This is a genomic window from Limnobacter parvus (assembly GCF_024623725.1).
GTDB classification, from domain to species: Bacteria; Pseudomonadota; Gammaproteobacteria; order Burkholderiales; family Burkholderiaceae_B; genus Limnobacter; species Limnobacter parvus.
Window position 1 is genome coordinate 229618 of the sequence record NZ_JANKHG010000027.1, and the last position, 41983, is coordinate 271600.

General features: G+C 52.2%; 39 protein-coding genes and 1 pseudogene (1 of these 40 cut by a window edge). 28 read left to right on the plus strand and 12 right to left on the minus strand.

Annotation, left to right across the window (positions count from 1 at the left end; all coding sequences use genetic code 11):
• A protein-coding gene (locus NSP04_RS14730) for an alkane 1-monooxygenase (RefSeq protein ID WP_257513112.1) crosses the window boundary here: on the minus strand, positions 1 to 1147 show its 5' portion. 14 nt of this gene lie to the left of the window's left edge; 1147 of the gene's 1161 nt are visible here — the first part of the coding sequence; it begins with the start codon at positions 1145 to 1147; the stop codon falls past the left edge of the window.
• Positions 1148 to 1277: 130 nt separating this feature from the next.
• Between NSP04_RS14730 and NSP04_RS14735 the strand changes: the two genes are divergently transcribed.
• The 8 genes from NSP04_RS14735 to NSP04_RS14770 all read left to right on the plus strand — a co-directional run bounded on the left by NSP04_RS14735 (position 1278) and on the right by NSP04_RS14770 (position 11584).
• Positions 1278 to 2318 carry an AraC family transcriptional regulator gene (locus NSP04_RS14735; RefSeq protein WP_257513113.1) on the plus strand — a complete coding sequence of 347 codons (1041 nt, stop codon included), beginning with the start codon at positions 1278 to 1280 and terminating at the stop codon, positions 2316 to 2318.
• Between the two features lie 124 nt (positions 2319 to 2442).
• Entirely contained in the window at positions 2443 to 4470 is a 2028-nt protein-coding gene (locus NSP04_RS14740) for an NADPH-dependent 2,4-dienoyl-CoA reductase (RefSeq protein WP_257513114.1), read from the plus strand.
• Entirely contained in the window at positions 4467 to 5495 is a 1029-nt protein-coding gene (locus NSP04_RS14745) for an AraC family transcriptional regulator (RefSeq protein WP_257513115.1), read from the plus strand. Before NSP04_RS14740 ends, NSP04_RS14745 begins: the two co-directional genes overlap by 4 nt.
• Positions 5496 to 5582: 87 nt before the next feature.
• Positions 5583 to 6554 carry an alpha/beta hydrolase fold domain-containing protein gene (locus NSP04_RS14750; RefSeq protein ID WP_257513116.1) on the plus strand — a complete coding sequence of 324 codons (972 nt, stop codon included), beginning with the start codon at positions 5583 to 5585 and terminating at the stop codon, positions 6552 to 6554.
• Positions 6555 to 6563: 9 nt separating this feature from the next.
• Positions 6564 to 7706 carry an acyl-CoA dehydrogenase family protein gene (locus tag NSP04_RS14755; RefSeq protein ID WP_257513117.1) on the plus strand — a complete coding sequence of 381 codons (1143 nt, stop codon included), beginning with the start codon at positions 6564 to 6566 and terminating at the stop codon, positions 7704 to 7706.
• A gap of 16 nt (positions 7707 to 7722) precedes the next feature.
• Positions 7723 to 8604, plus strand: coding sequence for a MaoC family dehydratase (locus tag NSP04_RS14760; protein WP_257513118.1), 882 nt, complete (start codon positions 7723 to 7725; stop codon positions 8602 to 8604).
• A complete protein-coding gene (locus tag NSP04_RS14765) occupies positions 8601 to 9896 on the plus strand; it encodes a thiolase family protein (RefSeq protein ID WP_257513119.1) in 1296 nt (431 codons plus the stop codon). The genes NSP04_RS14760 and NSP04_RS14765 overlap by 4 nt, the downstream gene beginning before the upstream one ends.
• The gene (locus NSP04_RS14770; RefSeq protein ID WP_257513120.1) at positions 9893 to 11584 is read left to right on the plus strand and encodes an AMP-binding protein; all 1692 of its coding nucleotides are present in this window, start codon (positions 9893 to 9895) and stop codon (positions 11582 to 11584) included. Before NSP04_RS14765 ends, NSP04_RS14770 begins: the two co-directional genes overlap by 4 nt.
• 48 nt (positions 11585 to 11632) lie before the next feature.
• On the opposite strand, the gene NSP04_RS14775 is transcribed toward NSP04_RS14770, so the two are convergent.
• Complete coding sequence (locus NSP04_RS14775; RefSeq protein WP_257513121.1) at positions 11633 to 12487, minus strand: pirin family protein; 855 nt, start codon at positions 12485 to 12487, stop codon at positions 11633 to 11635.
• A 292-nt stretch (positions 12488 to 12779) separates the two neighbouring features.
• Here NSP04_RS14775 and NSP04_RS14780 point away from each other — a divergent pair, with 292 nt between their 5' ends.
• Both NSP04_RS14780 and NSP04_RS15060 read left to right on the plus strand, forming a co-directional pair.
• A complete protein-coding gene (locus NSP04_RS14780) occupies positions 12780 to 13694 on the plus strand; it encodes a metal-dependent hydrolase (RefSeq protein WP_257513122.1) in 915 nt (304 codons plus the stop codon).
• 274 nt (positions 13695 to 13968) lie between these two features.
• Positions 13969 to 14238 (plus strand): hypothetical protein, encoded by a 270-nt coding sequence (locus NSP04_RS15060; RefSeq protein WP_371825028.1) that lies wholly within the window; start codon positions 13969 to 13971, stop codon positions 14236 to 14238.
• An 815-nt stretch (positions 14239 to 15053) separates the two neighbouring features.
• Here the strand turns inward: NSP04_RS15060 and NSP04_RS14785 are convergent.
• Entirely contained in the window at positions 15054 to 15473 is a 420-nt protein-coding gene (locus NSP04_RS14785) for a PRC-barrel domain-containing protein (protein WP_257513123.1), read from the minus strand.
• 443 nt (positions 15474 to 15916) lie between these two features.
• Here NSP04_RS14785 and NSP04_RS14790 point away from each other — a divergent pair, with 443 nt between their 5' ends.
• The 8 genes and pseudogenes from NSP04_RS14790 (at position 15917) to NSP04_RS14825 (ending at position 20208) form a co-directional block, all read left to right on the plus strand.
• Entirely contained in the window at positions 15917 to 16627 is a 711-nt protein-coding gene (locus NSP04_RS14790) for a hypothetical protein (RefSeq protein WP_257513124.1), read from the plus strand.
• Positions 16628 to 16671: 44 nt separating this feature from the next.
• The gene (locus NSP04_RS14795; protein ID WP_257513125.1) at positions 16672 to 17490 is read left to right on the plus strand and encodes a hypothetical protein; all 819 of its coding nucleotides are present in this window, start codon (positions 16672 to 16674) and stop codon (positions 17488 to 17490) included.
• 102 nt (positions 17491 to 17592) lie between these two features.
• Positions 17593 to 17775 (plus strand): annotated as a pseudogene (locus NSP04_RS14800) (PIN domain-containing protein); the annotation flags it as partial.
• A gap of 235 nt (positions 17776 to 18010) precedes the next feature.
• Positions 18011 to 18250 carry a type II toxin-antitoxin system Phd/YefM family antitoxin gene (locus NSP04_RS14805; RefSeq protein ID WP_257513126.1) on the plus strand — a complete coding sequence of 80 codons (240 nt, stop codon included), beginning with the start codon at positions 18011 to 18013 and terminating at the stop codon, positions 18248 to 18250.
• On the plus strand, positions 18250 to 18360 hold the full coding sequence (locus NSP04_RS14810) for a type II toxin-antitoxin system RelE/ParE family toxin (RefSeq protein ID WP_257513127.1): 111 nt from the start codon (positions 18250 to 18252) through the stop codon (positions 18358 to 18360). Before NSP04_RS14805 ends, NSP04_RS14810 begins: the two co-directional genes overlap by 1 nt.
• Positions 18361 to 18388: 28 nt before the next feature.
• The gene (locus NSP04_RS14815; protein WP_257513128.1) at positions 18389 to 18628 is read left to right on the plus strand and encodes a VF530 family protein; all 240 of its coding nucleotides are present in this window, start codon (positions 18389 to 18391) and stop codon (positions 18626 to 18628) included.
• Between the two features lie 201 nt (positions 18629 to 18829).
• The gene (locus NSP04_RS14820; RefSeq protein ID WP_257513129.1) at positions 18830 to 19324 is read left to right on the plus strand and encodes a hypothetical protein; all 495 of its coding nucleotides are present in this window, start codon (positions 18830 to 18832) and stop codon (positions 19322 to 19324) included.
• Positions 19325 to 19458: 134 nt separating this feature from the next.
• Entirely contained in the window at positions 19459 to 20208 is a 750-nt protein-coding gene (locus tag NSP04_RS14825) for a Crp/Fnr family transcriptional regulator (RefSeq protein ID WP_257513130.1), read from the plus strand.
• Positions 20209 to 20326: 118 nt separating this feature from the next.
• Here the strand turns inward: NSP04_RS14825 and NSP04_RS14830 are convergent, their stop codons facing one another.
• On the minus strand, positions 20327 to 22516 hold the full coding sequence (locus NSP04_RS14830) for a malate synthase G (RefSeq protein ID WP_257513131.1): 2190 nt from the start codon (positions 22514 to 22516) through the stop codon (positions 20327 to 20329).
• A gap of 219 nt (positions 22517 to 22735) precedes the next feature.
• Between NSP04_RS14830 and NSP04_RS14835 the strand changes: the two genes are divergently transcribed.
• Genes NSP04_RS14835 through NSP04_RS14845 form a run of 3 tightly spaced genes read left to right on the plus strand, consistent with a single transcriptional unit; the run spans position 22736 to position 25586 of the window.
• Positions 22736 to 24382, plus strand: a complete 1647-nt coding sequence (locus NSP04_RS14835) for a GMC family oxidoreductase (protein ID WP_257513132.1) — start codon at positions 22736 to 22738, stop codon at positions 24380 to 24382.
• Positions 24383 to 24418: 36 nt separating this feature from the next.
• Positions 24419 to 24631: an RNA-binding S4 domain-containing protein gene (locus tag NSP04_RS14840; protein WP_257513133.1), complete on the plus strand. Its 213-nt coding sequence runs from the start codon at positions 24419 to 24421 to the stop codon at positions 24629 to 24631.
• Between the two features lie 40 nt (positions 24632 to 24671).
• Positions 24672 to 25586: a demethoxyubiquinone hydroxylase family protein gene (locus NSP04_RS14845; RefSeq protein WP_257513134.1), complete on the plus strand. Its 915-nt coding sequence runs from the start codon at positions 24672 to 24674 to the stop codon at positions 25584 to 25586.
• Between the two features lie 13 nt (positions 25587 to 25599).
• On the opposite strand, the gene NSP04_RS14850 is transcribed toward NSP04_RS14845, so the two are convergent.
• On the minus strand, positions 25600 to 26763 hold the full coding sequence (locus tag NSP04_RS14850) for a fatty acid desaturase (RefSeq protein WP_257513135.1): 1164 nt from the start codon (positions 26761 to 26763) through the stop codon (positions 25600 to 25602).
• 147 nt (positions 26764 to 26910) lie between these two features.
• A complete protein-coding gene (locus tag NSP04_RS14855; protein ID WP_257513136.1) occupies positions 26911 to 27813 on the minus strand; it encodes a recombination-associated protein RdgC in 903 nt (300 codons plus the stop codon).
• A 164-nt stretch (positions 27814 to 27977) separates the two neighbouring features.
• Here NSP04_RS14855 and NSP04_RS14860 point away from each other — a divergent pair, with 164 nt between their 5' ends.
• From NSP04_RS14860 to NSP04_RS14870, 3 genes are read left to right on the plus strand one after another with little or no spacing between them, the layout of a single operon-like run.
• Positions 27978 to 29051 (plus strand): hemolysin family protein, encoded by a 1074-nt coding sequence (locus NSP04_RS14860; protein ID WP_257513137.1) that lies wholly within the window; start codon positions 27978 to 27980, stop codon positions 29049 to 29051.
• Positions 29052 to 29861 (plus strand): cobalamin-binding protein, encoded by an 810-nt coding sequence (locus NSP04_RS14865; protein ID WP_257513138.1) that lies wholly within the window; start codon positions 29052 to 29054, stop codon positions 29859 to 29861.
• Positions 29862 to 30794 (plus strand): hypothetical protein, encoded by a 933-nt coding sequence (locus NSP04_RS14870; RefSeq protein WP_257513139.1) that lies wholly within the window; start codon positions 29862 to 29864, stop codon positions 30792 to 30794. It abuts the gene before it with no gap.
• Between the two features lie 20 nt (positions 30795 to 30814).
• Here NSP04_RS14870 and ahr read toward each other — a convergent pair whose 3' ends face one another.
• Positions 30815 to 31816, minus strand: a complete 1002-nt coding sequence (gene ahr / locus NSP04_RS14875; protein ID WP_257513140.1) for an NADPH-dependent aldehyde reductase Ahr — start codon at positions 31814 to 31816, stop codon at positions 30815 to 30817.
• A 131-nt stretch (positions 31817 to 31947) separates the two neighbouring features.
• Between ahr and NSP04_RS14880 the strand changes: the two genes are divergently transcribed.
• On the plus strand, positions 31948 to 34056 hold the full coding sequence (locus NSP04_RS14880) for a molybdopterin oxidoreductase family protein (protein WP_257513141.1): 2109 nt from the start codon (positions 31948 to 31950) through the stop codon (positions 34054 to 34056).
• On the opposite strand, the gene NSP04_RS14885 is transcribed toward NSP04_RS14880, so the two are convergent.
• Together NSP04_RS14885 and senA are read right to left on the minus strand one after the other, a co-directional pair.
• Positions 34040 to 34798 (minus strand): putative 4-mercaptohistidine N1-methyltransferase, encoded by a 759-nt coding sequence (locus tag NSP04_RS14885; protein ID WP_257513142.1) that lies wholly within the window; start codon positions 34796 to 34798, stop codon positions 34040 to 34042. The genes NSP04_RS14880 and NSP04_RS14885 overlap by 17 nt on opposite strands.
• Positions 34799 to 34805: 7 nt before the next feature.
• Positions 34806 to 36101, minus strand: a complete 1296-nt coding sequence (gene senA / locus NSP04_RS14890; RefSeq protein WP_257513143.1) for a selenoneine synthase SenA — start codon at positions 36099 to 36101, stop codon at positions 34806 to 34808.
• A gap of 112 nt (positions 36102 to 36213) precedes the next feature.
• On the opposite strand from senA, the gene NSP04_RS14895 reads away from it, so the two are divergent.
• Together NSP04_RS14895 and NSP04_RS14900 are read left to right on the plus strand one after the other, a co-directional pair.
• Positions 36214 to 36702 carry an RcnB family protein gene (locus NSP04_RS14895; RefSeq protein WP_257513144.1) on the plus strand — a complete coding sequence of 163 codons (489 nt, stop codon included), beginning with the start codon at positions 36214 to 36216 and terminating at the stop codon, positions 36700 to 36702.
• A gap of 187 nt (positions 36703 to 36889) precedes the next feature.
• A complete protein-coding gene (locus NSP04_RS14900; protein ID WP_257513145.1) occupies positions 36890 to 37912 on the plus strand; it encodes a hypothetical protein in 1023 nt (340 codons plus the stop codon).
• Positions 37913 to 37993: 81 nt separating this feature from the next.
• Here NSP04_RS14900 and NSP04_RS14905 read toward each other — a convergent pair whose 3' ends face one another.
• Positions 37994 to 38497: a DUF4282 domain-containing protein gene (locus NSP04_RS14905; protein ID WP_257513146.1), complete on the minus strand. Its 504-nt coding sequence runs from the start codon at positions 38495 to 38497 to the stop codon at positions 37994 to 37996.
• Positions 38498 to 38786: 289 nt separating this feature from the next.
• Here NSP04_RS14905 and NSP04_RS14910 point away from each other — a divergent pair, with 289 nt between their 5' ends.
• Complete coding sequence (locus NSP04_RS14910; RefSeq protein WP_257513147.1) at positions 38787 to 41069, plus strand: amidohydrolase family protein; 2283 nt, start codon at positions 38787 to 38789, stop codon at positions 41067 to 41069.
• A gap of 4 nt (positions 41070 to 41073) precedes the next feature.
• Here the strand turns inward: NSP04_RS14910 and NSP04_RS14915 are convergent, their stop codons facing one another.
• A complete protein-coding gene (locus tag NSP04_RS14915; RefSeq protein ID WP_257513148.1) occupies positions 41074 to 41652 on the minus strand; it encodes an NAD(P)H-dependent oxidoreductase in 579 nt (192 codons plus the stop codon).
• Between the two features lie 31 nt (positions 41653 to 41683).
• A complete protein-coding gene (locus NSP04_RS14920; RefSeq protein ID WP_257513149.1) occupies positions 41684 to 41938 on the minus strand; it encodes a hypothetical protein in 255 nt (84 codons plus the stop codon).
• Between the last annotated feature and the right edge of the window lie 45 nt (positions 41939 to 41983).

Sequence of the window (41983 nt, forward strand, 5' to 3'; positions counted from 1 at the left end):
AGTAACGTTGAATGACGCGTGCGCGCTTGCGTGGATGGATGTTGATCTTCTGTGCATTCTTTCCAGCCACTTCCAGCAACCGTGGGTTCATTACAGCAAACCAAAGTGGTGGAACGTAAGCGACCAGAAACATTCCGAAGTATCCGGATGGCAGGCTGGGTAATTCCGGAAAATCGCGCAGCGATTGGTAACTGCGCGCCGGGTTTGCATGGTGATCCGAATGACGCTGCAACTGAAACACCACGAGGTTGGAAACCAAGTGATTGCTGTTCCAGGAATGGTGTGGCGCGCAACGCTCGTACTCGCCGTTGGGCAATTTTTGGCGCATCAGACCATAGTGCTCAATGTAGTTTGCACTGGTCAACTGGAATGCACCCCAGAAGGCCACCACGGCCAACACCGGCACCATGGGCCAGCCGAACATCACAATCAATGCGGTGTACAAAACCAAAGTCATTGCACCGCCCTGCAGCATTTCATTGCCCACATTCCAGCGGCTTTTTCCAGCCCGCTCAAGGCGCTCACCTTCCAGCCTCCAGGCGCGTTTGAAGGCACCGGGAATTTCACGCAACATGAACTCGTAAATGTGTTCGCCCATGCGGGAAGTGGCCGGGTCTTCCGGTGTGGCCACATCGCGGTGGTGCCCACGGTTGTGTTCAATCGAGAAATGACCGTAGCCACCCAACGACAAGGTGATCAGCGCAAGGGCTTTGTCAAGTTTGCGTTTCTTGTGGCCCATTTCATGGCCAAGGTTCAAGCCAAAACCCAGCATGGCACCGGTAGTAATCGCCACAGCCAGCCAATGAATCAAATGAAGTTCGTGCGTGGCCAAGAAGACCACATTGAACAGAAACCCGAAAGTGATGATTGGCACCAACAAGTAGGTGATTACACGGTAGTAGGTGGTGTTTTCCAGTTCGGGCACGGCCTGTTCGGGCGGGTTCTGTTTGTCTTCACCAAACACGAAATCAAGCACCGGCAAGCCGAGGTAAAAGAAAGCCAGGAAGATCCACAGCCATTGGGTGTGACCCGTGTAGAGATACATGATCGGGCCCAGCGGGGCTGCGAAAGGCGCAATTACGGACAACAGCCAAAGAAATTTCTTGGGGTCTTTGTATTGGGTTGCGGGCATTGTATTTGAAGTCATTTATTCGCACCGTGTTGTTCAGGATGGTTTCATCTTAGGCTTGCGATGCGATGGACAACACCGCACAGGGTGGCATAAGATCGTCAAAAAGTGACAAAACATAAAAAACAGAAATCATCGAGACAAAAACTTGCCCAAGTCCTTTCACGAATCAGTCGCAGCGTTAAAGCCTGCCCTGCACCCGGTGTACGCGCGTTTGCTGTGTGCAGAACTGCAGCGCCGTGGGTTTGCACCCGCAGCAATTCTGAAAGGTTTGCCCCTGGATTGGCAGCATTTGCATGAACACAACCAGTTCATGAGTTTTGATCAAATGCGCCAATTGATCGAGCGTGGGCTGGCGCTCAGCGATTGCCCCTGGCTTGGCCTTGAGGTGGGCTTGCGCACGCCTGCATCTGCGCATGGCACCTTGGGTGCAGCCATGATTGCCAGCAAAAATTTGCCCAGTGCCATGTTGTTGTTGCAACGGTATGCAGGTTTGCGGCAGAACCTGGCCAATCTAAAGTTTGAACATGAACCCGACTTTGCAGCCGTGCTTGAGGAGTGGGTTGATTTGGGCCCTGTGCGCGAATACCTGCATTGCCAATTGTTGGGTGGTTTGGTGCAGTTGCTCACCGCGATGACCGGGCAGGAATTGCCACCTTTGCTGCGCATCGAATGGCCTTTCGATGCCCCCCTATGGGCAGATGAATATCAGCGCATGGCGCACGGAAACGTATTTGCCTGTGCCCAGTTGCGGGTGGTGTTACACCCTTCCTTGGTGAACAGCCCAAGCCTGGCCGCCGACGATGAGGCTTTGCAGCATTTGCTTCGCGACTGCGATTTGCAGTTGCAGCGTTTGCAAGCCGGCGGCACACTGGCGCAGCGTGTGCGCGTGCAGTTGCAACAAACTGAGGGGCACATGCCCACCTTGCAAACCATGGCCGCACAAGAAAACCTGACCGAGCGCACCTTCATGCGCCACTTGCAGGCCGAAGGCACCAGCTTTCAGCAGTTGCTGGATGAGGTTCGACACGAGCGAGCATGTTGGCTGCTTGCGCACACCAACAACACGGTTGAAGACATTGCCTACAATTTGGGTTTTGAAGACGCATCGAATTTTAGCCGCACTTTCAAGCGTTGGTGTGGCCAAACGCCAAGCGACTTTCGGCAAACACACAGCAACAAACACTGATGAATGTTCACTAAAACATTTCGTACCATCTCATTTTTAGTTAAATCAATGTAATCTTTTGAAGGCCGCCAAATTGAATTGGCGGAAGGCGACCAGTAAACATCGACAAGCACGAGGAACCACAATGCCAGCAGCACTTCACAGCAAACTTCTTGAGCCATTGGATCTGGGTTTCACCACCTTAAAGAACCGTGTCATTATGGGTTCCATGCACACCGGGCTTGAAGAAGAAGATCCAGCGAAGCTGGCTGCATTTTTTGCGCGCCGCGCGCAAGGCGATGTGGGCTTGATGATTACCGGTGGTTTTGCCACTTCTGAAACCGCTGTGCTTTGGCCCGGCGCAGGCCGAATGACCAGCGAGCAAGACGCTATTCGGCACCGCACGGTGACCGACGCTGTGCATGCCGCTGGCGGCAAAATTGCCATTCAATTGCTGCATGCAGGCCGTCAGGCCTACAACGTGAACATGGTTTCTGCCTCTGCCAAGCAATCGCCAATTTTTCCTTTCACACCACGTGAATTAACCCCTGCTGAAATTGAACAGGAAATTGATGGCTTCGCCAACGCGGCGGGCTACGCAAAAATGGCAGGTTATGACGGCGTGGAAGTGATGGGTTCCGAGGGTTATTTGCTGAACCAGTTTTTGACCGAGCGTGGCAATGAGCGCACCGATGAATGGGGCGGCACCTTCGAGAAACGCATGCGCTTCCCGCTGGAAGTGGTGCGCCGCATTCGCGCCAAAGTGGGCGCGGAATTCATCGTGGTGTACCGCATGTCCATGCTTGATTTGGTGCCCGATGGTCAAAGCCTGGAAGAAACATTGTTGCTGGCTCGCGAACTGGAGAAGGCAGGCGTCACCATTCTGAACACAGGCATTGGCTGGCACGAAGCAAAAATTCCAACCATTGCCACGCAAGTGCCGCGCGGCGCATTCACTTGGGCCACACGCAAAATCAAGGAAGTGGTGTCGATTCCTGTTGCAGCATCGAACCGCTTGAACATGCCTGATGACGCCGAACGTGTGATTGAAAACGGCGATGCAGACATGATCGCCATGGCACGCCCGTTTTTGGCTGATCCGGATTGGGTGCTGAAAACCAAAGAAGGGCGCGTGAATGAAATCAATACCTGCATTGGTTGCAACCAGGCTTGCCTGGACCACACCTTTGGCGGCAAGCGTTGCAGTTGTTTGGTGAACCCGCAGGCTTGCCATGAAACAGAACTGGTTTTTGTCAAAACAACCGCGAATAAAAAAGTGGCGGTGGTGGGTGCAGGCCCTGCCGGTATGTCCTTCTCGCTGACAGCTGCGCAGCGTGGGCACGCTGTGACCTTGTTTGATGAAGCGAAGGAAATCGGCGGGCAGTTCAACATTGCCAAGCAAGTGCCCGGTAAGGAAGAATTCCACGAAACCATTCGGTACTTCAGCACCATGCTGAACAAGGAAGGCGTGAATTTGCAATTGGGTAAACGCGTGAACGCTGATGATCTGAAAGATTTTGATGAAGTGGTGCTGGCCACTGGCATTATTCCCAACGTACCCAGCCTGCCTGGTGTTGATCACCCCAAGGTGATGGGTTATCTCGATGTGCTCAAGCATGGCAAGCCTGTGGGCCAGCGTGTGGCAATTGTGGGCGGTGGCGGTATTGGTGTGGATACGGCTGAGTTCTTAACGCATCACGGTAGTGAAAAATCCCCCTCCACCAGCATTGAAGACTTCTGCGAATTCTGGGGCATTGATCGCGCGCAGAATGCGCGTGGTGGCATTGCAGGCGTGAAAGCCAACCCTGAAAAAGCAAGTCGCCAAATCACCATTCTTCAACGCAAGCCCAAGAAAATTGCAGGCCCCGGTAAAACTACGGGTTGGATCCACCGCGCCGCGCTGGAAGCCAAGGGTGTGCGTTTGTTGTCGGGTGTGGAATACATGGGTGTTGAAGACGCAGGCTTGCGCATTCGCACGCCCGATGGCGCCGAGCACTTGCTGGAAGTCGACAATGTAATCGTGTGTGCAGGCCAGCACTCCAACCGGGAACTGGAAGAATCAGTTCGCGCTTTGGGCAAGCCTGTGCACATTATCGGTGGTGCGTTCAAAGCTGCCGAGCTGGATGCCAAGGAAGCAATCAACCAAGGTGCCCGACTGGCCGCAACAGTGTGATTGCTCAGCAAGCCAACAACAAGGTTGTTTTTCCAACAGCCTACACACGCACCCTGGCGCGTGAGCAGGGGCTGGACCACAAAGGCCAGCTTCTGTTGTTGAAGGGTACGCGTCTTGCCCCTGCCGATCTGTTCGAGTTGAACAAGTACATTGACGCTGAAGCGCAAGCCATTATTGTGCGCAATGCCTTGCAGCTCAGCGGCAACCCGGCCCTGGGTTTGCGCTGGGGTGCGAACCTGCATCTGGCCGCGCATGGGCCATTGGGCACCTTGATTGCTTCATCGCCCACCTTGGGCCATGCCTGGAAAGCGACTGAAAAATTTCACGACATTCGCGGCGGCTTTGCCCGCATGGAAGGTCACATTGCCAGCGATCACTTTGCCGTGATCATCAACATGGGCATTGCGCTGGATGAAGTAGGGCGCTTTTTCTGCGAAGCAGTGTTGGCCACCATGGTCAACCACCTGGGCATGATCATTGGCAATTCCAAACCCGCTTTGCGAATTGAGTTGGCGTATTCTGCCCCGCCTTATGCCGATCAGTATCCGCAGTTTCTGCATGCGCCATGCCTGTTTGGCAAAGCCAAAACAAAAATCGTGATTCCCCATGGTTTGGCTTTGATGGCTAACCCAATGGCCGACCCTGAAACCCATGCCATGGCCTTGGCGCGTTGTGAGCAATTGCTGCTGGAACAACGCCGCCCCAGCAACTGGGCAGCCAGGGTCACCGAGCTGCTGCGCAGCAACCCCGGGCAAATATGGACCTGCGAGCAGGTGGCCAGCCACTTTCATTTGTCATCGCGCACCTTGATGCGTTACCTGCGCGATGAACACACCAGTTACCAAACACTGCGTGATTCCGAACTGGCCCGGCAGGCCAAACTCAGCTTGCTTGTCAGTAACAACACCGTGGAATCGGTGGCACTCAGCTTGGGTTACCAGGAAGTGTCCAATTTCAGGCGTGCCTTCAAACGCTGGTTTGGCATGTCGCCTCAGGCCTTTGTTGAACAAAGCAGGGTAAATTAAGACACGCTGTCGCTATTTACCCCCATTGTGTCCGGCTTTGCCCTAGGCTGAACTGCCTGTGTGCAACAAGATGGTTGCATGAGCTCAATGTCCAAATCCGTCACCCTGTTTCTTCGCCTGTGCCAAGGGCGTTTGCTGGCTGCCCGAAATCCTGAAAAGGTGTGGCGGGTTGGCGAGCGCGTCACGAACCTGCTGCAAAAGCTTTCCCGAATGCCTGCGGGTTGTAGCGTGCAGCACCGCACCGTGAACGGCGTGCCGGTAGAAATAATCGAGAACCACAGTGCGCATGCCAACAGCCGTCAAACTTTGTTGTTCTTGCATGGTGGTGGCTTTGCGTTTGGCAGCGCAGCGAATTACCGTGCCTTCGTTGCGCGCTTGTGTAAAAAATCGGGCATTGCCCGCGCCTGGGTGCCCGATTACACCCTCATGGGCAAAGCCCCTTTCCCCGCTGGCTTGAACGATGTGGTTGCTGTGTGGAAAGCCTTGCTGCATGAACACGGTCAGGATGAATTGCTGCTGGCCGGCGATTCAGCGGGCGGTAATTTAAGCCTGGCCTTGTGCCATGCCATGAACTCAAGTGAGCTTCGATTGCCCACACGTGTGTACCTCAGCTCGCCCTGGCTCGATCCTTCCCTGGGTGAAAGTGATTTGCGCCCCGAGGTGGTGGATGCATTCCTGGGTCACAACGAAGCGCAGGCCCGTGACTGGCTCAAGCGCATGTTCGCCACCCCCTATGCCAGTGTGCACAATCCAGAAAACCCGCTTATCTCGCCTTTGTTGGGCGACCTGTCGCGCTTGCCGCCCGTGTATGTGCAGTGTTCCGCCAATGAAGTGTTCATGGTGGACAGCTTAAGGCTGGTGAAGCAGGCGCAGCAACTGGGCACCGTGTGTCATGTTGATGTGTGGTCGGGTGTGTTTCACGATTTCATTTTGTTTTCTCCATCCATGCCAGAAGGGCGTGCCGCATTTGCTGCGGCAGCGGCATGGCTTGGGCATGGCGAAGTTCGCCGCCCACCTTACTTTCAAACCCGCATTCGCCAGTTGTCATCACCTCTTTAAGGTTCTCGCATGTTCACCACTTACTTCAATCAAACCCACGAGGAAGCACGTCGCAATATTCGTCGCTTCGTCGAGCGACATATTCAACCCAACATCAATGAATGGGAGGAGGCCGGTACTTTCCCGCGCGAAATTTACAATTTGGCTGGCGAGGCGGGCATTCTTGCCATCGGTTATCCGGAAGAACTAGGTGGCAATTCCGAAGGCGATTATTTCATGAGCCTGGTGGCCACTGAAGAATTGTTGCGTGCTGGCTCCGGTGGTTTTTTCTCGAGCCTCATGTCGCACGGTATTGCCTTGCCGCCCATTGCCAAATGGGCCAGTGCTGAAATGAAAGCGCGCATTGTTCCCGAGGTGTTGAGTGGCGACAAAATTATCGCATTGGCAGTGACCGAACCGGGTGGTGGTTCAGACGTGGCCAACCTGAAAACCCGTGCGGTGGATTGTGGCGACCACTACAAAGTGTCGGGTTCCAAAACCTACATTACCTCGGGCATACGTGCTGACTATTACACAGTGGCTGTGCGCACAGGCGGCGATGGTTATGGTGGTATCAGCATGCTGTTGATGGAAAAGGGCATGCCCGGTTTCACCACAGGCCAGCCTTTGAAAAAAATGGGATGGTGGTGCAGCGACACAGCTGAACTATTCTTCGACAATGTGGTGGTGCCGAAATCAAATTTGATTGGCATTGAAAACGGTGGCTTCATGATGATCATGACCAATTTCGAGGCCGAGCGCTTGGGCCTGGCATGCTACTCAAATACTTTGTCGGAACTGGCTTTGAACGAAGCGCTGGCCTACGCCAAAAACCGCAGCACCTTTGGCAAGCCCTTGAGCAAACACCAGGTGATTCGCCACAAGCTGGCTGACATGGCCACACAGCTGGAAGCCAGCCGCGAATTCACTTACCGGGTTGCAGCCCGCATGCAGGCAGGCAAACCCGCTTTGAAAGAAGTGTCGATGGCCAAAAACTTTGCCACCAAAACATCGGACTTTATTACCTATGAGGCCGTACAAATTTTTGGTGGCATGGGCTATATGCGTGAAAGTTTGGTGGAACGTTTGTACCGCGACAATCGTATTGCATCGATTGGCGGTGGCACTTATGAAATCATGAACGAAATTATCGGCAAGCAGTTGGGCTTGTAAAAAAGGAATAAACACCATGTTGGCAGATTACCCCCTGAAGTATTTGGCTTTGCACTGGCCCAACATTCGGTCCATGGGCTGGGCAGCCATTCGCAATGCAACCCCCATCACCCGGCCTGGCACTTTGCCGCAACTTCCTGTGCACCACAGCATGCACGTGCCTGCACTCAACAATGAATTGCTGGATCAATACGTGGCCTGGACAGGTGCGCCAGCCAATCGCTACAGCACAGAAATGCCAGCGCACTTTTGTAGCCATTGGGCCATGCCCATGTTGGCCAAGCTGGGCAGCCTTGCACCCTACAATTTGTTGTCGCTGTTGAATCAGGGTTTGCGCATGCAAATTCACTCGCCTCTGAAGCGCAGTGAGGCCATTTCGTTGCGCGGCAGCTTGATGGATGTTACTGACGATGGCGACAAAGTGCGTATTCACACGCGCGTGCAGGCCAGCAACCCCAAGGGTGAATTGGCCATGGTCATCGACAGTTATTCCACTGTGCCCCGCAGTAAACCGGCGGGCAAAAGCAAACCCGCCAAGCGCGATGAATTTGAATTCAACACCGCAGGCCACTGGAATGCCGAGGAAGACGACGGCCTTGCATTCGCCATGCTGACCGGCGACTTCAACCCCATACACACCATCAAGGCTGTGGGCAAACGCACGCGCTTTAGAAGTTGTATTTTGCATGGCTTCGGGCAACTGGCCCGCACTTGGGAAGTGCTGCACAACGCAGGGCATTCAGTGGCCGATCTGGATGTGCGCTGGATCAAACCACTGCCTTTGCCCAACGCAGGCATACAGGTGCAAACCAGTACTCAAAAGGATTCTGAAGGTTACACACAGCTGCGTTTGGCTGCCGCAGATGGCACCCTGCACATGGTGGGGCGCTTCAAATGAAGTCGATTCGAAAAGCAGTGATTGTCGATGGTGTGCGCACCCCCTTTCTCGATTCGGGTGGTGCGTATTCCCAGCTCATGACCTATGAACTGGGTGGAAAAGCCATTGCAGGTTTGGTGAGCAAAACAGGCATTGATGCAAACCGCGTGAACATGGTGACCATGGGCACGGTGCTTCATGAAATTGAAACCTCGAATGTGGCCCGTGAAAGCATGTTGAGCGCTGGCTTGCCAGCCACAATTCCTGCATACACCACCTCGATGGCCGGCTTGTCGGCCAGCGTGGGTTTCGCCAATTTGTGCGACATGATTGCTCTGGGTCGAATTGATGTGGGCATAGCGGCGGGTGTGGAAAGTTTCTCCGACATTCCAATTCGCTACTCGCAAAAAATTCGGCGTGCAGCCATGAAGGTGCGGCAAGATTCTTCCGCAAAAAACATATTGAAGAATTTGGCCAGCCTTCGCCCAGCTGATTTGAAACCCGAGATGCCCACCGGCACCGACTTCACCACCCGCAAAACCATGGGTGTGTGCGCCGAACAAATGGTGCAAAAGTTCAAGGTAAGCCGCGAAGATTGCGATGCATTCACGGCGCGCAGCCACCAGTTGGCCATTGAGGCACTGAACCAAGGTTATTTTGAGGGCACCATTATTCCGGTTCAGGTGCCCGGCTTTGAACATCCCATTACATCGGATAACACGCCTCGCAAAGACAGTAATATTCAAAAGCTGTCCACCATGCGAACCATTTTCCGAAAAGACGGCGTAATCACCGCAGCCGGTTCTTCCCGCTTCACGGACGGCTCTGCCGCCTTGTTGGTCACCAGCCTGGAAGCTGCAAACAACATGGGTCTACAGCCCCTGGCCGAGGTGGTGGATTATGAATTGGCCGCGGTGAAAAGCCTGGAAGAAGAAATGTTGCTGGGGCCGGCAGTGTCCATTCCCAAGTTGCTCGCAAGAAACAAGCTCAGCATGGCCGACATTGATGTGTGGGAACTTCACGAAGCCTTCGCCGCTCAAATTCTCGTGAACATCGCTTGCATGCAGCGCAGCGAGTTTGCAGACGAGTATTACAAGGGCCAGGTGCCGGGCGAACTGCCAATCGACAAGTTGAACACTTGGGGCGGCTCACTTTCCTTGGGCAATCCATTTGCAGCCACGGGCATTCGCTTGCTCACCACCGCAGCCCGCAGGTTGCAAGTGGAAAACAAGCGATACGCGGTAGTATCTAGTTGTGCCGGTGGAGGTTTGGGAGCGGCAATACTTATAAAAAACATGGAGACAAACACATGAGCGCAGCGCATTACGAGAAATTCGAAACCCTGCTGGATTGCCTGGACCATTGGGCGGCCAACCAACCCAACAAGGTTTACTTCACTCAGCCTTTCTCGGCCGAGAAAACCGTGGATTACACCTGGGCCCAGGTGGCTGACCAAGTAAATCGCATGGCTGCGTATTTGCAATCACTGAATCTGCCCGAGAAAACCCACATCGGCATTCTGGGTAAAAACAGCGCCCACTGGATCATAGCCGACTTGGCCATTTGGCGGGCAGGGCATGTGTCCATTCCCCTGTACCCCACGCTGAATGCTGAAACTGCTGAATATGTGCTGGAAAACAGCGACTCGAAAATGATCTTCATCGGCAAGATGGATGAATTGTGGCGCGTGGTCGAAAAGGGCATTCCCACCGACATGCCCACCATCACCTTGCCCTTGGCGCCGCAACTGGCCCATGCCAAAAAATGGGACGACATTGTGGCTGCCACCGCACCCACTCAGAACCCCGTGAAGCGCAGCAAAGATGAAATGGCCACCATGCTTTACACCTCGGGCAGTACCGGCAAACCCAAGGGTGTGATGATTTCTTTCAATGCCATGATCAGCGCGCTGCGCGGTACATCGAAAGTCATGAGCTTCAGCAACACCGACCGAATGATTTCCTACCTGCCATTGGCCCATGCGGCTGAACGTGCCATTCTGGAAACTGGCTCGCTGTTCTATGGCTTTCATGTGTACTTCTCGTTCGGGCTCGACAGCTTTATTCAAGATTTGCAACGCGCACGCCCAACCCTGTTTTTCTCGGTGCCGCGTTTGTGGACCAAGTTTTACAACGGCATTTGCGGAAAAATTCCGTTGGGTGTGCAGCATGTTATTTTCCGCATTCCAATTCTTTCCGGTTTATTCAAAAAGTTCTTGCTGAAGAAACTGGGCTTGTCGGAAGTGCGAATGGCCCTCAGCGGTTCCGCTCCGTTAGCGCCCGCCTTGATGTCGTGGTATCGCAACCTGGGCCTTGATTTGCTGGAAGGTTATGCCATGAGCGAAAACTTCGCCTATTCGCATTGCAGCTTGCCCGGCAAAGTGCGCGTGGGTTACGTGGGCAACACCTACCCAGGCGTGGAATGCAAAATTTCTGATGTGGGCGAAGTGCTGGTGAAAAGCCCATGCAACATGATGGGCTATTACAAAAACCCGGAACTCACCGCGCAGTCTTATACCGAAGACGGATTTCTGAAAACAGGCGACATGGGCGTGATCGACGAACAAGGTCGATTGAAAATTACAGGCCGCGTGAAAGAGTTGTTTAAAACCAGCAAGGGCAAATACATTGCACCTGTGCCGATTGAGAACCGCTTGAATGGCCATGAGTTGATTGAAGCGGTGTGTGTAACTGGGCCTTCATTTTCACAGCCATTTGCTTTGGTCATGTTGCCGCTTGAAGAACACAAACAAGTGGAGCAAAACCCCAATGGAGCGGCACGGGTTGAAAGTGAAATGACCGAACTACTGAACCATGTGAATGGTCAGCTTGAGGCCCATGAAAAGCTGAGCTGCATTGTGGTGGTGAAAGACTTGTGGAGCATGGAAAACGGCTTCCTGACCCCCACCATGAAGATCAAGCGCAATGTGATTGAGGCCAATTACTTGCCAAAGGCAGAAGGCTGGGTTGCCCTGAAAAAACCTGTGGTGATTGAGCAGTAAGAATCAATGAAGTGTCCAAAAAAAAGCCCGGATCTCTCCGGGCTTTTTTTACGCCAGCGTGCCTTCCCTGAAATCTTGCAAGGCCTGTCGAATTTCCTGTTCGGTGTTCATCACAAACGGGCCGTACTGCGCAATTGGTTCATTCAACGGTTTGCCTGCAATCAGCAAAGCCTTGGCATCGGCACTTGCTTCAATCACTACGCCATCGCCAACATTGTTCAAAATCGCCATGCGCTTGTCGCCCACCATTTGGCCGCCCACCTTCACTTCGCCACGGTAAACAAACACCACGGCATTGTGAGTTGCAGGCAAAGTTTGTTCGAATTGCGTGCTGGCAGGCAAATGCAAATCAAGGTACAGCGGTTCGGTGCCTTCACGGCTTACCGCACCTTCTACGCCGTGGCTGCTGCCCGCAATCACGGTGACCGCCACACCTTCTGGCGTGGTGAACTGGGGCAGGTCGGTGTTCTTGAAATCGCGATACCAGGGCGTGCACATTTTGTCTTTTGCGGGCAGGTTCAACCACAGCTGAAAGCCTTCCATCACGCCTTCTTCCTGTTGCGGAATTTCGGAATGAAATACACCGCGCCCTGCAGTCATCCATTGCACGCCGCCGTTTTCTAGCAAGCCTTTGTTTCCCTTGCTGTCTTCGTGAAGCATGCGCCCGGCAATCATGTAGGTAATGGTTTCAAACCCGCGGTGCGGGTGGTTTGGGAAGCCCGCAATGTAGTCGTCAGGGTTGTCGCTGCCAAAATTGTCCAGCATCAAAAACGGATCAAGCCTGCGCTGCAGGTTTTGGGTAATCACGCGGGTCAGCTTCACTCCAGCGCCATCTGATGTGGCTTGGCCAGTAATTACATGTTCTACCGAGCGGGGGTCTTTTACACTTGCGGTTGCGTTCATGGGTACCTCGAAATGAACTGGTCAATACCCTTATTTTACCGCAGTAGAGCAAGGCAATATTGCTCGTAGAAACAAACACTTCCGAAAATACCTATACAAATTATATTGCGCTGCAAAAGAATTAGTGCAATTGAATCAAGGGTTTGCCCTGTTTCAAAAAACAAACGATCGTTTGAAATTTAGAGTGTTTTTCTAACGTTTACAGTTGTTAATGCCGTAAATGATTGTTACAGTCGTCAGTGTCAATGTTTGTGTTGAATTACAAAAACAGCCGTAACCAAAGGAGTACACCATGAAAGTCATTCCAGTGCGCCGCGACGTAAAAATCAATCTTGATGAGTCTCGCATCAACAACTGGCACGAAGCCGGTGAGCACGTCACCCACTTCTTCAACGCCTTGTCTGTGCTGTTTCCCGCCGGCGAGCGTTTGTTCATGGACTCTGTGCGTGCTTACAAAGACCAGGTAAACGACCCTGACTTGAAAAAGGCCATCACCGCATTCATCGGCCAGGAAGCGCTGCACAGCCGCGAGCACGAGGAATACAACGAGATGATGGACCGCAGTGGTGTACCCGCCCTGAAGCTGGACAAAATGCTGTGGAGCTTGCTGGGTGGTTTGCAAAAAGGGCTGGGCAAAAAGTTGTCGCTGGCTGGCACCATTGCGCTGGAACATTACACCGCCATCATGGCCGACGCCGTGTTAAAAGATCCAAAAGTAACTGGTGAAAAGTCAGACGAAGGCTTCAAGCAAATGTGGCAGTGGCACGCCTATGAAGAAACCGAACACAAAGCCGTGGCTTACGATGTATGGAATACCGTGGTTCCCGACAACGTGTACAACCGCTTCATTCGCCGCTTCGGCATGGTGTTGGCCACCGTTATTTTCTGGCCCGTCATTATGTACTTCCATGCACGCCTGGTATTTGCCGACCCCAACACCAAGGGCAAGCACCTGAAAGGTTACAAGGCCGTTGCCAAATTGTTGCTGGGCAAGGAAGGCATTTTCCGCAACGCGATGAGCGATTTTTTCGACTACTTCCGCGCCGACTTCCACCCCTGGGACCACGACAACAGCCACTTCATGAACGACATCGACGCGTTTGTGGAGAAGGTGAACCAAGCCATGCGCAACCCCAACCCCGAAGTGAAAAAAGCCGTGCGTGCACGCATGAGCAAAGCAGTGGTGAAGGCACCAGTGGCTGCGTAAAAGCAATAATTTGGAGTTCTTGAAGCCGGACCATTCGTAGCGGGGTGGTCCGGCTTTTCGCATTTTTATGCGCGTAAAAATGTTGGGGTTTGCTGATACTGGATGACATTGGCGAGTGCCCACGCGAAACCTTTTCAACTTGACATCACCAAATTCGCACCGCATAAAGCCATCGAGCAAGTGGTCATGACGCCCCTCAAATACGGGGTGGCGCATAGTATTCTGTGGCGAACAACTAGGGTAGACAAGGCTTTCAGGCCTTGCTTATGTCGAAATAAAAAAAACATGGAAGCACGTTAGCGTTATTCGCAACGAGGTTGTTGGCCATCAGACACTCAAGCGAACAAAAATTGAATCTCACAAGATTGCCGGGATGAGCTTTGAGGATATACGGGGCCTGTTCAAATCGTGTCAGTATCTGCTGTTTCGGATTGGTAGTGAGTTCCAAGACACACATGTTGTTTTCAATCTCAAGGGTGCAGATTCGTTCGACAATTTGATCACGGATTTGCGCTCTGCCAGTTCATTCAAGCAGGCGCTTTAGGCGCGGCTTAACTAAGGCGTTAGAGCACCCCCAAATGAGTTTTGGATACTTTTACGAAATAAAGGTTAGTGCGCGTGAGCACCTTGTCGGCTGCACTACCAAAAGCGAGTGGTACAAAGCTTTGGGTGGGCTCAATCTCGAGGACTGTCCATCGTGCAGGGGCGAGCAATCGTTCCCCGGCTGGGAGTTGGCACTTGGAGGTCTCTCTGGACCTCTGGCGCGAATGTTTGAAGGCGATCTTCGCGCCCAGCGAAATGAGTTTGATGATCCAGATGCAGTGTTTCTTGGATCGGATCTTGTGAAATTAATCGCGGCGGACATTGACAGCAGGGGGCGCACGTTCTTCGAGTGTTTGCTTCGGCAGAGAGGAAACGAGGCCGACATCTGGCTATTCGAACCCATGCGGCTCTTTTTTGCGGGAGCCTCCAGCAGGCACAATGCGATAGTCGTCTTGTGGGGTGGGTGAGGATGTCCAGGATTGTGCTCGCGCTGCGCGTATCCTGTGCCTGACCACCGCTGACCTCAAACGTGAATTTGTAAAGATATGAATGTCGTCATCCAAGAAGAAGCAACTGGTTGCGGCATTGCCGCAGCTGCTGCGCTCGCTGGTCTCCGCTATGCCGAGGCCAAAAAGAGAGCCAGCGCTCTGGGTATTCATGCCTTTGACACCTCGCTTTGGTCGGACACGGAGTATGTCCGGAAGCTCTTGCGTGATTGTGGGGTGTCGGTTTATCCAAAAGAGACACCATTTGAATCATGGTTCACCACGCCTGCGAAGCTGAAAGACCTGCGCAGGCGTAGTGTGATGCCAAGGCTCAGTCGGCCTTGTATTGCGTTCCATAGAACTTATGCACGCCAGTGGCCCATGTCTGGTCTGACATCAAGGGCCAATTGTCCTTGTCGAACCCCGGTGCGTCCTTTAGGGCATCCTTCCGGGCATTGAGCGTGAAGCGCTTGTTCTCCGTGTCTAGTTTCAGTGCTGCCCAGGGCACGGCGAATAGCTTGTCACCCATGCCCATCAGGCCACCATATGACAAGACCGCGTACGCGACCTTGCCCGAAGCCATGTCGATCATGAATTCCTTAATGTCGCCCAGATCCTCGCCGTCATGGTTGTAAACATCGTTGCCCAAAAGTGTGTCAGCGCCCATCAAAGATGGGCCTGGACCGTCGGTAGTGTGGGCAGTGTCGGCATACATGCCGTAGTTGTCGCGTGTGACGTAGTTGGTTTCCATGCTTGTTCCTTGCTTGTTAGGTTGTGAAGGAACATCAATCCACAGCAGAGTCCAAAGGCACGGCTGGAGTCGAGTTCCGGCTTGATCGCTGGGGCCAATAAGTCCACCAGCAGAAGGGAAAAGATAGAAACAAAGTGACTAGGGGTCTGTGCGTTAGCGAACTCAGGCTATGACACCGGCGCTGCTGTGCTGATTCAGGCCGGGTGTGATTCTATATTCCCCGAACAGACAACCGTAAGCACCCAGCAAATAGCCAGTTCTTACGACCCACTGAAAAGCGTTTATTGAATCGGCCGAATGGAACGCACATGATGTATTTCGTTACAAACAATTGTCTGTAAATTGTCTTTTGTAATCCCGCAGCGCATCCGCTGGTGCAGTGTGGAGATCAGCCAAAAAGACGGGTGTTTTTTGTTGAAAAATTCATATCATTAGGAAAAAGTATGTCGTTAAATTTTAGAAGTATGTTTGTGTTGGTTGCCGCAGCTTTATTTTTGGGCGGATGTGCTACGCCCATCCAGCAACGCATCGATTTGGCTGACAACTACTTTTTATCCAGCAAAGCCAAGGAAGGCAGGGTAGGTGTAGTGATGGTCGAATTGCCCAAACCAGACACTGCATTCCCTGGTGCCAATTGCCTTCTTTGCCTCGGTGTAGCAAATGGAATGCATTCTTCTTTAAGTAAAGAGGTGAAAACCTTTAGTACAGCCGAACTCAAACCTTTGCCGCATGATTTGGTTGTTCTGCTAAAGAAGCGTGGCCTCGATGCTGTCCTCATTGATGAACCACTGAAAATCGATGCCTTGCCCGATTTGAATGCCAGCGAAGCAGTGAATAAGTCGCGCAAGAACTTTACATCCCTAAAGGCCAAGTACAACATTGACCGGTTAGTGGTGATCCATTTCACGGCACTGGGTGTATGGCGCTCGTATTCGGCCTACGTTCCTACCGATCCTCCTAAGGCAGTCGTTGTTGGCAGCGCTTCATTGGTCGATTTGACGACGCATTCGCTGGAATGGTATCAGCCTGTGACTATTTCTCGCACCGCCGACGGGGATTGGGACGAGCCCCCAAAATTTCCAGGACTTACCAATGCTTATTATCAGGTCCTGGAAAGTGGCATGGACGTCATTAAGAAACCATTCGTTCGATGATGTCGTGGCGCGTAGCCGTCTTTGCGACGGCATTGACATTGACCATGCCGAGTACAGCGGCATTTGCGACTGCGCCACTTGAAGCACCCTTGTGGTGGCGCATGCCAATAGAGCCGGGAGTTAAGTGGCGTGGCATGTTGCCTACTGAGGGTGGGGCAGTCGGTATGGGTCCCCAAGTCGGCCTCTACCCAGTTCCAGGCGCAGCCGGCTTATTGGCTGCAATCGTGGCGCATGCGGCCATTGCCAATAACATGCAATCTAGCGAATATCAAAAAGCCCAACAGGCGGCTGATCGTGTTCTCGATCCGTATGCGACTGAGTTGGCTGCTTGGTCTGCGGCGAACCTTTGGGATGTGGCCGTTGCCGCAGTACCGTCATCACTACAAATAAGGGTTTGGGATGGACACACCGCACCAGTTGCAGGTTCGGTCGTTCAAACTTCACCCACGTTCACCTTGGCCCCTGACGAATCCGTTGTGATACTTGATGTTGCAATTCAATTTGTTGCGCCTGGTGCAGCCAGTTTGGAAACCTTGGTTCGCGTGGTCTCGTCTCCATTGGGCGAAATAGACCCCCGCTCCCATTGGTCTGCTGACGAAGCAAATCAGTTGAAATCAACTGCGGCAGCGATGCTTGCGCATGCCATCGATATTGCGCATCGCCATACCATTCACCCAGCTAATGACCTGGCCCCTATGCGCACGCATCGCTATTTGTTTGGCGCAGATGAGCGCACGGAGCGGGCGCAACAGTTGGCAGGTAACTGTGCTCGGCTGGAGTTACGTAACTTGCGAGGCTTGCTGATGTCTGTGCCGATAAAAGTACAATCTGAAAACGAGTGTTCGATCAAGACTCAGTTTTAAGGCGAAATATGGTGAACTGTAGGCTGCTAACAATCTGCCGAAAAGTGAAGCCGTAACCAGTGCACATTAGCAGAGCGCTAGAGGTCTCATTTTGTCGGAGCAAATCAAGCGAAGGTCACCTTTGAGGTGGCGTCTGTTCTTCAGCAAATGGGAGAGCGGGCCGAGTACATCAAGATTTCTGGCAATGGCTCGAACGCGCTTGACTTTCACATCGCGTGCTACATTGGCATCTTGGCAAGCAACGACCCAGACGCATACTTCCACATCGTTTCAAAGCGTCGGTGATCTGAAGCATAGAGGGGCATCGAAGCCTCGCGCTGTCAAAACCCTCACTAGCTTCAGAGGAAGAACTTCAATCTTTGATGGATGAGCTACAAAAGCAAGGGCTGATTAGTATTGCGGGCACGAAAGTTTCCTATGAATTACCCGCCTGAATTCTTTTCGAAAATAGCGTTCGTTTTGACGTGCGTATTGAATTGCATACAATAGCAGCCAAGTTAACCGTACAAAGAGGCGCATCATGCTCGGAATTACTGCTACCGAGGCTCGGAGCAATCTTTATCGGTTGATTGATGAAACTGCGGAATCCCATCAGCCGATTCTTATCATGGGCAAGCGAAATAAAGCTGTACTAGTGGCTGAAGAAGACTGGGCTGCTATTCACGAAACACTTTATCTGCTCTCTGTACCCTGCATGAGCGAGTCTATTCATGAGGGAATGGCGACCGCAGTTGATCAGTGTGATGAGGAGCTGGACTGATGACATGGAATTACTCTCGCCGAATAAATATTCAGCACCGCTTGGTGTACCAAGTGCTTGAGGATGAAAAGGTGGTAAAAGTTCTTCGACTCTGGAGCCACTATGAGTAATGCGTAACCCCAAGGATCCCCCTCAAACATGAATACCGAGCAATCCAAGAACCCCCTGCATGGCGTCACGCTTGAGACCGTCGTCGTGAAGCTTGTTGAACACTATGGCTGGGATGAACTTGCCAAGCGGATTAATATCAATTGTTTCAAGAGCGATCCGTCTGTGAAATCCAGCCTGAAGTTTCTTCGAAAAACGCCTTGGGCCAGAGAGCAAGTAGAGCACTTGTACCTCTCTACATTTGCATCGCAAAGTGAAGTGAAAAATTAAGTCAACAGTCCATCGGTGTAATCACACCAAGCGACCACCCATCCTCAATTTGTAACCTTCCATTCCTTGTCATTAAGGTGCCTCTTTAAATTCGTTTAAAAGGCACTGCATGGCCGTTATCCCCAACTTATCCAGTCCGCACACGCAAGGCTTAGGCAAGGCTGTCGATATTTCATATATCTACGGCATGCGAACTGAGCAATGAATTGGACTCAAAAAGCAATGGTAATCACCTCTCTCGCCATGCTTGCAAACTTAAGCTGGGCACAAGAGTTCGACGATCAGGTACTCAAGAACAATCTCGCTTACGGGCAACTAATCGACTTGAATCAATACAACCCCGGGCACCAGAAGGGCCTGATGTTGAGGCTTTTCGCAACTCCAGCTCGTGATGAAACTTGTGACCTGGAAACAGGTACTATTTGCAAAAATCAGCACCTAATTACCGTTGCAACACTTGATGAAATGCCAGAAGTTCAAGTTCACGCGCTGCAGGCGAAAGGTGAGTTTGTGAAAGCGGATTGGGTTATTTCCAAAAGCAAAGAGGCGACCCCGGATCAAGCCGAGTTGGTTCTCACGTTTCGCCAATACAATCGATTCGCGACGCGAGCAAACCCACAATTACCCAAGAAAATTGATCGGGTCAGCTTAAAAATTATCCAACAAGGAATCGAAGAGGCTCTGCTGACAAAATAGCTTTCCACCCACGTACTGAAGGCCCCAGGCAAACCGTCTTGAAACAGACCTTAAGTGCGGTTTCGCACATACAGGCAGTGCATGAAAAGTTAGTGTGGAAGGTTATCCCCACATTGAGCGCACAGTAGCCACTTATGACAAAAGCCGCACAAACTCAGGCACCAAGCCCCAAGCAAAACTGCATACTGGCTTCTCTGCCAGAGGCGGACTATCAACGATTGTTGCCAAACCTGAAACTGGTGCCCCTGCCGCTGGGGTGGACCATGTCAGAGTCGGGTGATCATGTGAAATTTCTGCACTTTCCAACCGACGGCATCGTTTCCCTGATCTATGCCCTGGAAGACGGTTCTTCCAGTGAAATAGCTCTGGTTGGCAATGAAGGCATGGTGGGCATCTCTATCTTTATGGGTGGTGAAAGCATGCCCAGTGATACGAAGGTGCAAAGCGCGGGCCACGCCTATCGGCTGGATCGCCAGCACATGAAGCGTGAATTTGCGTTGGGTGGCAAGTTGCAACACGTGTCGCTGCTCTACACCCAGGCACTGATCTGCCAAACATCGCAAACAGCGGTGTGCAACCGTCACCATTCGTTGGACAAGCAATTTTGCCGCTGGTTGTTGATGAGCATTGACCGGCTACACAGCAACGATCTTGTGGTGACTCACGAGTTGCTTGCCAGCCTGTTGGGTACTCGCCGCGAGAGCATTACTACAACGGCACTCGCCTTGAAAAAAGAGGGCATTATCGAGTACACGCGCGGCCACGTTACGGTGCTGAACCGCAAGAAGTTGGAAGCACGCGCATGCGAATGCTATGAGACCGTTAGGCTTGAGTATGATCGCCTGCTGCCGAAGCTGGCAGCTTGTCAGGCTTCGTCCGTGTAAGTTGACTTAGCTGCTGACTTAGCTTGGCGCTGTCGTAGTTGCTTGCGATAAGCCCACAAATAAAAAAGCCAGGTACTTTTCAGCACCTGGCTTTTTTACTTCCAACAGCTAAAACAACTTAAGCCGCTTTTACCTTCAAGCGCCATGCATGCAGCAGTGGCTCAGTGTAACCAGCTGGTTGTTCCATGCCTTTGAACACCAGGTCGCATGCAGCCTTGAATGCGGCAGATGTTTCAAAGTTGCCAGCCATAGGCTTGTACACAGGGTCGCCAGCGTTTTGCTGGTCAACCACTGCAGCCATGCGCTTCATGGTTTCCATCACTTGGGCTTCACTCACGATGCCGTGGTGAATCCAGTTGGCAATGTGCTGGCTGGAAATGCGCAGCGTAGCGCGGTCTTCCATCAGGCCCACGTTGTTGATGTCGGGCACCTTCGAGCAACCCACACCCTGGTCAACCCAGCGAACCACATAACCCAAAATACCTTGGGCGTTGTTGTCCAGCTCTTGCTGCTTTTCAGCCTCGCTCCAGTTGGTGTTGGTTGCCACTGGCACTTGCAACAAGTTGGCCAGAATTCCAGCGCGTTCGGCTTCAGCGTCAATCTTTTCCAGATCAGCTTGAACCGCTGCCACGCTAACCTGGTGGTAGTGCATGGCGTGCAGTGTTGCGGCTGTTGGGCTGGGTACCCAAGCGGTGTTTGCACCGGCCTTGGGGTGGCCAATTTTCTGTTCCAGCATGGCTTTCATCAGGTCGGGCATGGCCCACATGCCTTTGCCAATTTGCGCACGGCCTTTCAGGCCACAGCTTAGCCCAACCAGCACGTTGTTGCGCTCGTAGGCTTGAATCCAGGCGCTGCTCTTCATCTCGGCTTTGCGAATCATTGCGCCAGCGTGCATGGCGGTGTGCATTTCATCGCCAGTGCGGTCCAAGAAGCCGGTGTTGATGAATGCCACGCGGCTTGCAGCAGCAGCAATACAGGCCTTCAGGTTAACGGATGTGCGGCGCTCTTCGTCCATAATGCCCAGCTTCACGGTGCTGTCGGGCAGGCCCAGCAGCTTTTCTACATGGGTGAACAATTCAGCAGCAAAGCCCACCTCAACAGGGCCATGCATTTTCGGCTTTACAATGTACACAGAACCTTTGCGGCTGTTGCGAATGCCGTTCACGCCATTGCCTTTCAGGTCGTGTAGCGCAATGGTTGTGGTTACGATTGCATCCAGAATGCCTTCAGGAATTTCTTTGTCGCCGCCCCACACAATGGCGGGGTTGGTCATCAAGTGGCCCACGTTGCGCAGGAACAACATGCTGCGGCCATGCATGGTTACTGTTTCGCCATTAACGCCGGTGTAAACGCGGTCTGGGTTCAGGCCACGGGTGAAAGTTTTTCCACCTTTGCTCACGCTTTCTGTCAGTGTGCCTTTCAGAATTCCCAGCCAGTTTTTGTAGGCCACAATTTTGTCTTCAGCGTCTACGGCTGCAACAGAATCTTCCAGGTCAAGAATGGTTGAAAGCGCGGCTTCCAAAACCACATCGGCCACACCGGCTGCGTCAGTCGAACCAATGGGTGTTGCGCGGTTAATAATGATGTCGGCGTGAATGCCGTTGTTCACCAGCAGCACAGAAGTGGGGGCAGTTGCATCGCCTTGAAAGCCAACCAACTGGGCAGTATTTTTCAAGCCAGCCGTGTTGCCGTTTTTCAATGCCACTTGCAGTTTGCCGCCAACCACTGTGTAGCCGGTCGCGTCTTTGTGTGAAGCACCTTCCAGTGGGAAAGACTGGTCCAAAAAGTTGCGTGCGTACTCAATTACTTTGGCGCCGCGCACTGGGTTGTAACCACCTGCGCGTTCTGCGCCGCCGTCTTCTGAAATTACATCGGTGCCGTACAGTGCGTCGTACAGGCTGCCCCAACGCGCATTGGCGGCGTTCAAGGCATAGCGTGCGTTCAGGATTGGCACCACCAACTGAGGGCCAGCTTGTGTGGCCAATTCGCCGTCTACATTGGCGGTGGTGGCCTGCACCTTGGCGGGCTGCTCAACCAAATAGCCAATCTTCTTCAAGAATTCCTGGTAGGCCGCCATGTCGGCGATGGGGCCTGGGTTGGCTTTGTGCCACGCGTCCATTTCTAGTTGAATGCGGTCGCGTTCAGCCAGCAACGCGGCATTCTTGGGGGCCAATGTGTTGACGATTTCGTCGAAGCCTTTCCAGAAACCCGCTTGATCAATGCCGGTACCGGGCAGTACATCGTTGTTGATAAAGTTGTAAAGGGGCGTAGCTACTTTCAAGCCATGCACGGTGGTACGTTCTGTCATTTTTGAAACCTCAGGCTTTGTAATTGGTGCGAAACATTCGATTGTAAAGGAATTGGATGGCATTCTGGCATGTTTGGAATGGTCATAAGCACCGCGTAATGAGCAAGACATCTTTAACTTTTTTGCAAAACTCTGGAAAACCCCAATTCGATTGCAGCAGCAGGGCGCCCAATCCAATTTCGATGCTGGGTACTATCTGTGTATCAATTCGGGAAAAACATGCGGACTTTCGATTACATCGTGGTGGGGGCGGGCACCGCCGGGGCCCTGATGGCCAACAGGCTGAGTGCCAACCCCAACAATTCAGTGTTGCTGCTAGAGGCAGGCGGCAAAGACAACTACCACTGGATCCACATTCCTGTGGGGTACTTGTACTGCATCGACAACCCGCGCACCGACTGGCGCTTCCGCACTGAACCCGACGCAGGCCTTAACGGGCGTTCACTGCTGTACCCGCGCGGTAAAACCTTGGGTGGATGTTCAAGCATCAACGGCATGATCTACATGCGTGGGCAGGCACGCGATTACGAAAGTTGGGCTGCGCAAACCGGTGACGATTCCTGGAACTGGAACAATTGCCTTCGCGACTTTTTGGCCCATGAAAGCAACTGGCGTTATGACAACCCCCACGCCGAGTTGGCTGACAACGAGTTGGCTCAGTTCCACAGTGGTAGGGGTGAATGGCGCGTGGAAAAACAGCGCCTGCGCTGGGAAATTCTTGAAGCGTTTTCGCACGCGGCACAACAGGCCGGCATACCCGCAAATGAAGACTTCAACCGAGGCAACAACTTCGGTGTGGGCTACTTTGAAGTGAACCAGCGTAGCGGCTGGCGCTGGAATACGGCCAAGGCCTTTCTGCGCCCTGTGCTGAATCGCCCCAACTTAACGGTGTGGACACAGGCACAAGTAAAAAACCTGCTGATTGAACGCAACGCCAGCGGCGAGCTGGTGTGCAACGGTGCATTGGTGGTGCAGGGCGGTGTTGAAATTTTTGTAAAAGCCGTTCGCGAAACCGTGCTGTGTGCAGGCGCAATTGGCACGCCACAAATTCTTGAGTTGTCAGGCATAGGGCAGGGCAGCCTGCTTCAGCAACACGGCATTGATGTAAAACTGGACAAGCCCGGCGTGGGCGCCAATTTGCAAGACCACCTTCAAATTCGCGCTGTGTTCAAAGTGCAGGGCGTTAAAACCTTGAACACCTTGGCCAACAGCCTGTGGGGCAAGGCACAAATTGGCTTGGAATATGTGTTCAAGCGCAGCGGCCCCATGAGCATGGCCCCATCGCAACTGGGTGCGTTCACCAAAAGCAGTGCCGACCGCCCATACCCGAATATTCAATACCATGTGCAGCCACTCAGCTTGCCCGCGTTTGGCCAGCCTTTGCATAACTTCAATGCTTTCACCGCCAGCGTGTGCAACTTGAACCCCAGCAGCAGGGGTTCGGTGCACATTAAAAGTGGCAGGTTTGAAGAAGCCCCCGCAATTGCCCCCAACTACCTAAGCACCACTGAAGATCAAAAAGTGGCGGCCGATTCTTTGCGTGTTACCCGCAACATTGCCCAGCAACCCGCACTGGCAAAGTACCAGCCCGAAGAGTTCAAGCCGGGTATTGAATTTCAAACCGACGAGGAACTGGTACGACTGGCTGGCGACATTGCCACCACCATTTTCCACCCGGTGGGCACAGCGAAAATGGGTGCAGCCAACGACCCGGCCGCCGTTGTAGATTCACGATTGCGCGTGATTGGTGTGAAGCACCTGCGAATTGCTGATGCCAGCGTAATGCCCACCATCACGAGCGGCAACACCAACAGCCCCACGCTGATGATCGCCGAGAAAGCGGCAAGGTGGATACTCGAAGGCTGATACACTTCGGGCATTGATTGCAGGGAACATTCCGTCATGAACGAAGTCATTATTAACAAAGAACCCGTCGAGCTTTACAAAATCCTGAAGTTTCAGGGTTGGTTGTCCAGCGGCGGCGAAGCAAAAAACGCGATTGCCGATGGCCATGTACTGGTCAACGGGCAAATTGAAACCCAGAAGCGCAAGAAAATTGTGGGCGGCGATGTCATCGAGTTTGACGGCGTGAAGTACACGGTTAAACTAGGTTAAGAGTTTTTCCCAAAGCAGTTTCAATCAAGGCAGTACGGTCATGGCAGTAAAAGACCAACAGGTTTCAAATCAGTCCCAATGCGTTGAAGTGTATTTCGACGGTTCATGCCCCATGTGCCGTCGGGAAATTGCGGTGTATCAGAACATTAAGCCCGACCAGCCCATTTATTGGGTCGACGTGTCCAACCCCGCCACACCGCTTCCCGCGGGCCAAAGCAAAGAACAACTCATGGCACGTTTTCACACGCGCACCGCACAAGGCGAAATGCTGAGCGGTGCTGCGGCATTTGTTCACGTGTGGGCGCAGCTGCCTGGTTGGCGCGTGCTGGCCGGGCTGGCGAAACTACCTGGTGTGCTGTGGGTGATGGAAAAGGCGTACAACGGCTTTTTGCCGCTGCGCCCAATCATTCAACGCTTTGTTTTGAAGTTTGACACAAGCCACCTGCCGCCCACCTTGGTGGCCGACATTCGCACCGACCACGCAGGTGAAACAGGGGCGGTGTGGATCTACAAAGGTGTGTTGGCTGTGTCGCGTGATCCGGAAGTTCGTGCTTTCGCCACCGAACACTTGCTTACTGAGCAGCGCCACTTAGATGCCATGAATGATTTACTGCCTGTGTTTCGCAGAAGCTGGCTGCTGGTGCCCTGGCGAATTGCTGGTTTTTTAACCGGCTTGTTGCCAGCTTTGCTGGGCAAGCAGGCTGTTTTTCGTACCATTGCGGCGGTTGAAACCTTCGTGAACCTGCACTACCAGGAACAAATTGAAAAGCTGAATGACTTGGGTACGCACCCGGAATTGAAAGCGCAATTGATCGAATTCCAGCTGGATGAATGCAACCACCGCGACGAAGCCGCTGCAAAAACAACAAAGCCCGGCGGTTTTGTCGCCAGGCTTTGGGTGGGTGCCATTGCAACCGGGTCAAAAGTTGCTGTTACTTTGGCCCGGTGGGTTTAACTCAAAAAGTACATTAAGCCATTGCCCCGGTTTTCTGCACCTGGCTAACCAGGGCCTGCAGGCGTTTGCGTTGCAGGCGCATTTCAACTTCCATCGCCTTGAACTTGGCTTTGTAAGCCGCAAGGGTGTCGCCGTTCTTCAATGCGTTTTTGGTGTCCTGGTACCAGGCTTCCTTCAGCTTGGCCCATTCCTGCAAGGCCTTGCTGTAATGCTCATATTCCTGCGCCAGGCGGGCTTTCATTGCGTCCATTTGGGCTTGCATGGCCGTGGGGTGGGCATTCAGCTTTTCTTCTGCACGCTTGAACTGCATGGCAATGCGCGCTTTTTCAATGGCAAATGTGTCGCAACGTTTCAAATTCTTGGTCAAGCCCACATATGACAAACCAGCAATCAGCCACTTGGTGGGGTCGATGTGAAACCACTTAATGCCGTTGCGATAGTCGTACTGGAACAGGTGGTGGTAGTTGTGGTACCCCTCACCGTAGGTGAAAATCGCCAAAATATCGTTGTCACGGGCCGTGTTTTCATCGGTGTAGGGGCGTCGGCCCCAAATGTGCGCCAGTGAATTGATGAAAAACGTGGTTTGGTGGCACCACACCAGGCGAAGCAGGCCGCCCAGCAACATGACACCCCACAAGTCGCCCACCAAGAAACCAATCAGGGCCGGAAACAGGAAGTTAATGCCCAAAGCCAATACGGTGTAGTGCTTGTGCTGAAACATCACCATGGGGTCTTTCAGCAGGTCGGGGGCATTGCTCAGGTCTTCTTTGCCAGATTCATATTTGCGCAGCATCCAGCCCATGTGCGAAAACCAGAAGCCGCGTTTTGCGGAATACGGGTCGTGTTCAACGTCGTCTACATGGCGGTGGTGGGTGCGGTGGCCTGAAGCCCAAATCAACACGCTGTTTTGTACAGCCATGGTGCCGAAAAACATCAGCACGAATCGCACCGACCAATGTGCTTCGTAGGTGCGGTGGGCCCACAGGCGGTGGTAACCGGCCGTAATCGCAATGCCATTCAGAATTGCCAACACCACAAAAGAAACCCATGCGGCGGTGCTGTAGTCGTTGTACCACGCATAGGTGGGTACAAGAATAAGTGCAGCTATGGTGGTTCCAAACAGGGTGATGGTGCCCGGCCAGTGAATCGGGCTATTGGGGTCAACTCGAGTGGTCATTGAAATTTGGTTTTTACCAGAAGGTTCAAAGGATGATGAATCATACTGAACCTTGACCCCTGATTGAACCCCAATTTAAATATTTAATAATTGTTCTCAATTGTTGAGGCTATGCCGCAACGAAAAATGGCAGATTACTACCGTTTTTCAGGATGCGGAACCGGTCAGTTCGCCGCCCAACACATCAATCAAGCTGGGCAACATTTTTCGTAACTCGCCTGTCATTAGGGCAAAGTCGGAATCAAAGGCGTCGTCGTCGGCACTCAGGGCTGCTTGTTCCTTAATCACATCCAGGGGGGCAACCCGCTTTACCTGAAGATTCTCATGCAACACAAAAGAAACCTTGTCGGCCCAGGTCATGGCCAGCCGGGTTACATCTTTGCCGCCCTTAATGTGCCGGGCAATTTCATCCGATTCCAGTGAATGCTTCACATAGCGCACTGTGGCCGCCTGCTCGCCACGGCTTTTTAATTCGCAATCCTGATCAACAGTGAACGGGGGCGGGTTGTCGTTTTCCGCCAGCCAGCTGGTCATGGCCACGGTGGGTGAGGTTTTGGTCTTCACCAAGGCCATGGCCACGCCCTCTACGCTTTTCATCAGCATGCCGATCAATTCATCCGCTTTCGCGGGGCTGGCAGCATCAATTACCAGCCATTTGCCGTCGGTGTCTATCCACGCGTTGATTCGGCTGCGGATGGCGAAGGCACGTGGCAACAATTTATCGGTCACACCTTCTTTGATTTCCTTCATCTGCTTGCGGCCGGGCTTGTAGCCCTCGCGTTCCTCAATTTCCAGGGCGCGTGCCTTGGTGAACTGATTAATTACTGTAGAAGGCAGCAGTTTCTTTTCCAGCCCCAGCGAAATCAGCAGTTGCTGGCCGCTTTTGTGCACAAAGGGCTCGCCCTCGGCTTTGGGGGAAACCCAACCGCGTGTTTGCAGGTCCATGCCGCCGCAGGCTTGAAGGGCTTGTTTGGCCAGTTTGTCTTCCAGCGACTCGGGTGTTTCTTCCCATTTGGTGAGGCGAAAGATGAACAGGTTTTTAAACCACATGGCTTGGTCCGTCGAGTAAGGAAAGGGCTCGCAGTGTAACGCAAAAAGTTGCCTGGAGACGGGCTGTTTTAATTTTGGTGGCTCGGCAGCGTGGCTGTAAATTGGCCTGTGCTAATCTACAAATGCATTTAAAAAGCACACTGTTTTAACTTCCGGACTTTTACATGGACCCCTCCACGTTGGGCCTAGACGCCCTCCTGCTGATTATTTTTGTTGTCGGTGCCCTCGGTTTTTCTTTTCTTTGTTCCCTGTGTGAAGCAGCTTTGCTGAGCATGACACCTTCCTACATTGCCAGCCTTAAAGAATCAAACCCAATCAAGGCCGAAAAGCTGAAGAATCTTCGAGAAGTCAATCTGGACAGGTCACTCGCCGCCATTCTCACTGTGAACACGATTGCACACACTTTGGGCGCCATTGGGGCGGGTTCGAAAGCGACAGCTGTTTTTGGCGAGGTGTGGTTTGGCGTGTTTTCTGCTGTCATGACGCTGCTGATTTTATTCCTGTCCGAAATTGTGCCCAAAACTCTGGGGGCAACGCATTGGAAGAAACTTGCTGGTTTCACAATTGCTTACGTCAATATCATGGTCAAAACCATGTACCCCCTGATATTTATCTCAGAAAAACTGACCCGTCTAATGGCCGGCGACAAGAAACACAATGATGTAAACCGCGATGAGTTTGCCGCAATGGCCAACATGGGCGAAGAGCAGGGTGTGCTAAGCGATCGTGAATCGGAAATTATCCGGAATTTGCTAGAACTCCGCAGCATTGATGTCAGCGACGTCATGACGCCCCGCATTGTGATGTTCACCTTGAACAAAGACCTGACCGTGGATGAAGCGCTAAAGGCCAAAACCCACACGCCTTTTTCAAGAATTCCTATCTATGAAGACGAACCTGATCACTTGGTCGGTTTTGTACTGCGGGAAGCTTTGTTGAATGCACAAGCGGATAAACAGGGCGACACCCCGATTCATGAATTCAAGCGGGAATTGATGGCCGTTTCTGAAAATGCACCGCTTTCCAAGGTGCTTGATATTTTTCTTGATCAACACCAGCACATTGCCATGGTGATCAACGAATATGGGGAATCCAAAGGTTTGATCAGTCTGGAAGACTTGGTGGAAACATTGTTGGGCGAGGAAATTGTCGATGAAGGTGACAAGGTAACGGACATGCGCGAGTTGGCGCGCAAGCGTTGGCAGCGGCGCGCGCGGCGTATGGGCATTGAGGTTTAATTGAGTCAGAATTTCGGCCCCCAGCGCATTGTTTGCCTTACCGAGGAAACCACTGAGTGGCTCTATCTGTTGGGCGAAGACCATCGCATTGTAGGAATTTCTGGCTACACCGTTCGGCCTAAAAAAGCGCGCCTTGAGAAACCCAAGGTCAGTGCTTTTTTGACGGCAAAAATTGATCAAATTCTGGCACTTGAACCCGACTGTGTGTTCGGTTTTTCGGATTTGCAGGCCGACATCGCCAGTGCCCTGATACGTCACGGTGTGCAGGTTACCGTGTTCAATCAACGATCCATCGCGGAAATTTTCAGCATGATGTACCAAGTGTCCGCCATGGTGGGCGCGCCAGAAAAAGGCCTTTCGCTGATTGCTCAAATGCGTGCGCACTTGGAAGAAATACGAGGAATTACTGCAGCTTGGCCGGTTCGCCCGCGTGTGTATTTTGAGGAATGGGATGAGCCGCCAATCAGTGCTATTCAATGGGTGTCTGAATTGGTGGGAGTGGCTGGTGGGGACGATTGCTTTCCCGAACTTGCACTGGAAAGCCTGGGTAAAAACCGGATTATCGCGGATCGCGATGAGATTGTTCGACGCAACCCCGACATCATTGTTGGTTCATGGTGTGGCAAGAAATTTCGCCCGGAAGCTGTGGCTTCTCGCCAAGGATGGTCGAAGGTGAATGCAGTGAAAAACGCACAAATTTTTGAAGTCAAATCGCCTTTGATTTTGCAGCCAGGCCCCGCTGCATTGACTGATGGCTTAAACGCCCTGCATGAAATTGTGCGAGGCTGGCAACACTTACACGGCACATAAATGCACGCATTGAAAATCATTCCTTGTAGCGCAATATTCACCCGACTTATCTGCTTGGCTTTTTCCTGCTTGCCGCTCAGCGCCTTGGCTTTGACGCCGGTGCAGGCTTGCCCAAACCTGCCCATTGAACTTGCCCATGAATATCGGGTAGATGGTTTTCTCTTGCAATTTGATACCGAAGGCAAGCATGCCTTACTCAATCAAGACGATTCTAACAACAATCAAATTCCCGATTTGCTTGAGGACGTTGCCACGCAATTACAGACCATGAAGCGCTTGATGGCACATTTCGGTTTTGTCGATCCGCTTTCTCAGCCGCGTTATCAATCCCAGCAAGCCCGTGCGGTTCAGGTTCGTTTTCTCAGCATGTCGGGCAATGGTCTGGCATTTGATGAAGTTCGCCAAAACAGCCACGGCGAATGTGTTTTGCTCATCAATTTGTCCAGCAAATTGGGTCCCAGAAATTTGACACCGGCCCACGAATGGTTTCATCTGGTTCAGTATGGCTATACGCCATTCAAGCGCTCATGGTTTTTGGAGGGCATGGCAAGGTGGTCAGAAAGCGCTTTGCGAAAAGAGGCTTCAATGCCCAACTTTGGGTCGTCTTTGGCAGGGACGGAGTTGTTCGCCCAAAGCTACAATGCTCAGGCGTATTGGTTCAAATTGGCAAGCCAGTCGAGTGAGCCAAGTCAGCACGACTTTCCAGAATCAATTTCAGGTAGCCGGTATTTGAATGGCGACCCGGTTCTTCAGGACAAGGTGTTGCATGGCCCGCACCGAATGCGGCGCGCGCTGGAGGCTTTGGCCATTCTGGGTGCCAATGAAAGCAAGCGACGCGACTTGGACCCCCATCATTGGCCTGAAGCTATTCAACGCCTGCCAGAGCACGACCTGAAGATGAAAATTGCTGTTGAAAGCACGGCGTTGAAGTAATGCGCACCGTGCTTCTTTCCTTAACGGGAAAGCACAACCCGGAATCTGGGGCTGCCACTGCGCACCTTTTCTAGTGCGTCATTGATGTTCTCGAAACTGTATTTCTCAACAATGGGCTCGATTTTGTGAAGTGCTGCGAATTCAAGCATGTCGGCAATTACGCGTGGGCTGCCCACTGGTGAAGAGGAAATAGAACGCTGCTGGCCCATTAAGCCAAACACACCAATGTCTAGTGGTTCAAGCACCGCACCCAGAAAATGCAGTCGCCCTTTGGGTGCCAGCGTGCCGATGTAAGCATTCCAGTCCAGCTTCACATTCACGGTTGACAATATCAAATCAAATGATCCTGCGGCTTTCTTCAGCGCCTCCGGGTCTTTGCTGTTCAGCACATGGTGTGCGCCCATGCCCAGCAATTCATCGGTTTTCGACGCATTGCTGCTGAATGCCGTTACCTCGCAACCCCAGGCTTTCAAAAACATCACAGCCATGTGGCCCAAGCCGCCCACACCAATCACCGCCACTTTGCTTTGCGGTGAAACATTGTATTGAACCAGCGGGTTGTACACCGTAATACCGCCGCACAGTAGGGGGCCTGCAGTGGCCGGGTTCACACCGGCCGGAATTTTCACGGCACTAATGGCCTGCGCGCGCACTTTGTCGGCAAAGCCACCATGGCGGCCAACAATGGTGCCCTTGGCTGTGCTGCACAAGTTGTGGTCGCCACCCATGCACATTTTGCAGCTCTCGCAATAACCCGAATGCCAGCCCAACCCCACCACATCGCCAATGGCCAGGTGGCTGACATGGCTACCCAGCTTGCAGACACGGCCAATTACTTCGTGCCCGGCCACCATGGGGTACTTGGCGCGGCCCCACTCGTTGTCCAGCATGCTGACATCGCTGTGGCAAATGCCGCAGTGGTCCACATCAATTTCAACATCGAATGCGCCCAGTTCACCGGCTTCGTATTGGTAGGGTTTCAGTTCGCCTTTCGCCTCGAAGGCTGCGTATGCATTGATCATGTTCTCTCCTGTTTGTGACTTGATGGTATTACACCTTCACCATTAGTATGGGTGTTAATGTTGGCTTTAAGCTGACAAAGCCCAGCCATTCAAGAACAGGGTTCCAGCCGAGGACCTGTCAGGAGACAAAATTGCAAACCCATCGCCGCGCATGTCATTTGTGTGAAGCCATTTGTGGCTTGAAAATTGAAGTTGAAAACAATCAAATCGTTTCAATCAAAGGCGATGAGCAAGACCCGTTCAGCCGTGGCCACATTTGCCCCAAGGCAGTTGCACTAAAAGACATTCAAGAAGACCCAGACCGCTTGACCAAGCCCGTTAAAAAAGTAAACGGGCAGTGGGTTGAAACCACTTGGGAAGACGCCATTGAGCTGGCTTGTGAAGGCTTGTTTCAGGTGCAGCAAAAGCATGGTGCCAATGCGGTGGGCGTTTACCAGGGCAATCCGAATGTACACAATTGGGGCTTGATGACCCACAGCGCCAACTTTCTGGGTTTGTTAAAAACCCGCAACCGGTTTTCGGCCACATCGGTCGATCAACTGCCCATGCAGTTGCTGGGTTACTGGATGTTCGGGCATCAGTTGCTGATTACCATTCCCGACATTGATCACACCCAATATTTTCTGATGCTGGGTGCCAACCCAATTGCTTCCAACGGCAGCTTGATGACCGTGCCCGATGTGGCCAAGCGCATCAAGGCACTGCAAGCCCGTGGCGGCAAGTTGGTGTTGATTGATCCCCGTAAAACCGAAACCGCGCAAATTGCCGACGCACACCACTTTATAAAACCAGCCAGCGATGCGGCTTTTGTGTTTGCCCTGATCAACACAATAGTGGAAGAGGGCCTGACTCGTCTTGATCGTTTGTCCCCATTCACTGAAGGGCTGTACACAGCCCTGGGTGCAATATCAAAAGTGACACCGGAAGTGGCACAGGCAGAGTGCGGAATTGATGCGGGCACCATTCGCCAAATCGCCCGCGATTTCGCCAATGCCGGAAATGCTGTTGCCTATGGTCGCATGGGGGCCTGTACTCAGCGCCATGGCACTTTGGCGCAATGGGGCATCCAGTTGTTGAATTTGATCACCGGCAACACCGACCGCGTGGGCGGCAGCTTGGTGGCCAACCCGGCACTCGATCTAATTGCAGCCCCCAACAGCAAGCCCGGCAGTTATGGCCGCTGGCACAGCCGGGTCAGCAACAAGCCTGAAGCGCTGGGTGAATTTCCCAGCGCGATAATGGCCGAAGAAATGCTGACCGAAGGGGAAGGGCAAATTAAGGCACTGGTTTCAATTGCGGGCAACCCCGTGCTGTCGACCCCCAATGGGCAGCAGCTCGACAAAGCCATTGCGGGCCTGGAATTCATGGTGTCAGTGGATTTGTACATCAATGAAACCAACCGCCACGCCCACGTTATTTTGCCCACCACTGGGCCGCTTGAACATGATCATTACGATTTGATTTTCAATATTTTCGGTGTGCGCAACCAGGCCAAGTACAGCGAAGCCACTTTGCCCAAGCCTGCTGAAACTTTTGATGACTGGGAGTTGATGGACAAGCTGGCTGCCTGCTATTCCGCCAAGCAGGGCAAGCCTGCGCGGCCTTCCATGCCCCCGCAAATGATTCTGGACATGGGGCTGCAAATGGGTCCGTATGGCATGGCCAGTGAACACAAGTTGAGTTTGGAAAAATTAAAGCAGCACCCGGAAGGAATTGACCTTGGCCCTTTGCGCCCCAGCTTTCCAGACCGTTTGCAAACCCCCAACAAAACCATTCAGGCTGCACCAGCCGAAGTGTTGCAGGCTTGCGCAACGTATATAGAAAATTTATTAAACCCACAGCAAACCGCTGGCGAGGAAATGATTTTGATTGGTCGCCGCCACATTCGCAGCAACAATTCCTGGATGCACAATTCCGAACGGTTGGTGAAAGGTAAAAACCGTTGCACCGCCATGGTGAACCCAGCGGATGCAAAAAGGCTAAACCTTGAGGAAGGGCAGCAGGTGCTAGTGGCCAGCAGGGTGGGGGAAATTACATTGCCTGTGGAGATTTCAAGCGATGTAATGCCCGGTGTAGTCAGCATTCCGCATGGCTGGGGGCACGACAAATCGGGCACCCGCCAGCGTATTGCTGCGGTGCATGCGGGCGTAAGCTGCAACGATTTAACCGATGAGCAGTGGTTGGATGTTCCCAGCGGCAATGCAGCGGTGAACGGTGTTCCTGTTACCCTTCGAGCGTAGCCGAACGTTCCCACACAGACATTTCAGCAATGCTGTGTTGAAATTTCCGTGATGTTTCGCGGATTACAAAAGGCACATCCATGGGTGTTTTTACCATCTTGAAATGCGGGGCAAGCACAGTTTGCATGCCCTGCAATACGGTGCGCGATTCGCCGTTTTCCATGTGCCCACCAATCCAATTCGCTTTGGGGGTGTACTCTTCAAGTAAGGTATAGGGTGAGCTGATGACCAACAAGCCACCGGGCACCACGCGGTGTTGTAGGTCGCTGAGGAAGGCGGCGGGGTTATTCACACGGTCAATCAAATTGCCCGCAAAGATTAAATCGTAACCCACGTGCGCACTGCCCAAATTGCAGGCGTCACCCACTTCAAACTGCACCTTGCTTTTCACGCCTTCAAATTCCAGGCTGCTCAGTGACACCTCAACTGTTCTGCCCAATTCACCTTCATCGTGTAAAAAGTAGGGCAAGGTTTCACCGGCTTTCAAGCGGTTGGCCGCATCAATGAATCGAGATGACAAATCAATACCCACCACTGCATCAAAACCCTTGGCCAAATCGAAGGTGCTGCGCCCCACTGCACAGCCCAAATCAAGCGCTTTGCGGCGACGGCGTTTACCCATGAAGTCAATGCAAAGTTCCGCGCAATGGGCTGGGTAGTTGGGCACACCAAAGTAGCTGCCTCCGAAGTGGAAGGCCATGTATTGGTTCAGCAGTTCGTCGGTTTCGTAGGGGTTGTTCATCGTTGGTTTATCTCGCACAGGTTCTGAAACCCACAAATACATCGTTTCGGTCGGGCAGGTAAGCTTGGCGGTAGGTGCCGCGAATCAGTATTGATGAAGTGGCGCATGAACCGCCACGCACCACCTTGTGGTCACCAAACTGCAGGGTCGACATGAAGGGGTAAACATCCATCGTAAAGCCGCTGTAGGGGAAAAACAGGCTTTCTGTCCATTCCCACACCGTGCCTATCATTTGTCGGCAACCAAACGGACTGTCGCCTTCAGGCAGTGCATTCACGGGTAGCCTGGCCAAGTGGGTGCAATCCATGTCCACGCGTGTAGGGTCCATGGTGTTTCCCCAAGGGAATTTGTTGAAAGGGCGGCCTTCAATGTTATTCAAGGCCGCCACTTCCCATTCAAATTCTTTGGGCAGCCTGCGCCCAGTGAAATTGCAATAGGCTTGCGCTTCCCAGTAGCTTACGTGCTTCACAGGCAAACTGGGTTCAATCCGCAGCCACTTGTCGTAATGCCGTTCCAGCCATTGGCCATTTTCTTTTTTCCAGTACAACGGGTGGCGCGCGTTGGTTTGCTTCCGCCACTTCAGGCCAGCCATGCTCCAGCAGGAATCCAGTTCATAGGCGCCTGCTTCCACAAATGCCAGGTACTCGGCATTGCTGACCAAGGTTGGCGAAATGTTGAATGCTTTGACATCTTTTATAAATCCAGGCTTTTCATTGTCGAAACAAAAATCGTCTGTTGCGTAGCTCGGCGATTCTTCAGGCATGCCGATTCGGTAGCGCCCAGCAGGAATTTCAACATCGCCTTGGGCTGCGTTGGGCAAGCCTGCGGAGGCACATGGCGCGTGCGCACCCGGCGGTGGCGCATACCCAAGGGTTTGCCTGCACCACACCATCGACTCAATGTGCATGTTCAAGTGGAAAATGGCGTACTTGTACATGTACAGGTCGGCATCGCTCAGTGGTTTTTCCTGAATACGCTGCTTGACCCGATCAAATGTGTGGTGAAAGTAATGAAGAGTTTCTACCTTGTCTGGAAACAATTCAGTTTGCCAGCGGTCTTCATGGGCCAGCTCAAAAGAGTCCCAGATGTCGTCAAGGGCAGGGTTGTAAGAGGGGGCAGAATCAAGGTACTGCAAAATGAACCGTTCAAAGAAGAACGTGGCATGGCCCACTTCCCAGACTGGCGGGTTGATGCCTTCAGAGTAGGGCACGCTTAGCTGTTCAGGGTCCAGGCTATTCAGTAAGGATAGTACGCGGTCTCGGCTGTTTTCAAGGGCGTGGAGCAGGGTTTGCTGGTTGTTCATGGCGGGTTCGATACAAGTACTACTTAAACATATTATAGGCTTCTAGGGTATTTCAAGCTGTGGGCGTATGCTGAAGTGGAGATAGCAAATACTTATAACAAGGATTACAACCATGACACTTCGATCGATTTCACGCCCCCTTGCGGTGGCCATTACCGCCCTGCTGATTGTCAGCACCAGCGCCTATGCTGACAAGCCTGAAAAGGGCAACGGTAATAGCGGTAACAATGGCAAAAACAAGAGCGAGCAGCAAGAAAAGCGCAAAGACAAGTCGGACAAAAACGAGCAGGTTAATTTTTCGTTCCGCAGCGACGACTCGCGCTTAATTCGCGACTATTACGGCACACAGGCCGCCAAGGGCAAGTGCCCCCCAGGCTTGGCCAAGAAAAATAATGGTTGCCAACCCCCGGGCCAAGCCAAAAAATGGCAACGTGGCAGCCCATTGCCCAGCGATGTTCGATATTACGACATACCGAATGACTTACGCCTTCGTTTGCCTTCACCCCCCAATAACTATGGTTACGTGCAAACAGGCACGGATGTACTGCTGATTGATTTGGGTACCCGCTTGGTTGTGGATGCGATCATCGACATTCTTTAAGCAGGTATTGCTTACCTGAAAAAACGGGCCGCCTCGGTTTGCTGTGGTGGCCTTTTTTATTCATGTTTTTTCCCTCAAGTTCTAGGTCATTGATGCCGTTAGCTTGGTAAGCGTTGCAAATGCTTAGTCCAGCCGAAGCTGATGCTTAATCAGCTAAATATCTAAACCAAATTCTCGAGGACTTTCAATGCGTTTACTTACCAAGACCAAATCACTTGCTGCAGTTGGTTTTCTGGCTTTTCTTCCTCTCACAGGTTTCGCGCAAACGGCAGCCCCTTCGGCTGACCTTGTGAATTTGCAGGCCCAGGTAGACAACTACCTTTCCCCTGCCATGGTCAACGAAATCGACAGTTTGTTAAGCAGTTACACCACCTTGGGTCTGGGCCAAACTTACACCGCTGCTTCACCGGGGCTTGTTTCTGTCGCTGATGGCATGGACGCCACATGGAGCAAAATGACGTACAGCGATGCAAGTGCGTCTCAGCTAATTGGTTACGCCAAGGATCAGTGCGTTTCACACACCACCTACGACCAATTGGTTGCCAAAGGCGTGAAGCTGGATCAAGCCAAGTTCAACAGCACCCGCGACAAGTTTTGCAAATTGGTGAAAGCGGCAGCAGAGCTTAAGCATCGCTATGACAAGTACCAGGCCATCAAAGCGAACGGTGTCACTTTGGCCAAACGAGAAAAAAGCCAAGGCCACGATTTCAAGGATCGTCATCGTACATTCGCTGGCGGTTTTGACCTTGTGTATTATCCAGACGTTGCGAATACCTTGAAAACTGGTTTGCATCCTGACCACCAACTCCAGTACAACAGCTGGATGAAGTGGAGCGACGATGGCAAACAGCCTTTGAATTTGTTGAAGAAACTTCGTGATCAGAGAAACGACAAAGCAGGCAAATGCGATGGTGTGTCACTTCACATCATTGACGGGAAAGAAGTTGATGGCTGGTTTTACCTGGATGTGGTGAATGTGACTTCAAGCAAGCTTACGATCAAGAACTGCATGAAAGCGGATTACAACAAAACTCATAAAACGCACGGGTTCCCAGAGTTTTCTGTAGAAGCACCATTTGGCTACCTGTATGAACTTGAACAGATGAAAGACAGTGCCAAAGTACAGCTGAAAGACAAAATCAAAACGAAAGTGGTATCGATGGTGGGTGCCAATGAGCAAATGGTGGCTTTGTTGCAGAAGTTGAAGTGAAATTTAACTCGTAAAAAGGTGAGCCAATACGCCAGGATTCCTGGTGTACTGGCTGTCACCTAATTGTGCAAATGCCCTCGACTATTTGCGAAACCATTTTTTAGGAAAGGCACCAATGTCTGAAATTGGTTTCAAAAAGCTGATCACATGGGTAACGTCGTTTACCTGACCACTAATTTGGTTGATTTGAGTTTCGAACTCATGAACCTTGTCGCTGATCCCGTCCACCTTTGAATTCAGGTTATCCACCTGTTGCGGAATTCGATCCATACGCTGCACCGTCTCCATGATTCGGTAAGCCATTACTAAAAATTCCAGTGCCGCACGGGTAACGGCAAAGGCAATCAATAAGGCAAAAGGCGTTACAGCGAGCGCCAGTATTCCCACCATGTGCGAATACCAAAATGCCGCAATAATCAATGCAAGAAAAAATCCAAGAATTCCCAGCAGCAAAAGCGCGTAGAACACTGGAAGTAGTTGCATGGACAAATACTGTTGAAATCGAAAGTCGACCAGGCCTTTACCAAAGTTACTGATGCCTAGCGTGAACTTCGAACTCGAGGGCTCGTGTGCAGACTGTTTCAATGCATTCTCCTCATGATTATTATTGTTGTGTCAATTTCAAAACTCATCGATGACGTTATTTTTAATCTTCTTTGAAATTGTAATGTGCGCTATTGCAGAAATGTTTGTATCCGCAAACGCAAATAAGAATTTCCCGGGCATGGATACTTTCCGCCACAGTTCTGAAGAATTGATGTATCAAAGTGACATTCTTCGTGTCAGCATCGACCCCTTGTGTCGGCTAGTCGACATCTGCTTGATTGTTTCTGCTCTAAAATTTTCGAATAAAATCAGAATATTGGAGACAGAGATGAATCGTCTTGCCCACCGCTGTGTGTTGTCGATCTCAGCTTTGTTTCTCGCAGCATGCCTGGGTAGTGAAGACCCCGTAGCTACAACCGATTCTCGCGTTCAGCCAGGGCAGGCTGATACCACTCTGAATCAATTTAATGTTGCCAATCAGTGTTATTCCATGTCCAGCGCCGATGGGCGGTTTTTAAGCAAAACGGGCGCTGCTTACAGTCTTTCCGATCAACCCACGCCTTTCTATTTCAAACCCAGTCGACTGGGCCAGTATCTGATATTTGATCCAGATTCAAATTTTGTTGGGCTCGAGAATTCCAATCCATTGAATCAAATGGCCTTACTCCAATTTTTGAGGGAGGGATCGAATTTTCTGTCTGGCCTGGGCGATATAACAGAGGTACTTGAACCTGCGAAGCCCGTTAGCGATGCGATTCGAAAGGCAGGCGAGGATTTGGGAGCCGCAATCGAGCAACAAGGTGAACCCACAACGGCAGCGAGTGGACCCACCGCACAGGGTGAGCCAGGTTTTTTGACGATTTGGGAACTTCAGCCCACTGGCGCTTTAAACAGCTTTCGTTTTCGCCAGCTGGCAACAAAGCAATACCTTGCTGCTGAAGGTGAGCAGTTGAGCTTGACCGACGCAGAGGATATATCAACTCATTTTGTGTTGCGGCCGGCCACTGGCTGCGCGGTTTTTCCGGAGGCAGAGTTGAATGCCACAGGAACACCGTTTACGGGCACGACGTCGGACGGGAAAGTAGTTGGATGGGTGGATACCCACATTCATATTGGTGGAAGCGAGGCACTGGGTGGCAAGGTGGCGCATGGCCGACCGTTTCACCCTTTCGGAATCACCAAAGCCTTGAATTCTTGCGCAGCAGACCATGGCCCACAAGGTACGCTGGGTGTGCTGGACAACTTATTGGCCACGGGTAGCCCGGTGAATCAGCATGACACCGATGGGTGGCCCACCTTTTCCTACTGGCCCAACCCTCGATCGCAAACCCATCATCAAACCTATTACATGTGGATGAAACGAGCATGGATGGGCGGACAGCGCATCATGGTGAATCATTTCGTGGCCAATGAAGTCATTTGTCAGGTGTGGCCATTGAAAGAACATGACTGCGATGAAATGGAAAGCGTGAAGCTGCAAAGGCAATTGCTGCTTGACCTTGAGGAGTACATCGACGCACAAGAAGGTGGGCCTGGAAAAGGCTGGTTCCGGATTGTGTACAACAGTGCCACTGCGCGCGAGGTGATTGCCGACGGCAAGCTGGCGGTGGTCATGGGGATTGAAAATGAAAAACTTTTCAACTGTGGCGAATTTATGGGAATGCCAGAATGCACTGAGCAACAGGTGCTTGATCGCCTTGATGAGTTCTATGCCTTGGGAATACGCAGCGTGTTTCCCTTGCACATCTTCGACAACGCATTTGGTGGTACTGAAATCAGTCGTTTCACAAAGGATGCGGCACTGATGCAGGTGTTCAATGCGGGAAATATTTGGGAAACCGGGCACCCCTTCGCAAGCACCACTTGCGAAAATATTGACAATGCCGAGCCGTCAGCAGTGGACAGCAAAGATTACGGTTTGTTTGAACTGGCACTGTTGCAGCTGATGAACATCCCGCCAACCCCCGAGGATGTACCCGGTCGAGAGTGCCAACGCAATGCGCGGGGCCTTACCCCGCTGGGTGAGTTTTTGATTGACGCTCTCGCCAAGAAAGGCGTGATTGTTGAAACCGACCACATGGGGGCCCTGGCGCGTAAGCGAGTGCTGGCAATGATGAAAGAGCGGGGCTTGCCAGTGGTTTCAGGGCACTCTGGCACCATCGGCGCAGCAAGGGACAGCCAGCGGATTGTAGACCTGGGGGGGCTGATTTCAAATCTGCCTGACGAACCTTCTCCCGCAGCGGTGGCGTATATGCAGAATCTGGCTGCCCTGTACCCACCGCAAGCGATGCCAGTCAGCGGCTTTGGTTCCGACATCAATGGCATTCACCAACAGGCGGAACCGCGCCCGGATGCCGTCGATAATCCACTGGTGTACCCCTTCAAATCGCCTATGGGCGATGTGGTATTCGAACGCCAGACCACAGGTGAACGCGTGTACGACCTGAATAAGGACGGTGTGGCACATTATGGCTTGTACCCGGACTACATCGCCGACATGATGATGCAGCCTGGTGGCAAGCCTGCAGTGGCTATGTTGTTCAGGTCAGCTGAGGCCTACTTGCAACTTTGGGAAAGGGTAGAGCAGTTCAGTTCCGAACATAAACCATGATCCGTCAAGCCTTGAATCCAAATTCGTAGGCACGCGCCAGCCACTTTTCTCGCGTCGCTGGCTTCGAGCTTTTTACTGGCCCAAAGCTGGTCACAGCGACTGGCTTAATGCCGCAAAATTCCAGAATGGTTCGCTTCATTTGATTGTGCCCGGGCATGCGATACACCCATCGATAGTACCAAGGAGGGGTGTCCATGGTGGCAATCAGATGAGCGGTTCGTTGGGCCAATAAGCCATCTGCCATCAATGCACCCTTTTGAAACTTGAAGGCAAACCCAGGTAAAAGAACACGGTCAAAAAAACCTTTCAGAATGGCGGGAATGGACCCCCACCAGATTGGATAAACAAAGACCATGTGCTCGGCCCAGACCATTGATTCCTGAGCTGCGACAAGATCGGGTTCAAGCGCTTGGATGGCGTTGTAACCATTCTGAAGAATCGGATCGAATTTTAATTTGCCAAGGCTAAGCAAGCGAACGTCATGCCCCGCTGCCTGCGCGCCCTTCAGGTAAGTGTTTGCAATTGAGCAGCACAAACTGTCTTCAGAAGAATGACCGAGAACGATCAAAATGCGTTTGCGCATCACACGCTTCCTTTTTGTTGAAAAAGGCAGTTTAAAGCCTACCCCTAGGGGAAGGGTCAACTGGAAATTCGCATTTTATTGATTCTGGCGACCTGCGCAGTTCGTCCTCAAATTGATTCAACAGCTTCAGTTGCGCTTGCGCTGTTTCAATCTGTAACTGAATGGCCTGACGTTTCTGCTGAATTTGTTCCAGCATGTGCATCAAGCTGGAACCTGAGCGAACAGCATCCGCATTCAAGGCCTCCACGATGTTGATTTGCACCCAAATTTGACCCGGGATTTGCATTGAATTTTGACCCACCCCTTGGTGTCAGAATTATGTCTCGATTTT

What these genes read in the sequence shown, in the direction of transcription:
- NSP04_RS14740 (WP_257513114.1), top strand. Translation starts at nt 2,443, where the DNA reads ATGCCAGCAGCACTTCACAGCAAACTTCTTGAGCCATTGGATCTGGGT.
- NSP04_RS14750 (WP_257513116.1), top strand. Translation starts at nt 5,583, where the DNA reads ATGTCCAAATCCGTCACCCTGTTTCTTCGCCTGTGCCAAGGGCGTTTG.
- NSP04_RS14755 (WP_257513117.1), top strand. Translation starts at nt 6,564, where the DNA reads ATGTTCACCACTTACTTCAATCAAACCCACGAGGAAGCACGTCGCAAT.
- NSP04_RS14760 (WP_257513118.1), top strand. Translation starts at nt 7,723, where the DNA reads ATGTTGGCAGATTACCCCCTGAAGTATTTGGCTTTGCACTGGCCCAAC.
- NSP04_RS14765 (WP_257513119.1), top strand. Translation starts at nt 8,601, where the DNA reads ATGAAGTCGATTCGAAAAGCAGTGATTGTCGATGGTGTGCGCACCCCC.
- NSP04_RS14770 (WP_257513120.1), top strand. Translation starts at nt 9,893, where the DNA reads ATGAGCGCAGCGCATTACGAGAAATTCGAAACCCTGCTGGATTGCCTG.
- NSP04_RS14775 (WP_257513121.1), bottom strand. Translation starts at nt 12,487, where the DNA reads ATGAACGCAACCGCAAGTGTAAAAGACCCCCGCTCGGTAGAACATGTA.
- NSP04_RS14780 (WP_257513122.1), top strand. Translation starts at nt 12,780, where the DNA reads ATGAAAGTCATTCCAGTGCGCCGCGACGTAAAAATCAATCTTGATGAG.
- NSP04_RS14785 (WP_257513123.1), bottom strand. Translation starts at nt 15,473, where the DNA reads ATGGAAACCAACTACGTCACACGCGACAACTACGGCATGTATGCCGAC.
- NSP04_RS14790 (WP_257513124.1), top strand. Translation starts at nt 15,917, where the DNA reads ATGTCGTTAAATTTTAGAAGTATGTTTGTGTTGGTTGCCGCAGCTTTA.
- NSP04_RS14795 (WP_257513125.1), top strand. Translation starts at nt 16,672, where the DNA reads ATGCCGAGTACAGCGGCATTTGCGACTGCGCCACTTGAAGCACCCTTG.
- NSP04_RS14805 (WP_257513126.1), top strand. Translation starts at nt 18,011, where the DNA reads ATGCTCGGAATTACTGCTACCGAGGCTCGGAGCAATCTTTATCGGTTG.
- NSP04_RS14810 (WP_257513127.1), top strand. Translation starts at nt 18,250, where the DNA reads ATGACATGGAATTACTCTCGCCGAATAAATATTCAGCACCGCTTGGTG.
- NSP04_RS14815 (WP_257513128.1), top strand. Translation starts at nt 18,389, where the DNA reads ATGAATACCGAGCAATCCAAGAACCCCCTGCATGGCGTCACGCTTGAG.
- NSP04_RS14820 (WP_257513129.1), top strand. Translation starts at nt 18,830, where the DNA reads ATGAATTGGACTCAAAAAGCAATGGTAATCACCTCTCTCGCCATGCTT.
- NSP04_RS14825 (WP_257513130.1), top strand. Translation starts at nt 19,459, where the DNA reads ATGACAAAAGCCGCACAAACTCAGGCACCAAGCCCCAAGCAAAACTGC.
- NSP04_RS14830 (WP_257513131.1), bottom strand. Translation starts at nt 22,516, where the DNA reads ATGACAGAACGTACCACCGTGCATGGCTTGAAAGTAGCTACGCCCCTT.
- NSP04_RS14835 (WP_257513132.1), top strand. Translation starts at nt 22,736, where the DNA reads ATGCGGACTTTCGATTACATCGTGGTGGGGGCGGGCACCGCCGGGGCC.
- NSP04_RS14840 (WP_257513133.1), top strand. Translation starts at nt 24,419, where the DNA reads ATGAACGAAGTCATTATTAACAAAGAACCCGTCGAGCTTTACAAAATC.
- NSP04_RS14845 (WP_257513134.1), top strand. Translation starts at nt 24,672, where the DNA reads ATGGCAGTAAAAGACCAACAGGTTTCAAATCAGTCCCAATGCGTTGAA.
- NSP04_RS14850 (WP_257513135.1), bottom strand. Translation starts at nt 26,763, where the DNA reads ATGACCACTCGAGTTGACCCCAATAGCCCGATTCACTGGCCGGGCACC.
- NSP04_RS14855 (WP_257513136.1), bottom strand. Translation starts at nt 27,813, where the DNA reads ATGTGGTTTAAAAACCTGTTCATCTTTCGCCTCACCAAATGGGAAGAA.
- NSP04_RS14860 (WP_257513137.1), top strand. Translation starts at nt 27,978, where the DNA reads ATGGACCCCTCCACGTTGGGCCTAGACGCCCTCCTGCTGATTATTTTT.
- NSP04_RS14870 (WP_257513139.1), top strand. Translation starts at nt 29,862, where the DNA reads ATGCACGCATTGAAAATCATTCCTTGTAGCGCAATATTCACCCGACTT.
- ahr (WP_257513140.1), bottom strand. Translation starts at nt 31,816, where the DNA reads ATGATCAATGCATACGCAGCCTTCGAGGCGAAAGGCGAACTGAAACCC.
- NSP04_RS14885 (WP_257513142.1), bottom strand. Translation starts at nt 34,798, where the DNA reads ATGAACAACCCCTACGAAACCGACGAACTGCTGAACCAATACATGGCC.
- senA (WP_257513143.1), bottom strand. Translation starts at nt 36,101, where the DNA reads ATGAACAACCAGCAAACCCTGCTCCACGCCCTTGAAAACAGCCGAGAC.
- NSP04_RS14895 (WP_257513144.1), top strand. Translation starts at nt 36,214, where the DNA reads ATGACACTTCGATCGATTTCACGCCCCCTTGCGGTGGCCATTACCGCC.
- NSP04_RS14900 (WP_257513145.1), top strand. Translation starts at nt 36,890, where the DNA reads ATGCGTTTACTTACCAAGACCAAATCACTTGCTGCAGTTGGTTTTCTG.
- NSP04_RS14910 (WP_257513147.1), top strand. Translation starts at nt 38,787, where the DNA reads ATGAATCGTCTTGCCCACCGCTGTGTGTTGTCGATCTCAGCTTTGTTT.
- NSP04_RS14915 (WP_257513148.1), bottom strand. Translation starts at nt 41,652, where the DNA reads ATGCGCAAACGCATTTTGATCGTTCTCGGTCATTCTTCTGAAGACAGT.
- NSP04_RS14920 (WP_257513149.1), bottom strand. Translation starts at nt 41,938, where the DNA reads ATGCAAATCCCGGGTCAAATTTGGGTGCAAATCAACATCGTGGAGGCC.